This window comes from Actinoplanes sp. CA-015351 (assembly GCF_050955685.1).
GTDB lineage: Bacteria > Actinomycetota > Actinomycetes > Mycobacteriales > Micromonosporaceae > Actinoplanes.
Genome location: NZ_CP192102.1, coordinates 5,406,577 through 5,462,037 on the forward strand (window position 1 = coordinate 5,406,577; position 55,461 = coordinate 5,462,037).

Annotated in this window: 53 protein-coding genes and 1 pseudogene (2 of these 54 cut by a window edge); 24 read left to right on the forward strand and 30 right to left on the reverse strand. The window is 70.6% G+C overall.

What is annotated here, in order from left to right; translation table 11 throughout:
* The 3 genes in view from ACQP2E_RS24785 to ACQP2E_RS24795 are tightly spaced (at most 52 nt apart) and all read right to left on the reverse strand, a layout consistent with a single transcriptional unit that may run on beyond the window.
* Positions 1-244, reverse strand: partial view of a hypothetical protein gene (locus ACQP2E_RS24785; RefSeq protein ID WP_433825330.1) — the beginning only. The gene continues 599 nt to the left of window position 1, outside the view; only the first 244 of its 843 coding nucleotides appear in the window; the start codon lies at positions 242-244; the stop codon falls past the left edge of the window.
* A 15-nt stretch (positions 245-259) separates the two neighbouring features.
* The gene (locus ACQP2E_RS24790) at positions 260-907 is read right to left on the reverse strand and encodes an HAD family hydrolase (RefSeq protein ID WP_433825331.1); all 648 of its coding nucleotides are present in this window, start codon (positions 905-907) and stop codon (positions 260-262) included.
* 52 nt (positions 908-959) lie between these two features.
* A complete protein-coding gene (locus ACQP2E_RS24795; protein ID WP_433825332.1) occupies positions 960-1,649 on the reverse strand; it encodes a neutral zinc metallopeptidase in 690 nt (229 codons plus the stop codon).
* A 279-nt stretch (positions 1,650-1,928) separates the two neighbouring features.
* On the opposite strand from ACQP2E_RS24795, the gene ACQP2E_RS24800 reads away from it, so the two are divergent.
* Positions 1,929-2,696: an ABC transporter ATP-binding protein gene (locus ACQP2E_RS24800; RefSeq protein ID WP_433825333.1), complete on the forward strand. Its 768-nt coding sequence runs from the start codon at positions 1,929-1,931 to the stop codon at positions 2,694-2,696.
* Positions 2,696-5,233: an ABC transporter permease gene (locus ACQP2E_RS24805; protein WP_433825334.1), complete on the forward strand. Its 2,538-nt coding sequence runs from the start codon at positions 2,696-2,698 to the stop codon at positions 5,231-5,233. Before ACQP2E_RS24800 ends, ACQP2E_RS24805 begins: the two co-directional genes overlap by 1 nt.
* An 81-nt stretch (positions 5,234-5,314) precedes the next feature.
* Here the strand turns inward: ACQP2E_RS24805 and ACQP2E_RS24810 are convergent, their stop codons facing one another.
* From ACQP2E_RS24810 to ACQP2E_RS24820, 3 genes are read right to left on the reverse strand one after another with little or no spacing between them, the layout of a single operon-like run.
* Positions 5,315-5,758 (reverse strand): SRPBCC family protein, encoded by a 444-nt coding sequence (locus tag ACQP2E_RS24810; RefSeq protein ID WP_433825335.1) that lies wholly within the window; start codon positions 5,756-5,758, stop codon positions 5,315-5,317.
* Positions 5,755-6,081: an ArsR/SmtB family transcription factor gene (locus ACQP2E_RS24815; protein WP_433825336.1), complete on the reverse strand. Its 327-nt coding sequence runs from the start codon at positions 6,079-6,081 to the stop codon at positions 5,755-5,757. The genes ACQP2E_RS24810 and ACQP2E_RS24815 overlap by 4 nt, the downstream gene beginning before the upstream one ends.
* Positions 6,082-6,139: 58 nt before the next feature.
* Positions 6,140-6,694 carry a hypothetical protein gene (locus tag ACQP2E_RS24820; RefSeq protein ID WP_433825337.1) on the reverse strand — a complete coding sequence of 185 codons (555 nt, stop codon included), beginning with the start codon at positions 6,692-6,694 and terminating at the stop codon, positions 6,140-6,142.
* Between the two features lie 116 nt (positions 6,695-6,810).
* Here ACQP2E_RS24820 and ACQP2E_RS24825 point away from each other — a divergent pair, with 116 nt between their 5' ends.
* On the forward strand, positions 6,811-7,680 hold the full coding sequence (locus tag ACQP2E_RS24825; RefSeq protein WP_433825338.1) for a PAC2 family protein: 870 nt from the start codon (positions 6,811-6,813) through the stop codon (positions 7,678-7,680).
* Positions 7,681-7,683: 3 nt separating this feature from the next.
* Here ACQP2E_RS24825 and ACQP2E_RS24830 read toward each other — a convergent pair whose 3' ends face one another.
* From ACQP2E_RS24830 to ACQP2E_RS24840, 3 genes are read right to left on the reverse strand one after another with little or no spacing between them, the layout of a single operon-like run.
* Positions 7,684-7,866 (reverse strand): DUF397 domain-containing protein, encoded by a 183-nt coding sequence (locus ACQP2E_RS24830; RefSeq protein ID WP_433825339.1) that lies wholly within the window; start codon positions 7,864-7,866, stop codon positions 7,684-7,686.
* A gap of 49 nt (positions 7,867-7,915) precedes the next feature.
* Positions 7,916-8,815, reverse strand: coding sequence for a helix-turn-helix domain-containing protein (locus ACQP2E_RS24835; RefSeq protein WP_433825340.1), 900 nt, complete (start codon positions 8,813-8,815; stop codon positions 7,916-7,918).
* A gap of 43 nt (positions 8,816-8,858) precedes the next feature.
* Complete coding sequence (locus ACQP2E_RS24840) at positions 8,859-9,278, reverse strand: DUF6232 family protein (RefSeq protein ID WP_433825341.1); 420 nt, start codon at positions 9,276-9,278, stop codon at positions 8,859-8,861.
* A 332-nt stretch (positions 9,279-9,610) separates the two neighbouring features.
* Here ACQP2E_RS24840 and ACQP2E_RS24845 point away from each other — a divergent pair, with 332 nt between their 5' ends.
* Positions 9,611-10,402: a GntR family transcriptional regulator gene (locus ACQP2E_RS24845; RefSeq protein ID WP_433825342.1), complete on the forward strand. Its 792-nt coding sequence runs from the start codon at positions 9,611-9,613 to the stop codon at positions 10,400-10,402.
* On the opposite strand, the gene ACQP2E_RS24850 is transcribed toward ACQP2E_RS24845, so the two are convergent.
* Complete coding sequence (locus ACQP2E_RS24850; RefSeq protein ID WP_433825343.1) at positions 10,389-11,696, reverse strand: alpha/beta fold hydrolase; 1,308 nt, start codon at positions 11,694-11,696, stop codon at positions 10,389-10,391. The genes ACQP2E_RS24845 and ACQP2E_RS24850 overlap by 14 nt on opposite strands.
* Positions 11,697-11,805: 109 nt before the next feature.
* Here ACQP2E_RS24850 and ACQP2E_RS24855 point away from each other — a divergent pair, with 109 nt between their 5' ends.
* A complete protein-coding gene (locus tag ACQP2E_RS24855; RefSeq protein ID WP_433825344.1) occupies positions 11,806-12,996 on the forward strand; it encodes a sensor histidine kinase in 1,191 nt (396 codons plus the stop codon).
* On the forward strand, positions 12,978-13,667 hold the full coding sequence (locus ACQP2E_RS24860) for a response regulator transcription factor (protein WP_433825345.1): 690 nt from the start codon (positions 12,978-12,980) through the stop codon (positions 13,665-13,667). The genes ACQP2E_RS24855 and ACQP2E_RS24860 overlap by 19 nt, the downstream gene beginning before the upstream one ends.
* A gap of 69 nt (positions 13,668-13,736) precedes the next feature.
* Here ACQP2E_RS24860 and ACQP2E_RS24865 read toward each other — a convergent pair whose 3' ends face one another.
* The 7 genes and pseudogenes from ACQP2E_RS24865 to ACQP2E_RS24895 all read right to left on the reverse strand — a co-directional run bounded on the left by ACQP2E_RS24865 (position 13,737) and on the right by ACQP2E_RS24895 (position 21,103).
* Positions 13,737-14,138: a hypothetical protein gene (locus tag ACQP2E_RS24865; protein ID WP_433825346.1), complete on the reverse strand. Its 402-nt coding sequence runs from the start codon at positions 14,136-14,138 to the stop codon at positions 13,737-13,739.
* Between the two features lie 237 nt (positions 14,139-14,375).
* The gene (gene mshC / locus ACQP2E_RS24870) at positions 14,376-15,620 is read right to left on the reverse strand and encodes a cysteine--1-D-myo-inosityl 2-amino-2-deoxy-alpha-D-glucopyranoside ligase (protein ID WP_433825347.1); all 1,245 of its coding nucleotides are present in this window, start codon (positions 15,618-15,620) and stop codon (positions 14,376-14,378) included.
* 401 nt (positions 15,621-16,021) lie between these two features.
* Positions 16,022-17,255 (reverse strand): annotated as a pseudogene (locus tag ACQP2E_RS24875) (IS3 family transposase).
* A 591-nt stretch (positions 17,256-17,846) separates the two neighbouring features.
* Positions 17,847-18,662 carry an SCO1664 family protein gene (locus tag ACQP2E_RS24880; protein ID WP_433825348.1) on the reverse strand — a complete coding sequence of 272 codons (816 nt, stop codon included), beginning with the start codon at positions 18,660-18,662 and terminating at the stop codon, positions 17,847-17,849.
* Positions 18,659-19,270, reverse strand: a complete 612-nt coding sequence (locus tag ACQP2E_RS24885; RefSeq protein ID WP_433825349.1) for a DUF3090 domain-containing protein — start codon at positions 19,268-19,270, stop codon at positions 18,659-18,661. Before ACQP2E_RS24885 ends, ACQP2E_RS24880 begins: the two co-directional genes overlap by 4 nt.
* Before the next feature lie 109 nt (positions 19,271-19,379).
* Entirely contained in the window at positions 19,380-20,057 is a 678-nt protein-coding gene (locus ACQP2E_RS24890; protein ID WP_433825350.1) for a histidine phosphatase family protein, read from the reverse strand.
* Positions 20,057-21,103 carry an LLM class F420-dependent oxidoreductase gene (locus ACQP2E_RS24895; protein ID WP_433834040.1) on the reverse strand — a complete coding sequence of 349 codons (1,047 nt, stop codon included), beginning with the start codon at positions 21,101-21,103 and terminating at the stop codon, positions 20,057-20,059. The genes ACQP2E_RS24890 and ACQP2E_RS24895 overlap by 1 nt, the downstream gene beginning before the upstream one ends.
* Before the next feature lie 114 nt (positions 21,104-21,217).
* Here ACQP2E_RS24895 and ACQP2E_RS24900 point away from each other — a divergent pair, with 114 nt between their 5' ends.
* From ACQP2E_RS24900 to ACQP2E_RS24920, 5 genes are all read left to right on the forward strand, one after another.
* On the forward strand, positions 21,218-22,213 hold the full coding sequence (locus ACQP2E_RS24900) for an aldo/keto reductase (protein WP_111647852.1): 996 nt from the start codon (positions 21,218-21,220) through the stop codon (positions 22,211-22,213).
* A 3-nt stretch (positions 22,214-22,216) separates the two neighbouring features.
* Entirely contained in the window at positions 22,217-23,467 is a 1,251-nt protein-coding gene (locus tag ACQP2E_RS24905; RefSeq protein WP_433825351.1) for a sensor histidine kinase, read from the forward strand.
* Positions 23,464-24,102 carry a response regulator gene (locus ACQP2E_RS24910; protein WP_433825352.1) on the forward strand — a complete coding sequence of 213 codons (639 nt, stop codon included), beginning with the start codon at positions 23,464-23,466 and terminating at the stop codon, positions 24,100-24,102. The genes ACQP2E_RS24905 and ACQP2E_RS24910 overlap by 4 nt, the downstream gene beginning before the upstream one ends.
* 76 nt (positions 24,103-24,178) lie before the next feature.
* On the forward strand, positions 24,179-25,252 hold the full coding sequence (locus ACQP2E_RS24915) for a hypothetical protein (protein ID WP_433825353.1): 1,074 nt from the start codon (positions 24,179-24,181) through the stop codon (positions 25,250-25,252).
* A 4-nt stretch (positions 25,253-25,256) separates the two neighbouring features.
* A complete protein-coding gene (locus ACQP2E_RS24920; RefSeq protein ID WP_433825354.1) occupies positions 25,257-25,454 on the forward strand; it encodes a DUF5703 family protein in 198 nt (65 codons plus the stop codon).
* Between the two features lie 25 nt (positions 25,455-25,479).
* On the opposite strand, the gene ACQP2E_RS24925 is transcribed toward ACQP2E_RS24920, so the two are convergent.
* Both ACQP2E_RS24925 and ACQP2E_RS24930 read right to left on the reverse strand, forming a co-directional pair.
* Positions 25,480-26,148: a hypothetical protein gene (locus tag ACQP2E_RS24925; protein WP_433825355.1), complete on the reverse strand. Its 669-nt coding sequence runs from the start codon at positions 26,146-26,148 to the stop codon at positions 25,480-25,482.
* A 22-nt stretch (positions 26,149-26,170) separates the two neighbouring features.
* The gene (locus tag ACQP2E_RS24930; protein WP_433825356.1) at positions 26,171-27,478 is read right to left on the reverse strand and encodes a M20/M25/M40 family metallo-hydrolase; all 1,308 of its coding nucleotides are present in this window, start codon (positions 27,476-27,478) and stop codon (positions 26,171-26,173) included.
* A 55-nt stretch (positions 27,479-27,533) separates the two neighbouring features.
* Between ACQP2E_RS24930 and ACQP2E_RS24935 the strand changes: the two genes are divergently transcribed.
* On the forward strand, positions 27,534-28,100 hold the full coding sequence (locus tag ACQP2E_RS24935; protein WP_433825357.1) for a hemerythrin domain-containing protein: 567 nt from the start codon (positions 27,534-27,536) through the stop codon (positions 28,098-28,100).
* A 126-nt stretch (positions 28,101-28,226) separates the two neighbouring features.
* Positions 28,227-29,216 carry a LysR family transcriptional regulator gene (locus tag ACQP2E_RS24940; RefSeq protein WP_433825358.1) on the forward strand — a complete coding sequence of 330 codons (990 nt, stop codon included), beginning with the start codon at positions 28,227-28,229 and terminating at the stop codon, positions 29,214-29,216.
* 51 nt (positions 29,217-29,267) lie between these two features.
* Here ACQP2E_RS24940 and ACQP2E_RS24945 read toward each other — a convergent pair whose 3' ends face one another.
* A complete protein-coding gene (locus tag ACQP2E_RS24945) occupies positions 29,268-31,859 on the reverse strand; it encodes an ATP-dependent Clp protease ATP-binding subunit (protein WP_433825359.1) in 2,592 nt (863 codons plus the stop codon).
* Positions 31,860-32,106: 247 nt separating this feature from the next.
* On the opposite strand from ACQP2E_RS24945, the gene ACQP2E_RS24950 reads away from it, so the two are divergent.
* From ACQP2E_RS24950 to ACQP2E_RS24970, 5 genes are all read left to right on the forward strand, one after another.
* A complete protein-coding gene (locus tag ACQP2E_RS24950; RefSeq protein WP_433834042.1) occupies positions 32,107-32,499 on the forward strand; it encodes a hypothetical protein in 393 nt (130 codons plus the stop codon).
* A gap of 364 nt (positions 32,500-32,863) precedes the next feature.
* Positions 32,864-33,124: a hypothetical protein gene (locus ACQP2E_RS24955; RefSeq protein ID WP_433825360.1), complete on the forward strand. Its 261-nt coding sequence runs from the start codon at positions 32,864-32,866 to the stop codon at positions 33,122-33,124.
* Between the two features lie 4 nt (positions 33,125-33,128).
* Positions 33,129-34,019, forward strand: a complete 891-nt coding sequence (locus ACQP2E_RS24960; protein ID WP_433825361.1) for a hypothetical protein — start codon at positions 33,129-33,131, stop codon at positions 34,017-34,019.
* 20 nt (positions 34,020-34,039) lie between these two features.
* On the forward strand, positions 34,040-36,781 hold the full coding sequence (locus ACQP2E_RS24965; RefSeq protein WP_433825362.1) for an FtsK/SpoIIIE domain-containing protein: 2,742 nt from the start codon (positions 34,040-34,042) through the stop codon (positions 36,779-36,781).
* Complete coding sequence (locus ACQP2E_RS24970) at positions 36,778-37,482, forward strand: hypothetical protein (RefSeq protein ID WP_433825363.1); 705 nt, start codon at positions 36,778-36,780, stop codon at positions 37,480-37,482. Before ACQP2E_RS24965 ends, ACQP2E_RS24970 begins: the two co-directional genes overlap by 4 nt.
* Here ACQP2E_RS24970 and ACQP2E_RS24975 read toward each other — a convergent pair.
* The 8 genes from ACQP2E_RS24975 to ACQP2E_RS25010 form a co-directional block, all read right to left on the reverse strand.
* Positions 37,474-38,694: a cupin domain-containing protein gene (locus tag ACQP2E_RS24975; protein WP_433825364.1), complete on the reverse strand. Its 1,221-nt coding sequence runs from the start codon at positions 38,692-38,694 to the stop codon at positions 37,474-37,476. The genes ACQP2E_RS24970 and ACQP2E_RS24975 overlap by 9 nt on opposite strands.
* Positions 38,691-38,951, reverse strand: coding sequence for a BatC protein (locus tag ACQP2E_RS24980; RefSeq protein WP_433825365.1), 261 nt, complete (start codon positions 38,949-38,951; stop codon positions 38,691-38,693). The genes ACQP2E_RS24975 and ACQP2E_RS24980 overlap by 4 nt, the downstream gene beginning before the upstream one ends.
* Before the next feature lie 202 nt (positions 38,952-39,153).
* Positions 39,154-39,576, reverse strand: a complete 423-nt coding sequence (locus ACQP2E_RS24985) for a TraR/DksA family transcriptional regulator (RefSeq protein ID WP_433825366.1) — start codon at positions 39,574-39,576, stop codon at positions 39,154-39,156.
* Positions 39,577-39,775: 199 nt separating this feature from the next.
* Positions 39,776-40,405 (reverse strand): uridine kinase, encoded by a 630-nt coding sequence (locus ACQP2E_RS24990; protein WP_433825367.1) that lies wholly within the window; start codon positions 40,403-40,405, stop codon positions 39,776-39,778.
* A 52-nt stretch (positions 40,406-40,457) separates the two neighbouring features.
* Entirely contained in the window at positions 40,458-40,907 is a 450-nt protein-coding gene (locus tag ACQP2E_RS24995; protein WP_433825368.1) for a winged helix-turn-helix domain-containing protein, read from the reverse strand.
* Between the two features lie 350 nt (positions 40,908-41,257).
* On the reverse strand, positions 41,258-43,549 hold the full coding sequence (secA2, locus tag ACQP2E_RS25000) for an accessory Sec system translocase SecA2 (protein ID WP_433825369.1): 2,292 nt from the start codon (positions 43,547-43,549) through the stop codon (positions 41,258-41,260).
* A gap of 57 nt (positions 43,550-43,606) precedes the next feature.
* The gene (locus tag ACQP2E_RS25005) at positions 43,607-44,713 is read right to left on the reverse strand and encodes a zinc-dependent alcohol dehydrogenase (protein WP_433825370.1); all 1,107 of its coding nucleotides are present in this window, start codon (positions 44,711-44,713) and stop codon (positions 43,607-43,609) included.
* Entirely contained in the window at positions 44,706-45,698 is a 993-nt protein-coding gene (locus tag ACQP2E_RS25010) for a Gfo/Idh/MocA family protein (RefSeq protein WP_433825371.1), read from the reverse strand. The genes ACQP2E_RS25005 and ACQP2E_RS25010 overlap by 8 nt, the downstream gene beginning before the upstream one ends.
* Positions 45,699-45,882: 184 nt before the next feature.
* On the opposite strand from ACQP2E_RS25010, the gene ACQP2E_RS25015 reads away from it, so the two are divergent.
* From ACQP2E_RS25015 to ACQP2E_RS25030, 4 genes are all read left to right on the forward strand, one after another.
* Positions 45,883-46,896 (forward strand): glucosyl-3-phosphoglycerate synthase, encoded by a 1,014-nt coding sequence (locus ACQP2E_RS25015; RefSeq protein ID WP_433825372.1) that lies wholly within the window; start codon positions 45,883-45,885, stop codon positions 46,894-46,896.
* 8 nt (positions 46,897-46,904) lie between these two features.
* Complete coding sequence (locus tag ACQP2E_RS25020) at positions 46,905-48,020, forward strand: glycosyltransferase (RefSeq protein ID WP_433834044.1); 1,116 nt, start codon at positions 46,905-46,907, stop codon at positions 48,018-48,020.
* 63 nt (positions 48,021-48,083) lie between these two features.
* Entirely contained in the window at positions 48,084-48,809 is a 726-nt protein-coding gene (locus tag ACQP2E_RS25025; protein ID WP_433825373.1) for an ATP-binding protein, read from the forward strand.
* Between the two features lie 99 nt (positions 48,810-48,908).
* Positions 48,909-49,625: an ATP-binding protein gene (locus ACQP2E_RS25030; RefSeq protein ID WP_433825374.1), complete on the forward strand. Its 717-nt coding sequence runs from the start codon at positions 48,909-48,911 to the stop codon at positions 49,623-49,625.
* A gap of 36 nt (positions 49,626-49,661) precedes the next feature.
* Here the strand turns inward: ACQP2E_RS25030 and ACQP2E_RS25035 are convergent, their stop codons facing one another.
* The gene (locus ACQP2E_RS25035) at positions 49,662-50,810 is read right to left on the reverse strand and encodes a SigB/SigF/SigG family RNA polymerase sigma factor (protein ID WP_433834046.1); all 1,149 of its coding nucleotides are present in this window, start codon (positions 50,808-50,810) and stop codon (positions 49,662-49,664) included.
* 131 nt (positions 50,811-50,941) lie between these two features.
* Entirely contained in the window at positions 50,942-53,098 is a 2,157-nt protein-coding gene (locus ACQP2E_RS25040) for a hypothetical protein (protein ID WP_433825375.1), read from the reverse strand.
* A gap of 222 nt (positions 53,099-53,320) precedes the next feature.
* Between ACQP2E_RS25040 and ACQP2E_RS25045 the strand changes: the two genes are divergently transcribed.
* Together ACQP2E_RS25045 and ACQP2E_RS25050 are read left to right on the forward strand one after the other, a co-directional pair.
* Entirely contained in the window at positions 53,321-53,842 is a 522-nt protein-coding gene (locus ACQP2E_RS25045) for a hypothetical protein (RefSeq protein WP_111647828.1), read from the forward strand.
* A 169-nt stretch (positions 53,843-54,011) separates the two neighbouring features.
* Positions 54,012-55,461: the 5' portion of a glutamate--cysteine ligase gene (locus ACQP2E_RS25050; protein WP_433825376.1), read on the forward strand. Its footprint extends 26 nt past the window's final position; the window shows 1,450 of its 1,476 coding nt (coding positions 1-1,450); it begins with the start codon at positions 54,012-54,014; the stop codon falls past the right edge of the window.

The following is a 55,461-nucleotide window of genomic DNA, read 5'->3' on the forward strand; positions in this document are numbered from 1 at the left end:
CAGGCGCCCCCGGGCCAGGCGCCCCCGGACCAGGCGCCCCCGGACCAGGCGCGGCCGGGCCCAGCGCGGCCGGGCCCAGCGCGGCCGGGCGGGTGAAGGCTACCGACTGGCCCTCGGAGCGCACCTCGACCCCGGCACCGGCTATCTCCGCGGCGGCCTCGGTCAGGGCGCGGACCAGGACGTCCCGTACCGAAACGTGGAGGCGGGGCGCGGTCAGTGAGGTCACATAAGGGGCGAGGTCCACGTCACATATCGTGCCTCAGGGACGAATCAGACCGGCCAGGAAAGCGGGATCGACTCCGACAAGCGTTGTCCGCAGGTGTACTCCGTCGACCGGCGGGAGTTCCAGCTCGGCCGGGACCGCGAGGACCGCGGCGCCGGCGGCCAGGGCGCTGGCGACGCCGCTGGGTGAGTCCTCGATCGCGACGCAGCGGCTGATCGGTACGCCGAGCAGGTCGGCGGCGGTGCGGTACGGCTCCGGGTCGGGTTTCGGCATCGTCACCTCGTCGCCGCAGACCACGACGTCGAAGTTTTCCGGGCCGAGCGTCTTGAGGGCGATCTCGACGAGCCGCCGGCCGGTCGAAGTGACCAGGGCTGTGGGGATGCCGAGCGCCCGGACGGCGAGCAGCAGCTCCATCGCGCCGGGCCGCCAGACCAGGCCGTCGGCGAACAGTGCGAAGACCCGGTCGGTCAGCCACTCCACGTCCGGCGCCTCGGGCCGGTCCGGCTGGCCCAGGTCTTCGCGGAAGAGCCGCATGCTGTGGCTCATGCTGCTGCCGACCATGGCGAGCCGGGCGGTGTCGGACAGCGTCCCACCGGCACGGGTCGCCAGTTCGGCGAGTGCGATGCCCCAGACCCGCTCGCTGTCGACGAGGGTCCCGTCCATGTCGAAAAGTACGGCGTCCATCGGCGTTATTCTCCGGGCCCCGGCCGAGAACCGGGGTGGGATGTGACAACACCTACAGCCCGCACGACTCCAGCGACTTCTCGTACCCACCGGCGAACGCGTCCATCCGCTGCTCGGCGCTGCCGTGCGAACCCTCGGCGAACCACGGCTGCCCCGGCTCGTCGCCGACCGATTTCAGGCCGTCGGCGAGTTCCTGGGTGTCGTTGTCCGCCATCAGCAGCCGGCCCTCGCGGGCCTTGTCGCCGATGAAGGCGCCGGCCATGCAGTCGGCCTGCAGCTCCTGTTCGATGGTGAACTCTTTCTGGATGCCGAGCCTCGCCTGAATGCCGTGCGCGTACTCATGGCCCAGCAGGTAGAACAGGAACGCGTCGCCGATCTGCCGGAACGCGTCGAACGCCCAGTTCACGTCGTACGCGATGAAGTCCCCGGCCGAGCAGTACACCGCGTTGTTGCGGGGCAACGGCTCACCGGCGCAGTCGACGTCGCCCTCACGTTCGTACGCGATCAGCTGCTGGACCGGCGAGAAGCCGCCGCCGAGCCGCTCGGCCCAGTATTCGGCGGCGATCTCCTCAGCGGCTTGGATGTCGGCGCTGAATTCCTCGGGAGTGTCGGTGCCGTCCTCATTGGCGACAGCGCCAGGAGTGGAAGCCACCGGGGCCGGCTCGGTAGGAAATTCGTCAACCGCGCAACCGGCCACGAACATCAACAGCACCAACGGGACGAGAGCCGCATGAGCGCGCATGGATCCACCGTAGACGGACTCCACCAGATCCGCGCGGCACACAAGAGGGCCCACAAAAGGCTCACAAAAGGCCCGCAAAGGGCCCGCAAAGGGCCCACAAAAAGCCCTAGCACTCAGGGACCACCCTGAGAGTTCCCTGGGTGAGTCCCCCACAAAATCTCCGCATAGGGCTACGCCGCCGGACGGACGCCACACGCCGAATCCGCCGACAGACTGAGCTGGCCGGTCGGGGCAACGTGCCCCGGCCGGACCACTGACGGTCTAAACAGGGGGACGACTGTGGCAGCGACGAATGCCGGCGGGCCGGTAGCGGCGCGAGCGGACGAGATCTGGAAGGTCTATGGCTCGGGCGAGGCCCAGGTCGTGGCACTGCGGGGGGTCAGCGCCGAGTTCGGCCGGGGCCGGTTCACCGCGATCATGGGCCCTTCGGGCAGCGGCAAATCGACGCTGATGCACTGCCTGGCCGGACTGGACACGGTGGACAAGGGCACCGCGCACATCGGTGGGACCGAGATCAGCAAGCTGGGCGACAAGGCGCTGACCCGTCTGCGCCGTGACCGGATCGGGTTCATCTTCCAGCAGTTCAACCTGCTGCCGACGCTGAGCGCGGCGGAGAACATCAGGCTTCCGCTGGACATCGCCGGCCGCAAACCGGACCCGGCCTGGTGGGACACCGTGATCGACACGGTGGGTCTTCGCGACCGGCTCGGGCACCGGCCCAGCCAGCTCTCCGGCGGCCAGCAGCAGCGTGTCGCCTGCGCGCGGGCCCTGATCGGGCGTCCCGACGTGATCTTCGCGGACGAGCCGACCGGCAACCTGGACTCCCGTTCCGGCGCCGAGGTGCTCGGCTTCCTGCGCGACAGCGTCCGCGAGCACGACCAGACGATCGTGATGGTCACCCACGACCCGGTCGCAGCGAGTTACTCCGACCGGGTGGTCTTCCTGGCTGACGGCGCGATCGTCGACGAGCTGGCGAACCCGACCCCGGAGACCGTCCTCGACACCATGAAGCGCCTCGACAAGCACACCGACCCGGTGATGCTCTGATGGTGCGCGCGACCCTGAAAAGCCTGCTCGCCCGGAAGCTGCGGCTGGTCCTGTCGGGCCTGGCCGTGGTGCTCGGCGTGATGTTCGTGTCCGGCACCTTCGTGCTCACCGACACGCTGAACCGTACCTTTGATTCGCTTTTCTCCGATGTCTACTCGTCCACCGACGTCTCGGTGAGCGCGAAACCCAAGGTCGAGGTCTCCGAATTCGAGGGCGAACAGGTCGCCGCGCCGCTGCCTGCGGCAGCAATTGACAAGATCAAGACCCAGCCCGGGGTACGCGCGGCGGTGGGCCGTGTCGACGCCGACGGCGCCCGCGTGATCGGGTCCGACGGCAAGGTGCTCACGTCGATGGGCCCGCCCCGGATCGGGTCGAACTGGACCGGCACCGACGCGATCATGGAACTCCGCGAGGGCCGCGGCCCGGAGGCAACCGGCGAGATCGCGATGAACGCAACCACCGCCGAACTCTCCGGCTACCGCGTCGGCGACACCGTCCCCGTCCTTACCCAGCAGCCGAAACGCGAGTTCACGCTGGTCGGGATCTGGGGGTACAGCGGCGACCGGGACAGCATCGGCGGCGCTCAGGAGGTCGCGTTCACCACGCCGGTCGCGCAGGAGCTGATGCTCGGCGAGAAGGACGTGTTCACCTCGGTGACCGTGCAGGCCGCCGACGGCGTCTCGCCCGAGCAGCTGCGTGACCGGCTGGCCCCGGCGCTCGGCGCCGACTACGAGGTGAAGACCGGCGACGACCTGGCCGAGGAGAGCTCGGCAAGCATCAAGGAGGGTCTCGGCTTCTTCAACCAGATCCTGCTGGGCTTCGCCGGCATCGCGTTGTTCGTCGGCATCTTCATCATCCTCAACACGTTCTCGATCGTGGTGGCGCAGCGCACCCGTGAGCTGGCGCTGCTTCGCGCGATCGGCGCCAGCCGCCGTCAGGTGATCAACTCGGTGCTGGTGGAGGCCGTGGTGGTCGGCCTGATCGCCTCGGTGCTCGGGCTGGCCGCCGGAGTCGGCGCCGGCGCCGGACTGGCCGCGCTGTTCAGCAACCTCGGTGGCGGCGGTCTCGACCTCGCCCCGGTCGGTGTGCCGCCGGTCGCGATCATCAGCTCTTTCCTGGTCGGCCTGGTCGTCACCGTGGTCGCGGCGGTGCTGCCGGCGCTGCGCGCGTCCCGGATCGCCCCGGTCGCGGCGATGCAGGACGTCGCCACCCCGGACCGCCCGCTCACCCGGATCACGGTGGCCGGCACGATCGTCACCGCCGCCGGCGCGTCCGCGCTCGGCGTCGGTCTGTTCGCCGACGCCGGTGACGCCGACCTGTGGCTGATCTTCGGTGGCGTGCTTGTCACGTTCGTCGGAGTGGCCCTGCTCACCCCGCTGATCAGCAAGCCGGTGGTGTCGTTGCTCGGCCGGCTCTTCTCCTGGTCGGTGCCGGGCCGCCTGGGCCGGCTCAATTCGGGCCGCAACCCGCGCCGCACCGCGATCACGGCGGCCGCGCTGATGGTCGGCATCGCCCTGGTCACCGGCGTCACGGTGGTCATGGACTCGGCGAAGAGCAGCCTCAAGACCGAGGCCGCGAGCATCCTGAAGTCACAGATCATGATCAGCGGGGATCAGAACGGCCCCCGCCCGCCGACCTTCGACCCGGCCGTCATTCAGAAGACAGATCAAATCCCTGGGGTACGGGCGGCGGCCGCGATGTACAACGACCTGGTCGCGGTCGGCGGCGACCGGGAGTACGTGACCGCCACCGAGGACCTGGCGATCCTGGCCCAGGCGTACGGGACGAACGCCGCGACCCTGCGGGACGACCAGATCGCGGTGAGCCAGCCGCAGGCCACCGACAGCGGCTGGCAGACTGGCACGAAGGTGTCGATCCAGACCTCACGGGGCGACGAGCGGACGTACACGGTCTCGTCGGTCTTCGCGGAGAACACCCTGCCCGGCAGCATCATCATGCCGGGCGCCGCGATCAAGGACTTCGGCATCACCCAGCCGACGTTCGGCTTCGTCCGGCTCGACGACGGCGTGCCGGTCTCGGCGGTCCTGCCGCAGGTCAAAGCCCTGCTGGCGGACAGCCCCGAGGTCTCCGCGACCGACCAGGAGACCTGGGTCAACGCGCAGGCCGCGCAGTTCGACCAGATCATCACGATGATCCAGATCCTGCTCGGGCTGGCCATCCTGATCGCCGTGCTTGGTGTGATCAACACGCTGGCCCTGTCCGTCCTGGAACGCACCCGTGAGCTGGGCCTGCTCCGCGCGGTCGGCCTGGGCCGGGCGCAGACCATGCGGATGGTGACCGTGGAAGCCGTGGTGATCTCGGTCTTCGGGGCACTGCTCGGCGTCGCGGTCGGCGCCGGGATGGGCAGCGCGGTGGCCCGTGCCCTGGAAGACGACGGGATCAGCCAGATCGTGCTCCCGTGGGGCCGGATGGGCACCTATCTGGGACTGGCCGCCCTGGTCGGCGTGGTGGCCGCGGTGGCGCCGGCGATCCGGGCCGCCCGCCTGAACATCCTGAACGCGATCGCCCACGACTGACCCGCTCGGCACCGCCCGCCGGCGCCACAGTGCTGTGGTGCCGGCGGGCGGCTCTTCCCGCGTACGCAAGAAGGGGTTTTGTCAGGAAAGCAGTTTGTCGAGCTTGGTGAAGCTGCTGCCCCAGCCCTCGCGGGCGCCGTCCGCCATCGCCTCGGGGAATGGGCTCTGGGTGACCACCAGGCGGGTCTTGGCGCCGCCGTCCTCGTCGTGGAACTCCAGGCGCAGGCGCAGCTTGTCAGCGCCGAAGTCGGGAATGTGGGCGACCGATTCCTCGCCGACAAGCAGTTCGTTCTCGATCACCTCGATGAAGGTGCCGTTCTGCGGTGAGCTCATGCTCGGATCGTCGTCGTTGACCATGGTGAAGCGCTGGTGACCGCCGACCCGGGCGTCGATGTCGACGCTGTCGCGGGGCACCGACCAGCCGACCGGGCCGAACCAGGCAGCGAGCTGGTCGGGGTCGACAAACGCCTGGTAGACGAGGGCGCGGGGCGCGTCGAAGATGCGGGTGATGACAAGGTCTGTCACGGTTTCTCCTGGATACGCTTGAGGTGGGCGTCGAGGCGGGTGAGGTTCTCGTCCCAGAACCGGCGGTACCGATCCATCCACGCGGTCGCCTCCCGCAGCGGCTCGGCCTCCAGCCGGCTGGAGCGCCACTGCGCGGAACGGCTGCGCGAGATCAGACCCGCGTTCTCCAGGACCTTCAGGTGCCGGGAGATCGCCGGGAGGCTGATGTCGAACGGCTCGGCCAGCTCGGTCACGGTCGCCTCACCCTCGGCCAGCCGGGCCAGGATGGCGCGGCGCGTCGGGTCGGCGAGCGCCGCGAAGATCACACTGAGCCGGTCGGTCACTTAACCCCTCTGTTAATTAACGAGTGGGTTAAGAACCTAGCTCTCTTTTTGAGGGGCGTCAAACCTTGCTGGGCACCCGGCGGTGCAGCTCGGCCAGCAGGACCTCGGGCCCCGGCGACATCAGGCCCACGTCCACGACGTACGCGATCTCCGCGCCACGGCGGCGGATCCGGGGGTGACCGCCCGCTCCGGCGAGTTCGGTGGCGTAGTCCTCGGACACCGGCGTCACCACCAGCTCGGTGAACGGCCCACGGCCGTGCAGGGCCACCGAAGCAATGCCTGACCAGGGAATGTGTACGGGATGACGACCGGTAGCGGCGAAATCAAGACCGTGCACCGAGGTGTGCAGCCAGCCCAGCCGGCGCCAGACGATCAGCATCACCACGCCGGACGTGACGGCCGGCACGATCAGCGCGGCCTCGGTGTAGACGACGATGTCGGCCGGCTCCGGCCGATGCCCCGCTGCGATCTTGATGAGCAGGTAGACGGCGAGCATCGGCACCCAGGCCGCAGCGAGAACCCAGAGCGTGGTCACGAAGAACATGCCTCGCGCCTGAATGAAGCTCACGGTGTCGTCGGTGGGCCCGAGCACCTGATCCACGTGGTCGGTCATGGTGCGATTATGCGCGGATATCACCCGGTTGATCCGATAGATGGACGACTCCGGCGGCCCTGATCCACGGCGCGGCCGCCGGGTGCGTCTGCCAGGGCGCACGTAGGCTGTGTTCCATGACTGAGTTCGACGGCCTCCCGCTGCTCCGCTCCCCCGTGGCCATCGCCGCCTTCGAGGGCTGGAACGACGCTGCGGACGCTTCGACCGCGGCCGTGGAACACCTCGAACAGGTGTGGGCGGCCAAGGAGATCACCAGCATCGACCCGGAGGACTTCTACGACTTCCAGGTCAGCCGCCCCACCATCACCATGGCCGAGGGCGAAACCCGCAAGATCGAGTGGCCGACGACCCGGTTCACCGTGGCGAGCCCGGAAGGCAGCGACCGCGACGTGGTCCTGATCCGCGGCATCGAGCCGAGCATGCGCTGGCGCACGTTCTGCGAGTCCGTCCTGGAGATCTGCCACAGCCTCGAGGTGAACCGGATCGTGCTGCTCGGCGCGCTGCTGGCCGACGTCCCGTACACCCGGCCCCTGCCGATCAGCGGCAGCGCCTCGCACAGCGAGATCGCCGAGAAGTACAACGTGGTGCCGACCCGCTACGACGGGCCGACCGGCATCGTCGGGGTGCTGCAGGAGGCGGCCACGCGCGCCGACCTGGACGCGCTGTCCTTCTGGGTGCACGTGCCGCACTACGCGAACAACCCGCCGTGCCCGAAAGCAACACTGGCCCTGCTGAGCCGGATCGAGGACGTCCTGGACCTCCCGGTCCCGATGGCCGACCTCGCGGAGCAGGCAGACGAGTGGGAGAAGCGCGTCCGCGCGGCGGCGGAGCAGGACTCGGAACTCGGCGAGTACGTGCGCGAGCTGGAGGAACGCGTCGGGGACGCGGGCATCCAGCCGCTGACGGGCGACGAGATCGCCAGCGAGTTCGAGAAGTACTTGAGGCGCCGGGGCGGATCGGCAGGACCGACAGCCGGCTCCTGGTGAACCTTATTCGTCGCCGGCATCCTTGATGCCGGCGACGAAAGCCAGCCAGGTGGCGCGGGTGACGGCGAGAACATGGTCAGGGCTGGTGCTGTTGCGGACCAGGACCTCATCGTCCTGAATCGCGATCTCAAGGCATGCCGCCGTGTCGCAGAACGTGCTGCGCTGCCAGACGATCGACTCGGACATTCGCCGAAACCTCCGATAAGCAACCGATTTTTTGCCAGCTCTCCTCGCGTCACTCGGATTGCGCGTGCTCCGCGTAGAGCGCGAATGCTCGGGACCGGACCGCGTACAACGTCGCCTTCTCATCCATGGACCGGGCCCAGAACTCCTCAAAGTAATCGCGATAGACATCAACCGTCGTGCCTGTTTGCACAATCTCACCAGTCAAGAAATGTTCGAGGTAGAGAACGGAATCCGATGGGTCATTCGCATCAAGTTGCATAAGCGAAAAACTACCCATGGCGCCGGCGAAAGCACCTTCGCCCGCAGGGAGCAGTCGAATCCGGATATTGGGCCGCTCAGCCACTGCGGCTAAATCCTCCCACTGCTCCGCGGCGGTCACGCGATCGCCGATCACCCGCTGCAGCACGCACTCGTCCAGCATCAGCCTGTAATCCGGTATGCAGGGTTCTTCGGTCACCATGCGACGGCGCTGCGCCCGGCTTTCGGCCAGAACCTGCGACTCCTCAGCGGTGTGGTTCACACGCCACCGGTCAAGGATCGCCTTCACCATCTGCGGCGTTTGCAGCGCGCCTGGTACCACCTGCGGCTGGAAGGCACTGATGCTGATCGCCGCTCTCTCGAACTGCACCAACTGCCGCGCCAACGGCTTCAGCAAACGACGGTCTGCCCGCTCGGCCCAGTATCGCTCCCGACGCGCGACCCGCGCGTCCGATGTCAGCCGGCCAACCCGCTCCGCATCCTTTATCCCGTAAAGACCGAGAAGCGACACGAGGTCGGACGGCGACACCGTCACCTCACCCAACTCGATCCGCTGCAGCTTCGACAGCGACCAGCCAAGCTCTTGCGCCACCGACCCCTGACTCCGGCTGTGCGATTCGCGCGCTGCACGCAGTGCAAGCCGAACCCTCCGCCGGGCGACGGCGGGCAGTTCTTCCTCCGAGGCGGTCATTTGCCAACCTCGCAATAGGCGCGAGCGCCAGCACGCACCGCGGTCACCCCACCCTCTGGTCCAAGTCATACTCGCGGGCTCGCGCGACCGCACGACAAACCGCGTCGAAGGTACGTCGATCCGCCGACTCGTACAGCTGCACTGTTCCACCGCGGTACCACGCTCTCAGCTGCCAGGCCGGCCGGGACCGGACGCGAAGGCACGCGCCTGCCGCTATCACCTGGACGCCAACGACGATCGACATCAGCAACTGCGACGTCGCGCCGATCACCGGAATGGTCACGAGCGCACCCGCCAGCGAGGACATACCGAGCAGTCTCGGGCCCGTGACACCGGACCGGATCGGGGCGACGATGTGCAGCCCCGAGAGTTCGGAGAGCGCGAATACCCGCCGAACGGCAATCGTGACCTCGATCGATTTGTGATTGATCAACACTTGCGAGCCTCTGTAGAAGACCGGCATGTGCCACCTCCACACTCAGCGAGACGGCCCGGAAGGGCTCGCCCTGGTTGCCGACTATCCGATGGGGACCGCCGAAGCACCAGGCCGCCAGCCGCCATATAGCTGATAGCGCAAAAAGCTTGACACCTGACCAGCGCCTCCTTGGAGCAAAAGCCGGTCATATTGTGAAATTCTTCGCGCAGAAAATCGGCCGCCCGGCCGGAGAGAAATTCTTGAGGGCTACATACCTGATAAGTCTTTCCAGGCATCGGCGTGTCACTGACGCCACCGTCTCCCCGTCTGGCGCATCCTAGGAACCTAGCCGGAATCCTGCTGGTGCCTCGGGAGGGCATATGACGATCAATCCGGGTGCGGCCGAGTTTCCGCATCGGCAGATCTCCAACCAGCTCAAGGAACGTGTCCGCCGGGGTGACTGGCAGCCCGGTGAGCGGCTTCCCTCGATCCCGGCGATGGCGGAGATGTTCGGGGTCGCCAAGCAGACCGTGCAGCGCGCCGTCGATCAGCTGCGGGTCGAGGGCATTCTGATCACCAAACCCGGATCGGGTACGTATGTCCGTGGCACCCGCCGCCGCCTGAACCGCCTGTCCCGTGGCCGGTACGGCGCACACCGTGGCTACCACGCCGACCTGGCCGCCCGGTACCGCCAGCAGCTCGTCCGGGTCGGCCGGGAGCCCGCGCCGCCGGAGGTCGCGGACGCGTTCGGGGTGCGCGACGGCACCGAGATGCTGGTACGCCGGCACGTGGTACGCACCGACGACGCCACCGTCGAACTCGGCGCCTCCTGGTTCCGGGTGACCGACGTGAGCGGCACCTCGCTGGAGCGCCTCGAGGCCTTCGGCCGCCCGCTGTACCAGGAGGCCGAGGAGGTGATCGGCCGCCGGTACGCGCAGGCCACCGACACGATCAGCGCACGGCAGCCCAGCCGGGAGGAGGCGGAGATCCTCCAGATCCGGCCGGACACCCCCGTGCTCCACCTGCTGCACATCGCGTTCGACGAGACCCGCAAGCCGATCGAGGTGGCGCAGGCGACCTGGCCGGGCCCGATGACGACGCTGACCGAGGAGTACCGGATCCCCGCGCCGGCACCGGAACCCGACCCGGACCCCGGTCTCACGCTGGCGTGACCTCACCGGCGATCCGGGACATCGTCGCCACGAACCTCTCCGGATCCTCGAAGATCGCCCGGTGCCCTCCGCCGGGATAGAACTCGACCTGCTTCGACGGCGCCTGCAACGCCTCGTACCAGGGTGTGAAGAGTTCGGAGAGCCCGCGCATCTCCTTACCGCCCTGGACGAAGTACGCCGGAACCTCGATCCGCGGCACGTCCCGCCGCAGATCGACGTCCTGCATCCGCGGGTACAGCGTGTCCCAGGTGTCCATGATCGCGGTCAGGGTGTGTGCCTTCCGCAGCAGCGGGTACTCGGACGCGCCCAGCTCGAAACCGGGCTCGCCCTGGTCGTAGGCCTGGTTCTCGTAGAGCAAGAAGGGCTCGTAGCCCCAGAAATCCTGATACGGCGGAGCGCCCTGAGCCTCCAGTTGCGCCACCACGTCGTGGTGGCCGCCGGCCCGTGCCCACGCCAGGATGTCGGCGTAAAAGATTTGATCACTGGCCCGTAGATCGACAGCCTGACCCGTACCGATGTAAGCGATGAATCGGGACGGCTCCCGCGAAACGGCGAGCGCCCCCGGAATCGAACCGCCGGAGAACGCCAGCAGATAGATCTTCGGCTGCCCGAACCGGGACCGCAGATAATCGGTCACGGTCAGCACGTCGGCCACCTCGTCGCCGACCGTCACGTCCGCCGGCGGGAAAGCACGCCGGTCCATCGTCGCCACCACGAACCGCTGCTCCAGACCGGACAGATGCTTGCGCATCGCGCCCATCTCCGAGCCGCCCGGCGTACCCGGCACGAAGAGCAGCACCGGCAACGCCCGGTCGGCGCCCCGGATCATCAGGTTCAGCCCGTCCACCCGGGTCAGCTCGGCCACACCGCCCGCGATCGGCGCGGTCCGCGCCGGAACCGCGACAGCGACGGCCATCGCCACCAGCACCGGCAGTGCCACGGCGGCGAACACCCGGCCTCGCCGCGGAAGGAGCGCTCCGAGGAACATCGGGAGCAGCGCCAGCACCCCGTGGACGCCCCGTCCGGTGATCAGCGCGATCGCCCCGAACGCACCCGGATGTGGTGCGTCGATCGACGGGCCGGAGACGCGGATCCGGACCAGTTCGACAGTTAGGGCGTACACCAGGGGCGCGGTGAGAAACGCCCAGCGTGAGCGGGCAGCAAGGATGCCGGCCGCGAAGCTGGCGGCGATCGTCACGACCGCTTCGATGCTGGTCAGAGGGCCGCGCGGCGTCCACCAGGCGGAGATCACGCCCCAGACGAACGCGGGGATCAAGAGAATCAGCGACTTCATGGCGGCAACGATGCCGACGACCGGGGTATGTCCACAGCGGCCAAGGGATATACCGAAGACAATACTTTGGTAGCTGTCCGCCGCCCCCGGCGCGAAATAGGCTTCGCCCATGCTTTTCGCTCTGCTCGTCCCCGACTCCGGTGACCGGCGTGCGCGTGCCAGAGACCGGCTGGCCGACGGCATCGCGATCGTGCTGGCGCTGATTTATGGCGCGGTCATGGTGGTGCTGGGCGACGCGGGTGATCCGGGCGCGTTCCTGCCGTGGCAGGCCGACGTGGCGACCGGTGTCGCGGCGGCCGGCGCGCTCGTTGTCCGCAGGCGGCATCCGGCCGGGCTGACCCTCGCGCTGCTGCCGCTCGGCGCGATCTCGGTGATGGCGACGGGTCCGATTCTGATCGCCCTCTTCACGGCGGCGATCCGGCTGCGCCCTCTCCCCCTGCTGGCGCTCGGCGCGGTGAACGTCGCCACCGCGGGCGTCTACTTCCTGCTGCACAGCGCGCCGGCCTTTGACATCTGGGTCGACTTCGCGCTGCGCACGGTGGTCACCGTGGCGGCGCTGGGCTGGGGTCTGTTCACCCAGGCCTACCGGCGGCTCACCGCGTCGCTGCGCGAGCAGGCGGCCCGGCTGGAGGCCGAGCAGCAACTCCGCTCCGAGCAGGCGAAACTCACCGAGCGCGCCCGGATCGCCCGGGAGATGCACGACGTGATCGCGCACCGGATGTCGCTGATCAGCCTGCACGCGGGCGCCCTCGAAGTGCGCGGGACGGTCTCGCCCAGCGAGCTGTCGATCGCGGCCGGCGCGATCCGGACCGGCGCGCACGAGGCGCTCGAAGAGCTGCGGGCCGTCGTCGGCGCGACCCGCGCCAGGCTGCCCGAGCCACCGCAACCCGGCCTCGACGACCTGCCCGATCTCGTGGCGAGGGTCCAGGAAGCCGGCATGATGATCGACTTCGCCAGCGCCGTCCCACCCGAGGCGCCACCGGTGGTGCTGGGCCGCACGGCATACCGGATCGTCCAGGAAGGCCTCACCAACGCGCGCAAGCACGGATCAGGCCCGGCCGCGTCGGTGCGCCTGCTGGGTGCCGCCGGTCGCGGCCTGCGCATCACGATCACCAATCCCCTTTCCGGTACGCACGAAGCACAAGCACCAGCACCAGCACCCCAGACACCGGCTCCCGGCGGGTTGGGTCTGGTGGGCATCACGGAGCGGGTGGCGCTCGCCGGCGGGACCGTGCGATACGGCGCCCACCACGACGAGTTCCGGCTGGAGGCGGAGCTGCCATGGCCGCACCAGAGCTGACCGCGCCAGGGTTGAGCGCACCGATCCGGCTGCTGCTCGTCGACGACGATCCCCTGGTCCGGGCCGGTCTGCGAATTCTCGTCGGCGGTTCCGGCGACATCGAGGTGGTGGCCGAGGCCGGCGACGGCGCGCAGGCGGTGACGGCGGCCGCCGCGCACTGGCCCGACGTGATCCTGATGGACATCCGGATGCCCCGGGTCGACGGACTGGTCGCGACCCGCCGGATCCGCAGCCGGGCGAACGCGCCTCAGGTGATCATGCTGACCACATTCGACGTCGACGAGTACGTTCTGGAGGCGCTGCGCGGCGGGGCCAGCGGTTTCCTGCTCAAGGACACGCCGCCCCGGGAGATCCTGGAGGCGGTGCGTACCGTCGCGGCCGGCGCCGCGACCCTCTCGCCCACGGTGATCCGTCATCTGATCGATCACGTGACCGATCCGGCGGCCGGCAACCGCCGGGCGCGGGCGCGAGCCCGGCTGGCCGAGCTGACGTCACGGGAGACCGAGGTGGCACTGCTGGTCGGCCACGGCCGGTCCAACGCGGAGATCGCCGCCGAGCTGGGCATGGGCGTGCCGACGGCGAAAGGCCACGTCTCACGCCTGCTGACCAAGCTCGACCTGAACAACCGGGTGCAGATCGCCCTGCTGGTGCACGACGCGGAGCTGATCTAGAGGGCTGGAAACGCGGCAGACCCGGGACGCGGCGGCATCCCGGGCCTGACAGTAGCTGTGTTGGCTGGATCAGACAGCAGCGTTGTAGTAACCGCCGCCGCCACCGAACCCGCCGCCGATGCCGAAGCCGAAGCCCCAGCCACCGTAACCGTAGCCCGGGTAGTAGCTGCTGCCGCCACCGACGTGGAAGTCGAAGCCCAGTCCGAGCCAGTAGCTGGAGTTGTAACCACCGTAGTAACGACCCGGGTAGTACCGGTCGTTGTCGATGATGATCACGTCGGGGTGGTCCCCGTCGCGGAGCGACGCGGCGGCTGCGGCGTAACCACGGTCGCCGTTCGTGCTCAGGACGGAAGCCGCGTTGCCGCGGTCCTTCTTGCAGTTGCCGTCGTGAGCCTGAGCCGGGCCGGCCAGCGCGAGGCTCGCGCCGGTGGCCAGGAAGAGACCCCCGAGGAACAGAGCCGTACGACGCATGATTTTTCCTTTCGGAGTTGTTTTGACCGGACTCAGTCTGTCGCCTCCCGGACGATAACGCGCGGATTTTCGCTCATAAAAGAACAATGGTGCATTTTTTCCCGATTTTTCCTACACCGCTGGTCAGGCGCGTCTAGGGTCCGTTCGGGGGTCTCCATCCGTCACTCCGATAAAGGCACGACCGGGCCGGAAAAGACGAAAGGCCCCCGCGAACGGGGGCCAATGACGAAATGTCGTCTACAAACGGACGCCGAGCAATGCGTCGACAGTCCGGGCCATCAGCGCGGGCGCCTCGTCGTCGTCGCCGACACCCGAGAGGGCCGCCTCCACCCACGCGTCGACCACGGCGAGCGCGGCCGGAGCGTTGAGATCGTCGGCGAGAGCCTCCCGGACCGCGCCGAGCAGCCCGGCGCCGGACGGCCCGGCCGGAGCGGCCGCCGCTTCCCGCCAGCGGGCCAGGCGCTGCAGGCCGGCCTTGAGCACCTCATCGGTCCATTCCCGGTCGGTGCGGTAATGCCCGGTGAGCAGCCCCAGCCGTACCGCCATCGGGTCGACGCCGTCGCCGCGCAACCGGGACACGAAGACCAGGTTCCCCTTGGACTTCGACATCTTCTCGCCCTCGAGGCCGATCATGCCGGCGTGCGCGTAATGCCTGGCGAACGGCTGCGCGCCGGTCAGCACCTCGGCGTGCGCGGCCGAACATTCGTGGTGCGGATAGACCAGGTCACTGCCGCCGCCCTGCACGTCGATGGTGTCACCGAGCAGCCCGAGCGCGATCGTGGCGCATTCGATGTGCCAGCCGGGACGTCCCGGGCCGAGATCACCGCCGTCCCAGACCGGCTCGCCGTCCCGGGCGCCGCGCCACAGCAGCGGGTCGAGCGGGTCACGCTTGCCCTCCCGCTCCGGGTCGCCACCGCGCTCAGCGGAGAGGACGAGCATGTCGGCACGGGACAGATGCGATTCGTAACCCCAGTCCGGCGCGGCGCTGATGTCGAAGTAGACGTCGCCGGTCCCGTCCTCGAGCCGATATGCCGCGCCTTTGCCGACCAGCTCGACCACGTGCCCGACGATGCGCGGAATCGACTCGACAGCGCCCACGTAGTGCGCCGGCGGAATGATCCGCAGCGCCTCCATGTCCTCCCGGAACAGCGCCGTCTCCCGCATCGCGAGAACAATCCAGTCCTCACCGTCGCGCGCGGCCCGCTCCAGCAGCGGATCATCGATGTCGGTGACGTTCTGCACGTAGTTGACGTCCCGCCCGGCGTCCCGCCACATCCGGTTGACCAGGTCGAACGCGATCATCGTCGCCGCGTGCCCCAGGTGCGTGGCGTCATAGGGCGTGATACCGCAGACATACATGGTCGCGGTCCCGGCGGGCGTGCTCGGCTCCACCGAGCCACGCGCCGTGTCATAGAGCCGCAGCGGCGAAAGCCCCGGAGTCTCCGGCAGGCGGGGCACGTCATGACCGGTCCAAGCATCCATCCCCGGAGCCTAACCAGCCCATGACCACGAGTCCCCACCCACGTGACCTAAACCTCCAACACCGAGAGCCAAACTTGGGTACGCCCGACGGGCTCCCCAACCGCACCAGCCCGCCCCCGCCTCGTCCGCCCCTGACGCCCCTCCCGCCGGCGCCCCCGCCGCCGGCCCCGGACCCCCCAAACGCCCTCCGCAGCCCCGATGCGTTGCTGATTTCCGCAGCCCCGATGCGTGTTGACTTCCGCAGCCCCGATGCGTGTTGACTTCGGGCGCAATTCGAACCCGAAGTCAACACACAGACAGCGTTCCCCGCGACGCAGCCCCACCGCGTGTTGACTTCGGGCGCGCTTCGAACCCAAAGTCAACACACAGACTGTCAAGCCCCGAGTTTGATGGAGAGTTGGTTAGCTGGTTTTCAGGGCTGCGGTGACCGGGCGGGTCATCGCGTGTAGGGCCTCGTATTCGGCGGGTGGGACGTGTCCGATTTCGCCGTGCAGTCTGCGGTTGTTGTACCAGTCGATGTACTCGACGGTGGCCATCTCCAGGTCGTCGAGCCCACGCCACGGACCTTTGTTGCGGACCAGTTCGGCCTTGAACAGGGAGTTGAACGCCTCGGCCATCGCGTTGTCGTAGGAGTCGCCCTTCGACCCGACCGAGGCGACTGCGCCGGCCTCGGAGAGCCGCTGGGTGTAGCGGATCGCTCGATATTGGACGCCGCGGTCGGAGTGGTGGACGAGTTTGTGCAGTTCAGCGCCCTGGCTTTCGCGGCGCCAGGTCGCCATTGTCAACGCGTCCAGGGCGAGATCGGTGTAGAGGCTGGTCGCAACCTGCCAGCCGACGATCAGCCGGGAGTACACGTCGAGGACGAACGCGGCGTATACCCAGCCCACGCTGGTGCGCACGTAGGTCAGGTCGGCGACCCACAGCTGGTTGGGGCCGGCCGCGGTGAAGTCGCGTTTGACCAAGTCACGAGGCCGGTCGGCTTCGGCTGCGGGGCGGGTCGTGCGGGGCGATTTGTCGCGCAGCAGTCCCCGTAGCCCGGACTCGCGCATCAGCCGTTCGACCGTGCACCGGGCCACCTCGACGCCGCGACGGCGCAGCTCGTGCCAGATCTTGCGGGCCCCGTAGACGCCGTAGTTCTCCGCGTGGATCTGCTCGATCACCGCGGTCAGTTCCTCGTCACGCCGGGAACGGGCCGAGGCGGGGCGGGACTTGGCGGCGTAGTAGGTCGACGATGCGATCTGTGCCGGCGTGTCTTCGAGCGCCTGCAGGACCGGCTGGACACCTGTTCCTCGTGCTGGGAGTCGACGAAGGCGACCTTCATCGCGACGGACGGTCCAGCTCCGCCGCGAAGAAAGACGCCGCGGACTTCAAGATCTGATTCGCCCGCCGCAACTCACGATTCTCCCGTTCCAGCACCGCGAGGCGTTCCGCGTCGCTGGACGTCGTGCCCGACCGCACGCCGGCATCGGTCTCGGCCTGCCGCACCCACACCCGCAACGCCTCCGGATGAACACCGAGCTGGCCGGCGATCCGCCGAATCGCCCCGACGCTGGATGCCGGGTCTCGGCGGGCCTCGATCGCCAACCGGGTCGCACGCTCACGCAGCTCATCGGGGTACTTCTTCGGTGCCACCATAGCGAGATTCTCTCCCAGGTTTGGATGTCTCCATCAAACCCGGGGCGGGACACAACACACAGACAGCGTTCCCCGCGATGCAGCCCCACCGCGTGTTGAATTCGGGCGCGCTTCGAACCCGAAGTCAACACACAGCAGCCGTTTCCTGGCGTGCGTGTCGGCACTGGGTGCGGATCGCGCCCTAAATCAACACGCTGAGGCCTGAGTCGACATGCTGAGCCCTCAGCCGGCACGCTGGGCCCCGGCCGTGGGTCGTGGACCGTGGGGCCCTGCTACGGCTGGCGGACGTCGCACGTGACCGGCCGAGCCTGCCCGTTGCGCCGGATAAATCAGCCTTAATCCGATGCCAACGTGCCTACTTGCCAACTCCCAGCGATCACAGGTCACCTCACCGCAGGCAAACACGAAACGACGGCGAGCACGAAGCGACGGCGAGCACGAAGCGACGGCGAGCACAAAGCGACGGCAATGGCGATAGGGTTGGGGATCACGACGGCCCTGGGTAGCACGACGGCGACAGGGACCGCTATGTGAATGACGGCGCCTGGTCGGTTAAGTGCTGGGCGCCGATGCTGGGCCGGGGACCAGTAGCTAGATAGGTGGCCACGGGATCGCGGGCCACTCCTGGGGTGGCTGGGGGAATTTGCAGGCTCGCAACAGGCGCTTGATGCGCAGCGTCACGTGCTGCACCTCGGAGATCGTGAGGTGTTCGTCCAGGGCTTCGCCCAGCGGGCCGGTCAGGTCGGTCAGCAGGTGCTTGAGCACGGCCACCCCGTCGTCCGGCAGGGGTTTGCCCGTCCAGCCCCAGAGGACCGTGCGGAGTTTGTTCTCCACGTGGAAGCTGACGCCGTGGTCGACGCCGTGCACGCCGCCGGTGGCCGGGTACAGCACGTGGCCGCCCTTGCGGTCGGCGTTGTTGATGACGGCGTCGAAGATGGCCAGCCGGGCCAGCCGGGGGTCGTCGGCGTGGGCCAGGGCGTACGCGTCACCGTCGTCGTCGCGGGCCGCCGCCACCGGGAACCAGCCGTCCGGGACGTCGTACGCCGGGACGAAGCCGATCAGGCCGTCGACGTCCTCCGGCTCGTCGATCCAGAGTTGCAGGGCGCCGGGGCCGAGCGGGCCGTCGCGCAGGATCGTCGGCGGGACCAGGTCCCAGCCGGTGGCCCGGGACACCAGGTACGCCGAGACCTCACGGCCGGCCAGCGTGCCGTCCGGGAAGTCCCAGAGCGGGCGCTCACCGCGAACCGGCTTGTAGACGCAGCGGCGGGTCAGGTTGCCCAGCGAGATCTCGGCACGCAGCGTGGTGTTGGAGGCGTCCACGAGGCGCCCCTCGATCTCGATCGACCCGCGGCCGAGCAGTTCGAGGGCGTCCACCTCGGCCAGCACCGCCGTGGGCTCCGCGGTCACCGGTGGTAACCGTTGTGCCGGGGGCAGAGGTGGCCGGCCGGGTCGAGCGGCTGGCCGCACAGCGGGCACGGCGGCCGCCCGGCGGCGACCACGCGGCGGGCGCGGTCGATGAACGCCCGGGTCGCTTCCGGGGTGAGCCGCACGCGCAGCCGGTCCAGGTCGTCGTCGGGCTCGTCCTCGTCGTCCTCGACGTCGACCTCGACCTCTTCGTCATCGTCGTCGTCCTCGTCGAGCGGGTTGCCGGAGAGATCGGCATCCGGCTCACCGGCCTCGATCGCCTCGATCACGACGGTGCCGGTGTCGACATCGAAGGCCAGGCCCAGCGTCCCGACGCGGAACTCCTCGTCGACCGGGGTGTCGAGCGGCTCGTTGTCGTGCGAGGGCGGCAGGATGCCGTCCGGCAGGCTCACGCCGAAACGCTTGTTCGCCTCGAGGAGCAGCTCCTCGAGTTTCTCGGCGAGCAGCGACACCTGAACTTTCTCCAGCGCCACGCTGACCACCCGGCCGCCGCCGCGGGCCTGGAGAAAGAAAGTACGGTCCCCCGGCTCGCCCACCGTCCCGGCGACGAACCGCTCCGGCGGCTCGAAGGCATGTACTTGGTGGGTCATACCGACAACCCTAGCCATCCGTGCCGGTAACCGCGCGGGTCACCATCGCGGGTTCGCCGAGGGCGCAACGACCCCTACCCTGCGACTAACCATCGGTCACGGAGTGTTGTCAGACCCCGCCGCCACCGGATCCCCCACCCACCGCCGCGTCACTGTCCGTCTGGCGAGGGGGTACCACGGACGCCAGGTCACCGGTCTCGTTGAGGCGCACCACAAACGGGCGAGTCGGGGTGTACCGGATCGCGGTGATGGACGCCGGATCGGCCACGATCCGCTGGAACTGGTCCAGATGCAGGCCGAGCGCGTCGGCGGCGATGGCCTTGATCACATCGCCGTGGCTGCACGCCACCCAGACCGCCTCCGGGCCGTGCTCGGCGGTGATCCGGGCGTCCCAGTCCCGGATCGCCTTGATCGCCCGCGCGGACATGTCCGCCATCGCCTCGCCGTTCGGGAAGACGACGGCGCTCGGGTGCTGCTGGACGACCGGCCAGAGCGGGTCCTTGGACAGCTCCTTGAGAGGCTGCCCTTCCCAGTCGCCGTATCCGCACTCGATCAGCCCGTCCTCGATCGCCGGCTCCAAGGAAGGCAACGCGATCGACAGGGTCTGCCGGCAGCGGATCAGCGGACTGCTGACCACGGCGGCCAGCGGCAGTTTCCGCAACCGTTCGCCGACCCGGGCGGCCTGGTCACGGCCGGTGTCGTCGAGTTCGACGGGCTGCCGGCCGGCGAGCCCGCCGGACGCGTTCGCGGTGGTCCGGCCGTGCCGGAGCAGCAGGACGGTCGCCATCAGAGACCCGACTCCGCGAAGGCCTCGGCGACCACGCGCAGCGTCTCGATGCCCGACTCGCGGTCGCCGACGTAGGGGCTGATCGAGAGGGTGCCGACGCCCGCGGCCGCGTACTCCTGAAGGCGTTTTTTGATCTGGGTCTTGGTGCCGAGCATCGAGGTGCGCTCGATGAACTCCTGCGGCACGGCGGCGGCGGCCTCGGCGACCTGCTTGCTCAGGTAGAGGTCCTGGACCAGCTTCGCTTCCTTCTGGTAGCCCATCCGGACCGCGAGCTGGTTGTAGAAGTTCTGCTCCCGGCTGCCCATGCCACCGATGTAGAGGGCGGCGTACCAGCGGATCACGTCCGCGCAGGCGCTCAGATCGTCGCCGAGCACCACCGGGACAGTGGGCGCGATATCGAATCCGTCCATATCAAGACCGGCTTTAGCGCGACCCTGCGCGATATGTCCGACATAATCGGAGACCGCGTCCGGGGCGAAGAAGATCGCCAGCCAGCCGTCCGCGATCTCCCCGGCGAGCTCCAGGTTCTTCGGCCCGACCGCGGCCAGATAGATCGGGATGTCCGACCGCAGCGGGTGGAACCCCAGCTTGATCGCCTTGCCGGCGCCGTCCGGCAGCGGAAGCGTGTAGTGAGCGCCGTCGTAGGCGACCCGCTCCCGGGCGAGCGCCATCTTCACGATGTCCACATATTCCCGGGTACGCGCGAGCGGCTTCGCGAACCGGACACCGTGCCACCCCTCGGACACCTGTGGACCGGAGACGCCGAGTCCGAGCCGGAACCGCCCGCCGGAGAGGGTGTCGATGGTGGCGGCGGTCATCGCGGTCATGGCCGGCGTGCGCGCCGGGATCTGCATGACGGCAGCGCCCAGATCGATGCGCTGCGTCTGCCCGGCCATCCAGGCGAGCATGCTGACGGTGTCCGAGCCGTACGCCTCGGCCGCCCACACCACGGCGTAACCGAGCCGGTCCGCCTCCTGCGCCATCGCGAGATGATCGGCGGGCGTGCTCCACGCCGTCTGATAGCCGAGGCTGAGTCCGAGCCGCACGTGCCCTCCCGAGATCATGGTCGTCACCGCAAAGCATATTTCCGTCCGGTAACCGACGCGCCGCGCGGGTACTTGAGCATTCCGCACAAGACCAGGTCTGAATAAGGTTCACTCATGCACCAGCGACCGCTCGGCCGAAGCGGGCTAGCGGTTTCGCGGCTCGCGCTCGGCACCATGACCTGGGGACGGGACACCGACCCCGATGACGCGGCCGCCCAGTTGAAGATCTTCCTGGAAACCGGCGGCACCCTGATCGACACCGCCGACGTGTACGGCGACGGCGACGCCGAGTCGGTGATCGGCTCGCTGCTCGACCATCTCGTCCCCCGCGACGAGGTGGTGATCGCCACGAAGGCCGGTCTCACCCCGCGCGGTTACCGTCCGCGCGACGCCTCCCGGGGCAACCTGCTGCGCTCGCTCGACGCGTCGCTGCGGCGCCTCGGCACCGACTACGTCGACCTGTGGCAGATACACGGGTACGACAACCACACCCCGTTCGAGGAGACCCTGGCCGCCCTGGACCACGCCGTGACCAGTGGCAAGGTGCGGTACGTCGGCGTTTCCAACTTCGCGGCCTGGCAGACCGCGCGGGCGGCGACCTGGCAGTCGGCGTACCCGGGGCGCGCGCCGATCGTGGCCGCCCAGATGGAGTACTCACTGCTGGAGCGCGGCATCGAGCGCGAGCTGCTGCCGGCCGCGTCGGCGCTCGGCTTCGGCGTCCTGGCCTGGTCGCCGCTGGGCCGGGGTGTACTCACCGGCAAGTACCGCAACGGCCGCCCGCTCGACTCGCGGGCCGCCTCCGAGCACATGGCGCCGTTCGTGCAGACGTACCTGGAACCCCGCAGCTCCAGCATCGTGCAGGCGGTGGTGATAGCGGCCGGTGGCCTCGGCGTCTCGCCGCTGGAAGTGGCGCTCGCCTGGATCCGGGACCGGCCCGGTGTGGCGTCGGCCATCCTCGGCGCCCGGACCGCGGGGCAGCTGCAGGGCGCACTCCGCAGCGAGCAGCTGATCCTGCCGGCCGAGATCGCGATGGCGCTGGACGACGTCTCGGCCATCGACGTCGGTTACCCGGAGCGTGAGGGCACCGGCTACCCGCACGCCGACGAGTGACCGGTGGGCATCCTGCGCCGGACCGTGTTCCTGCTGCTCGGCGGGGTGTTGCTGCTGCCGTACGTGCTCGCCGCCGGCCTGCTGACCCAGATGGTCCTGGAGAGTGAGCCGACCCGGGCCGGCGCGATCGCGATCACTCTGGTCGGCGTGCTGGTCGCCGCCGTCCCGCCGTTCCTCGGCGGCACCCGGGAGCTGGAGATCACCGCGGCCCGCTCGCTGCTCGGCGTCGCCCTGCCCGACCACGACCGGAGCCGGCGGCTCGCGCTGGAGACCCGGTTGCGTACCGCCATCTGGTTCGCCCTGCACCTGCTCACCGGCGGGGTGGTCGGTGCGGTCGCGCTGATCGCCATCCCGGTGGTGCTGTTCGTCGGCACCGAGCGACTCGGGCTGACCGAGGGCGCGCTGACCGGTCTTGATCTCGGCCCGTTGCAGGCCGGCAATCTCCTGTGGGTTCTGGCCGGCATCGTGGTGCTGGCCATCGCGGCAGGCGCCGCCGCCGGCCTGGGCCGGCTCGCCGCGACGATGGCACCGGTGCTGCTCGGCCCGTCGCCGGCCGAGCGGGCCGCCGCCGAGCAGGACCGGGAACGCCGGCTGGCCGAGCGCAACCGGCTGGCCAGGGAGTTGCACGATGCGGTCGGCCACGCGCTGACCGCGATGACATTGCAGGCCGGCGCCGCGCGGGCGGTCTTCGACGCGGACCCGGCGTTCGCCCGGCAGGCGCTGGCCGCCATCGAGGAGACCGGGCGAGCCGCCGCCGAGGAGCTGGACACCGTGCTCGGCGTGCTCCGCGACGACCTCTCCGCGGACCGCCGGGCCGCACCCACCCTGACCGATCTGGATCGGCTGCTCACCCCGTCGGTGCTGGCCGAGATCGGTCCGGTGGACGTGCCGGCCGCGGTGTCCCGGGAGGCGTTCCGGATCGTGCAGGAGTCGCTCACCAACGCGGCCCGGCACGGCTCCGGACCCGCCACCCTGCACATCCGCCAGGACGAGGAGCTGACGATCACGGTGACCAACACCATCAACAACAAGATCAAGACCGGTCATGGGTACGGGATAAGCGGCATGCGCGAGCGCCTCCGGCTGCTGGGCGGGGAACTGTTCGCCGGACCGGACGGCGACCAGTGGCGGGTCGAGGCCACACTCCCGCTCGATGCCGGGCTCCCGAGCGACGCCGGGCTCCCGCTCGATCCCGGGGTTCCGAGCGATGCCGGGCTCCCGAGCGACGCCGGGCTCCCGAGCGACCCGTCATGATCGGCGTCCTGATCGCCGATGACGACGCCCTGGTCCGGGCCGGCCTGCGGGCCATCGTCGGCGCCGAACCCGACCTGGCTGTCACCGGCGAGGTCACCGACGGCACCGAGGTGCTGCCGGCCGCCGTCCGGCTGCGCCCCGACGTCGTGCTGATGGACGTCCGGATGCCCCGGATGGACGGCATCCAGGCCACCCGGCTGCTGCTGGAACGCCTCACCGACCCGCCCCGGGTCCTGGTCGTCACGACGTTCGCCAACGACGAGTACGTCTACGAGGCGCTGCGGGCCGGCGCCAGCGGCTTCCTGCTGAAACGGGCCCGTCCGGAACAGATCACCGAAGCGGTGCGCGTGGTGTCCCGGGGCGACTCGCTGCTCTTCCCGGCCGCGGTCCGCCGGCTGGCCGCCGCGTACGGCCCGCCGGACGGCCGGGTCGGCGGCGCCGAGCTGACCGCCCGGGAATCCGAGGTGCTGACGCTGATGGCCGACGGGCTGTCCAACGCCGAGATCGCCGGGCGGCTGGTGCTCGGCGTCGAGACGGTCAAGTCACACGTCGCGAACATCCTCGGCAAGCTCGGTGTGCGGGATCGGACTCAGGCGGTCGTTCTCGCGTACAAATCGGGGTTTGTCTCTCTCTAGAATCTCCCTCGCAGGAGGGGGACGCGCCCCTCGGCCTGGGGATCCGCGCAGGCCGCGCAGCGACAAGCATCGAAGCATGACCGATCTGAAGAGGAACGCGGCGGCCGTCTGGGCCGCCGGATACGGCGCTCTCGCCGTGGTGTGGACGGTGACCGGGAGCGGTTTCCCCTATGGGCCGGACGCGCCGCACAACGCCGCAAGCCTGCTGCGCACTGTCGATCCGGGGATCGGCGCACCGGCCTTCGCGGTGGTGCTGCTGACCGCCGCGGCCGCCCTGGTCGCCGTCGGTGGCGAGCGGCTGCCGGTGGTGCCGCGCCGGATCCTGCTCGGCTATCTGTGGCTGGTGGCGGCCGCGCTGCTGGTCCTGATCCCGGACGTGCGGCTGCTGACCGTCGCCGGATATCTGCCGATGCTGATCGGCGGGCTGCCGTTCGGGTGGCCGCCGGTCGACTACGCCGAGATCTTCACCTGGACGCTCGCGAACGAGGCCCTTGCCGTCGCCGGTGGCCTGCTGATCGTCCGGGCCGTGCTGCGCCGGCAGCGGCGCGCGGCCGGCGCCTGCGAGGACTGCGGGCGGACGGCGGACCGAACCGGCTGGACCACGCCGGAATCAGCGACCCGCTGGGGCCGGATCGCGGTGTGGATCGCGGTGATCATCCCGTGCCTGTACGCGGTGGTCCGGCTGGCCTGGGCGGCCGGCATCCCGCTCGGCATCGAGCCGGAGTTCCTGGCCGAGATGCAGGAGACCGGTCTGGTCTGGGCCGGTGCCGGCCTGGGCACGTTCGCGCTGGTCGGTGCGGCGCTGACGCTGGGGCTCACGCAACGCTGGGGTGAGCGGTTCCCGCGCTGGATGATCGGCCTGGCCGGTCGCGAGGTGCCGATCCGGCTGGCAACGGTCCCGGCCACGCTCGTAGCGCTCCTGATCTTCTCCGGGTCGATCTCGCTGTACACCGCGGCGGGCGCGGATGTGCTGCTGCACGGCGGGCTGAACGCCGCGACCGCACCCGGGCTGCTGTGGCCGCTGTGGGGTGCGGCACTCGGCGCGGCGGCGTACGCCTATCACCTGCGCCGCCGCCCGCCGTGCCCGCGTTGTGGCCGCCCGGAGGGTGTGTCGGGGCTGGTGGAAGACTCGGCGGCTGACGCATATTAGTTCGATGGACTATGAATACGCGCCGCTACGGCTGCCTTCGAACGTCGATCGTCTGACCGCCGCGGCGCAACTCGCCATCCAGGCGGAGTTCTCCGGGTGGGAGCTGGCCAAGGTCCAGCTCTTCGCCGACGGCACCCGCAAGGTAATGCTCCGCCGCCGGCTGGCGCCGACACCCACCCCGCAGCCCGGCCTCAGTTACTGAGGCCGGGTTTTCCGGTCTTTACCACTTAATGGTTATGGCCCGCGTGGTCGTCCTCGTCGTCCGGGAGGAACGGGTGCTCGTCCAGACGGCCGACCAGCTGGTCGCCGTCAACCGGGGCGAACGGGCCCGAGCCATCAGCGTCGTCGAACGCCTCAAGATCCAGCGGCGCGGCCACCTCGGTGACGGTGAGCAGGCCGTCCAGCGGTTCCAGCTCCGGAACGTCCAGCGACGCGAGTGAACCGTCGCCGGCCTGGAGCAGCTCCAGCACGGCCTCGCCGACCGACTCGATCGGACCGGCGTCCTCGTCCTCCGGCACCGAGCCGCGGCGGGCGGTCTCGGCCACCTTCAGCAGCGCGTCCACGCTCGGCACCCGGTAGTCACGACGCTGCCGCACCGAGATCACCTGGTCGTACGGGTCCTCGCCGGAGCCGTCAGCTCCCGCACCGACCAGCCCGAACCGGTGGTCCGCCTCGTCCGGGTCGATCGACTCGACATCCCACGGCGTCACTTCGCCGAACGCGTCGAGAAGTTTCTCGTCGTACGCGTACGACGCGTTGTTCAGGTGAACGTACGCCTGCCACACGTCGTCGTCGTCAATGCGGCCGGCCGCTGCCTTCACGGCAGTGAGGTGCGCCCGGGCCGCCTCGATCACGGACTCGAGGGCGGCGTCGAGCTCCGCATTCTGGTCAGACATGGAAATTGGTTCCTTCCGGATTTCAGCTGTTTCGAAGCAGTCGGTCGAGAACGCGCACGCCGAACTTTAGCCCCTCGGTCGGAACCCGCTCGTCGATGCCGTGGAACAACGCACTGAAGTTGAGATCCGGCGGCAGGCGCAGCGGCGCGAAGCCGAAACAGCGGATCCCGAGGGTGGCGAATGCCTTCGCGTCGGTGCCACCGGACATCAGGTACGGGACCGTACGCGCACCCGGGTCCTCGGCCCGCAGAGCCGCGCCCATCGCATCGACCAGGTCGCCGTCGAAGCTGGTCTCGACAGCGGACTGCTGGTGGACGTGCTCGATCTCGACGTCCGGCCCGATGATGCCGCGCAGCTCGGCCAGGAACGAGTCGGCGTGTCCCGGCAGGGTCCGGCAGTCGATCGTGGCGGACGCCTTGCCGGGGATCACGTTGTCCTTGTAACCCGCTTCCAGGCGGGTCGGGTTCGCGGTGTTGCGGATGGTCGCGCCGATCAGGTTGGCGATCGGGCCGAGTTTCGAGATCGCCAGCTCCGGCTGGTCCGGGTCCAGGTCGATCTGCAGCGCGTCGCTGACCTGCTCCAGGAACTGCCGGACGGTCGGGGTGACCACGGTCGGGAACCGGTGCCGCCCGACCCGGGCGACCGCCTCGGCGAGCGCGGTGACCGCGTTGTCGTCGTGGATGAACGAGCCGTGCCCGGGACGGCCGTGCGCGTGCAGGCGCAGCCAGTCGAGGCCCTTCTCGGCGGTCTGCACGAGATAGAGGCGCAGATCGTCGTTGACCGTGTACGAGTACCCGCCGACCTCACCGATCGCCTCGGTCACGCCGTCGAACAGCCCCGCGTGGTTGCGCACCAGCCACTGCGACCCGTACTCCATGCCGGCCTCTTCGTCGGCCGTGTACGCCAGGACGATGTCCCTCGGCGGGGTGTAGCCGACCCGCTTCCACTCCCGGACCACGGCCAGGACCATGGCGTCGAAGTCCTTCATGTCGACCGCGCCGCGGCCCCACAGGTACCCGTCCTTCTCCTCGCCGGAGAAGGGGTGCACCGACCACTCGCTCGGGTCGGCCGGCACCACGTCGAGGTGGCCGTGCACCAGCAGCGCGCCGCGTGCCGGGTCCGCACCCGGGATCCGGGCCACCAGGTTGGTCCGGGTCGGCGCGGACTCCAGCAGCGTGGTCTCGACGCCCACCTCCTCCAGGCGGGAAGCGACGTACTCGGCGGCGACCCGCTCGCCCACGGTGGTCCGCGGGTCCCCGGTGTTGGTGGTGTCGATGCGCAGCAGGTCACGGCAGAGGCTGACGACCTCGTCCACGGCGGTGGTGTCCATCCGCCCTTCTTACCAGCAAGGTGTAACAACGATCCCGATGGGGAACTTGGCGGCCGTGTCTGAAGTGAATCTCCCCCCGCTCCCGCCGACCGGTGGCAAGACTCCCGGGCGGAGCATCGTCGATGTCGTCAACAAGCAACACCAGGAACTGCTCGGCCTCATCGCGAAGATGGAGTCCGAGCCCGACAACCCCAAGGTGAAGAGTGTCCTGGTCGCGGTCGCGTCCCGGCACCTCTGCGCCGAGGAGCAGTACCTCTACCCGGCGATCCGCACCGCGGTGCCCGGCGGCGACGAGCTGGCCGACCGCGAGCTCGCCGAGGACCAGACCCTGCTGCACCTGCTGAGCGGCGACGACATGGATGCCACGGTGGCGGCGATCCGCCGGCACGTGGCGGCCGACGCCGAGGAGCTGCTGCCGATGCTGTCGCAGATGGTCCCGTCCGAGGATCTGGTCCGGCTCGGCAACCGCCTGGAGACGGCCGAGGAGGCCGCGCCGACCCGCCCGCACCCGGCGACACCGTCGACACCGCCGTGGAACAAGGTTGTCGACCCGCTCATCGGAGTGGTCGACAAGGCCCTCGACGCGGTCACTGGCCGTAAAACATATGTACGTGATCTGTAACTAAACCTCAGCGGCGGGTGATTCGCCCACCTTGTCCTGTTCGTTAATATGTTTGTCACGGGTTGCCGATCTTTCCAGCGCCCACAGGGCTAGCCGTGGATCCCATTGTGGTCCTAACGTCACGCTATGAACCTCGAGCTGCGGCACCTGAAGGTGGTCTGCGCCATCGCGGAGACCGGCAGCGTCACCAAGGCCGCGTCGCAGCTGGGCCTCGCCCAGCCGGCGCTCACCGCCCAACTGCAGCGCATCGAGCGGACACTGGGTGGCCCGCTGTTCGACCGGGACCGTCGCGGCGCACGCCCGACCGCACTGGGCGAGCTGGTGCTCTCCCGGGCTCGGGTGCTGCTGCCGGCCATGAAAGGCCTGCAGGATGAGGCCGCACGACTGGCCGCGGGTGGCCACGAGACGATGAGCCGCTATCGCATCGGCGCGATCGGCGGACCTGTCGTGGCACACCTGCTGCACCGTCTCTCGGCGAACCAGCCGGAGGCTCAGATCTCCACCCACGCGTCGTACTACGTCGACGAGCTGGCCACCATGGTCCTCGCCGGCAAGCTCGACTTCGCCCAGGTCGGTGTCTGCGGCGATGCCCTGCCCTCCGCCGAGTACGGCCTGGTCTGGCAGACCATCGCGGTCGACGCCGTCTGCGCGCTGCTGCCGGAAGACCACCCGCAGGCCAAGGGATCCGAGGTCGATCTCGCCGAGCTCGCCGAGGAGCAATGGGTGGCCGGCGCCGGTGACGGCTGCTTCGCCGACTGTTTCGCCGCGGCGTGCGCACGCGCCGGTTTCGCCCCGCGCAAGGTTCTGGAGACCGACCCCCGCGCCTGTGTCGACATGGTCGAGCTGGGCCTCGCGGTCGGCCTCTGCCAGCCGACCTTCCGGCCACCCGTCGGCCTGACGTCCCGCCCGTTCAAAGGCGCGCCCCTGCGCTGGCGCACGGCCGTCGGCTGGCACCCCGACTCCCCCGCCGCCCGCAGCGCCCCCAACCTGATGTACCTGGCCTATGAGGCGTACCAGGACGTCATCGCCCGCAACGAGGACTACGTCAGCTGGATGGCCGCCCACCCCGATCTCAGCGGCATCGGCGCGGTGCCCGCCCAGCTCGCCGCCGCCTGACGACAGAAAAAAGGGGGGCCGTGGGCCCCCCTTTTTCATTAGCGAGTTTCATCAGCGAGCCGAGACCGCCGACTCCACCTCGAAGGTCAGCTTGTCGTCGGCCACGTCGACACGAACCTTGCGGCCCGGGGCCAGATCTGCGGCGAGCAGCATCTTCGACAAACGGTTGTCCAGCTCACGCTGGATCGTGCGGCGCAGCGGGCGCGCGCCGAACTCCGGCTGGAACCCACGCTCGGCCAGCCAGTCGACGGCCGCGTCGCTGATCTCCATCTGCACGTCCTGCGCGTGCAGCCGGCGGCGGGTCTCGCCAAGCATCATCTCGGTGATCTTGTGAAGCTGCTGGTCCTCCAGCTGCCGGAAGATGATGATCTCGTCGATCCGGTTGATGAACTCAGGCCGCAGCGAGTCCTTGAGCCGGCGGTCCAGGCGGTCGCGCAGTTCCTCGTCGGCGGACCGGCCGTTCTCGGCCGCGCCGAACCCGACGCTGCGGGTCGACCCGGTGATCAGATCCGAACCGAGGTTCGACGTCATGATCAGAACAGTGTTCTTGAAGCTGACCGTCCGGCCCTGGCTGTCGGTGAGCCGGCCGTCGTCGAGCACCTGCAACAGGATGTTGAAGACGTCCGGGTGGGCCTTCTCGATCTCGTCGAGCAGCACCACGCTGTACGGGCGCCGCCGCACCGCCTCGGTCAGCTGCCCCGCCTCGCCGTAACCGACGTAGCCGGGAGGAGCACCGACCAGCCGCGACACGGTGTGCCGCTCCTGGAACTCGCTCATGTCGAGGCGGACCATCTTGTCCGGCTCGCCGAACAACGCCTCCGCGAGGGAACGCGCCAGCTCGGTCTTGCCGACCCCGGTCGGTCCGAGGAACAGGAAGGTGCCGACCGGCCGGTCCTCGTCGCCGAGCCCGGCCCGCGAGCGGCGTACCGCCTCGGCGACCGCCTCGACCGCGTCCTCCTGGCCGATGACGTGCTCGTGCAGGTGCTGCTCCAGCCGGAGCAGGCGGTCCCGCTCGGCCTCGGTGAGCTGCGCGACCGGCACGCCGGTGGAGCGCGACACCACCTCGGCGACGTCGTCCTGGGTCACCTGCGGGATGCCGTCCGGACCGACACCGGCGGTGGCGATCTGCTCCTTCAGCGAGTTGATCTCGTCGCGGAGCTCGGAGGCCTTCTCGTACTTCTCGGCGGCGACCGCCTGGTCACGGTCGCGGGACAGCTCCTCGAGGCGGCGCTCCCGCTCGCGCAGACCGGCGTCCGGGGTCTTCACCCGCAGCCGTACCCGCGCGCCGGCCTGGTCGATCAGGTCGATCGCCTTGTCCGGCAGGAAGCGGTCGGTGATGTACCGGTCGGAGAGCACCGCGGCGGCGTCCAGCGCCTCGTCGGTGATCCGGACCTGGTGGTGCGCCTCGTAGTTGTCGCGCAGCCCGCGCAGGATCGCCACGGTGTCCTCGACCGTCGGCTCGCCGACCAGAACCGGCTGGAACCGCCGGGCCAGGGCCGCGTCCTTCTCGATGTGCTTGCGGTACTCGTCGAGGGTGGTCGCGCCGATCACCCGGAGCTTGCCGCGGGCCAGCGCCGGCTTGAGCATGTTGCTGGCGTCCATGCCGCCGCCCTCGCCGCCACCGCCACCGGCGCCGACCAGGGTGTGAATTTCGTCGAGGAAGACGATCAGCCCGTCGCCGGACGACTGGATCTCCTCGATCACCTTGCGCAGGCGCTCCTCGAAGTCGCCCCGGTAACGGGTGCCCGCGACCAGGCCGGCGAGGTCGAGCTGGATCACCCGCTTGTCCTGCAGGGTGAGCGGGACGTCGCCGTCCACGATGCGCTGGGCGAGGCCTTCGACGATCGCGGTCTTGCCGACGCCGGCCTCACCGATCAGCACCGGGTTGTTCTTGGTACGCCGGGACAGGATCTCCACGGCCTGCTCGATCTCGTCGGCACGCCCGACCACGGGGTCGATCTCGCCGCGCCGGGCCGACTCGGTCAGGTCGACGCCGAACTGCTCCAGCGTCGGTGTGTTCGGGTTGCTGTGGTGCTGCTGGTGACCGCCGCCGCCGGCGCCCGGGGACGTCTCCGGGTGCGGCATGTTGCGCGGGTCGAGCCGGCCGGCGAGCAGTCGTCCCGCGGCGGAATCGGTGTTCAGGCCGAGCGCCATCAGAATGTGCTCCGGCCCGATGTACGAGGCGCCGACGGCCCGGGAGATCTGCAGGCTGTCCAGCAGCGCGCGCTTGGCGGCCGGGGTCAGTGCGACCTGCTCGGGCGTCTCGCGGGTGGAGGCGCTCATGTCGGCGCGGCGGTTCGCGGCGGCGGTACGGGCGACCTCGCTGTCGAGCTGGGCGTCGAGCTCGGCCAGCAGCGCGACCGGGTCGGTGCCGGCGCGGCGCACGGTCTGCTTCATCGGCTCCTGCTGGAGAACGGCCCAGAGCAGGTGGTCGGTGTCGAGGTCGGCCAGCGCACGCTCGCCGCCGCACAGCTCGGCGGCCCGGCGCGCGGCGTCGGCGAGGACCTGCCGGGCGTCGTTGCTCATGTAACGCGCGATGTCGAAGCGCTGCGCGGGCCGGTGCGGCTCGGCCGCTCCGAAGAAGCGCGCGAACAGGTCGTCCCAGTTGCCGGACCCAGCTGGTCCGAACGGTCCGATGCTCATCAGGGTCTCTTTCCTTCTGGTACCTCACTCAGGCGGATGTAGGCCTACCCGGCCCATCCAGGCAACTAACTGCCGTTGCCAGGGATCACAGCGCTCTCACGAACCTCCTGATTCCCGTTCCGGCCGAAAAGTTGACTGACGTAGGCTCAACTCTATGAAGGCATCGGAGCCCGCCCCCAACGATCGCGGGTCTCTGACCCCAGCGTTCCAGGAGCCGGCCGCTCCGACACCGATATCCGGCGTTCCGCTGGTCAACGTCCCGCTCTCCGACGTCCCGCTGGTCGTCGTCGACGGGGCGAATGTCGTCGGCTCGGTGCCGGACGGCTGGTGGCGCGATCGGGCAGGCGCCGCGGTCCGGCTCCGCGACAACCTCGCGGCGGTGCCCGCCGCCGGCCTGGACGGCATTCCGGCCCCGGTCGAGGTGATCCTGGTCGTCGAGGGCCAGGCCCGGGACATCCCGCAGGCTCCCGGCGGCGTGCGCGTCGAGCGCGCCGCACGCTCCGGCGACGACAAGATCATTGACTTGGTACGCGCGGAGCAGCACCGCCGCGTCATCGTGATCACCGCCGACCGCGGCCTGCGGGAGCGGGCCGTGGCCCTGGGCGCCGAGACCCGGGGCCCGTCCGCGGTCCCCCGCTGACACGCGGGCCGGGTGGCCGGTGTGCGCGACCGGGAGCCGCCCGGCGCAGTTGTTTGGTGGCGTGCCACTCTCGCGGTAAAAGCCGGGAAAGCATGGTGCCGGCGCACCAGGGTGTGCAGCGCGCGATCCCACCGAGGAGTGGATCTAGCCGGAACCGGGTAGGACCCGGGTGTGCCCCGGTGACAGCCATGATCCACAATGGACACGGCGATCACCAGGGCGGATCGCTGCTTTCGCGCTGCGTCCACACCGAACCCCGGTAACCCCGGCCACTGCCAAATCAGGGCATCCGAGGACGGCCGGGCGGGAAACGGGCGGTAGGCTGCGACTGGAAGCAGAGTTTCGTAACAGGAGGCTGCAAAGGGTGGCCAGTGTCGCCGAAGTCAGAGCTGCCGTGGACGCCGCGCTTCAGCAGGTTTCCGAGGGGCAGGCGGCGATAGAGGCGGCTCGGCAACGGCTCGGCGAGGCGCAGCAGAGCCTCGCGGCGGCCCTCGACGGCAGCGCGAACGACCTGGTCGGCGCGGCTCACGCCTCCCTGTCGCAGGCCGACCAGCAGCTGGAGGAGTGCCTGGGCGCGACCCTGGTGGCGGTCGAGCAGGCGCAGACCTACACGGCGCAGCTCTGACGCGATGTCGTTGTTGCAGGAACTCGGCGCCCAGCTCCGCGCCACCTCCGACGAGCTACCCAGCGGACTGATCACCGCTGCGATGGAGCGGCTGCGCACCGCCACCGAGATCCTCAACTGGGTGCGCGAGCAGTCGGTCGACGATTTGGGCGTACCCGTGCTGGGAAATGCCACCGAGCATGCGGAACGCGCGGCAGCGGCCGTGCGTGTCGCGCAGGACGCGATCGAGTCCTACCTGGCGGCGGTCGGCCTGGCCGGGACGCCCGGCGCCGCGCCCGGCCAGGAGTGGCGGGCCGCGCTGAAACACGACGAGAGCCGCCAGGAACCGAAGTCTGCGGGCGCGGAGAAACCCGAGTCGCTCGGACCGTGGTGGCAGGCGCGGGTGGCCGAACTGACCGGCGAACCGGTCCCGGACAAGCAGGAACCGGCGAACACCGGTTCGTCCGAACTGCTCAGGCGGGTCGCGGCCGGCGTGCGAGCCGGTGACCGGGCACGTCTCGGGCGGGAGCTGCACGCGGTGTCCGCGTCGACGGGTCTCGGACTGGCCGCGCTGACGCCGCCGGTGCTGCACCGCCTCGCCGGCGATCTGCTCGGTCACGATCCGCGGCCGGAGGACGTTCCGCGGTTGCGCAGCGCCGCCGAGGCCCGGGTGCGGGCGCTGCTGCCGGGCACCTCCCCGGCGGTCCTGGAGACGCTGATCAGCCGGATCTGCCGGGCGCCGATGAAGGAGCAGCAGCAGTCACAACAGCCCGATCATCCCGCCGACAACGCGGTGACGGCGAGCGTTCTGACCGGTGTCCTGCTGGCCAGGCTCGGCCGTGACGCCGGGTCGCTGAACCCGGACGCACCCGAGCCGGTACGCCAGAGGGCCGACTCCCAGGAGGACCGCTCATGAAAACGACCAAACGGTAGGAAATGTCGGAATCCACCAAGCAGCGAGTCATGGAGATCCGGGCCGGGCTCTCGCACGCGCTCGGCGCCGCACAGACCGCGCTGGAGCACGCACAGCAGGCGGCGGCCGCCGCGGACGAGCGCCGGCGCCGGGTGACCGACGCGGTGACCGGCCGCCGGCGCAAGCTGTCCGCGGCGCGCGACGAGCGGATCGCCGACATCGTCACCTGGCACGACACCGAGCTGGCGGCCCTCGCCGGCGCAGCGGCGGCAGCGGCCGACCGGGCCGCGCCCGGCGCGGCCGGCGAGCCGTGGCACAGCTGGGAGGTCACCCCGCTGGCGAAAGCGGCGGAACTGCGCATCGGCCGGCTGCTGCTGCCGGAGGCACCGCACCCGCACCCCGAGCGCGCCCAGCGGGCCGAGCCGAGCCCGTGGGCGACCGCGCCCGGCACACCCCGGGAACCCGCCGAGCCGCTGCCGGACGACAGCCCGCCGGAGGTTCCGGCGCTGGTGCCGCTGCTCGACCACGGGCACGTCGTGGTCGGCGGCGACGACCGGCTCGCCGACGAGCTGGTCGCCGGCCTGCTGCTGCGCGCGCTGGGCACCAGTGCGCCCGGCATGGTGCAGATCGTCGGGTACGACCCCGAGCACCTCGGTGGCGGGCTGGCCGGTTTCGCACCCCTGGCCACCGCGGGCGTGCTCACGTTCGCCGGACCGAGCGAGCTCCCCGCCCTGCTCGAGGACATGGTCGGCCACGTACGCCGGATCAACGAGAAGGTCCTGGCCGGCGAGTACGCCTCGCTGCGCGAACTGCACGCGGTCACCAAACGCCGCCCGGAGCCGTGGCGGGTGGCGGTGCTGCTGGGCGCACCGGAACTGTCCCGGCACGAGCGCAGTCAGCTGGACCGGCTGTTGCGTACCGGCGCGGCCTGCGGGGTGCACCTGGTGATCCACGGGCTGGTGGTGGAGCCCGGACCCGGCATCGAGTTCGTGCACGCGGCGCCCGGCGACGACGCCCGGGTGGCCGGCGCCGGCGACCTTCCGGTCCGCCTGGACCCCGGGCCGCCGCCGGTGGTGCTGACCGCGACCTGCCGGCAGATCGCCGAGGCGGTGGCGGCCGGTCCGGCGCCGGTCGCGCTGGAAAGCCTGCTCCCGGAGGCCGGCCAGGAGTGGCAGGAGAGCGCGGCGGCCGCGCTGACCGCGCCGCTCGGCGACAGCCCGCAGGGCTCCACCGTGCGGGTGACGCTCAGCGACTACCCGCCGCACGCGCTGATCGCCGGCCCGTCCGGCACCGGCAAGACCAACTTCATCTACGCCTGGCTGGGCGCGCTCGCGGCCCGGTACTCCCCCGCCGAGCTGGCCTTCTATCTGCTCGACTTCAAGGAGGGCGTGTCGTTCGCCCGGTTCGCGCCGGGGCGGCGGGACCCGAGCTGGATGCCGCACGTCCGGCTGGTCGGGGTCAACGTCAACACCGACCGCGAGTTCGGCCTGGCGCTGCTGCGGTTCCTCGGCGGTGAGCTGCGCCGCCGGGCCGACGCGGCCAAACAGCACGAGGTCACCAACCTGGCCGAGCTGCGCGCCGAGGACCCGGAAGGCTCCTGGCCGCGGATCGTCGCGGTGGTCGACGAGTTCCAGGTGCTGCTCGCCGGTCGCGACGCGGTGGCCGCCGAGGCCGTCGACCTGCTCGAGGACCTCGCCCGCCGGGGCCGGTCGCAGGGCATTCACCTGGTGCTCGCCAGCCAGGACGTCTCCGGCATCGAGGCGCTGTGGGGCCGGCCCGCCCTGGTCGCGCAGTTCTCGCTGCGGATCGCGCTGCCCAAGGCCCGCCGGGTGCTCGCCGAGCAGAACAACGCCGCCGACACGCTGCCGCGCTATCACGCCGTGGTCAACGCGGACTCCGGCGCGGCCTCGGCGAACCAGGTGGTCCGGGTGCCGGCCGCCGGTGACCGGGACCAGTGGAGCGCGCTGCAGCACCGGCTGTGGCGCCGGCGGCCGGCCGAGCTGGGCCCGCCCCGGCTCTTCGACGGCGACGTGGTGCCGCGTCTCGCGGAGAGCCCGGACTTCCGGGCGCTGCGGGCGTCCGAGGCGCCGGCCGCGCCGATCGCCCTGCTCGGCGAGACCATCGACGTCACGGCACGCTCCGCGCGTACCGTGCTGCGCCGTGCGCCCGGCCGCAACCTGGCCGTGCTCGGCACCCGGGTCGACGAGGCATGCGCGGTGCTCGCCACCGCCGCCCGTTCACTGGCCGCGCAGTTCGAGCCGGACGGCGCCCGGTTCTCGGTGGTCTGCCTCGACCAGGACGCCCAGGCCGCCGCCGAGGCGCTGCACGCCCGGATCCCGGAGTGCGGCTGGTACGACAGCGAGAACGTCGACTGGCTGCTGGAGGACGCCGCCGCCGAGGCGACCGCGGCCTGGCCGGCCGACCGGCCGCATTTCATCCTGATCTACGCGGCCGACGCTCTGCCCGGTGGCAAGGCCGCCGCCGACCAGCTGCGGACCGTGCTGCGCCAGGGCCCGGAGCGGCGCCTGCACGTGCTCGGCTGGTGGCGCGGCGCCGGACTGCTGCGTGACTCGCTCGGCGGCCAGGCGTCCCGGACCGACCCGATCGGCGCCTGGGTCGCCCTCGATGTGCACGGCAGCGAGCTGGCGCCGTTCTATCCGGGCGCCGGCGCTCCGAACTGGTACCCGCGACCCTGGCGGGCCCTGCACTTCGACCGCTCGGTGCATCGAGGCGCCGAGGTCATCATCCCTTACGGAACCTCATGAGCGAATTGCAGCCGTCCGACTTCGAGCGGGCCGACTACCGTACCGTCCTGCGCCGTCTCACCACGCTGGACCAGCGCGCCGCCGCACTGCGCGAGGAGGCCGAGCGGTGGCACGCCGAGCGCGCCACCGCGGCCTCCGAGTCGGTTCAGGAAGCGGAGGCCGAGGTACGCGCAGCGCGGCACGCCGTCCGCGAGGCGCAACGTGACCTGGAGACCGTCGACGCGCGCGCGGCCGGGCTCTGGTCGGAGTTCGTGCACCGGGTCGGCCCGGCCGCGGAACGGTTCGGGCGGACTCTTCCGCCGGCCAGCATCCCGCGGCAGCGCACCGAACGCGACGCCCAGGATTACCTGGACGAGGTGGAGACCCGGGTGAAGTACACCCCGCCGGCCCGGCCGCTCACCTTCGGGACCACGGTGCTCTTCGGCATCCTCGGGTTCGCCGGCGGGGTGCTCGGCGTCATCGGGAACACCGCGCTGCGGCAGACCGGTGAGGCCGCCGGCGGTGACTGGCACCAGGCCGCGCCGGTGGTGGCGCTGCTGGTGCTGCTCGCCTGCCCGGTGCTGGCCGTGGTCACCGCGAAACTGGTGGCCGATCGCCGCGGCGTCGGCCTCGACACGGCCGCGGTGGCGACGGTGCTGACCACCGGGCTGGTGACCGCCGGCCTGTTGTTCACGGCGGTCCAGTTCGCCCAGTCAGCCTGATCCCGCCGGGACCAGCAGCGCCTCTTTCAGCAGGCGGCGGGCCAGGACCAGGCGGTCCTCCTGATCCGGCAGGGGCAGGGCGGCCACCGGGTGCGCGTGGCCGTCCAATGCGACCCGGAGCGCCGGCGCGCAGAACGACGGGAACGTCAGTTCGCGGCCGGGTGCCCGCAATGTCACCCGCTCGTCGGGCGCGGCGGTCAGCTGCCATCGCAGGCCGGGCCGGACGATGATCTCGTCGGTCCCGGAGAGGGCGTCGGCGAAGTCCAGCTGCGCCAGTGGGCTGATCGGTGCCGGGCGGGCCGCCGGCCATACCCGGTCGCGGAGCCGCTCGGCCAGCGCGGCCGGGTCCGCCGAGCTCAGCCAGTCGCGCAGGGCGGCCACGGTCGCGGCCAGTTCCGGGGCGATCGCGTCCGGGTCGGCCACGTCCAGGCCGAACGGCAGGGTGGTGCGCAGCGCGGGATCGGCGGCGGCCAGGGCCATCAGCTCCTCGACCAGCGCGTACCGGGTCAGGCCGCGGATCCCGACGGTGAGATGCAGTGTCCGGCCGCCCAGGGCACGCGCCGAGTGCAGCCAGCCGCGCGGCAGGTAGAGCGCGTCGCCGGGTTCCAGGACCACGTCGAGGGCCGGCTCGCCCGCGGCGGTGGCGGCCACCTCGTCGGCGTGGCCGCCCCACGGCTGCTTCTCCAGCGGGCCGGCCAGCACCGGCGGGTGCACGCACCAGCGTTTGACGCCGTCCACCTGCAGCACGAAGACGTCGTGGGTGTCGTAGTGGGTGGTGAATCCCTGGCTGTCCGGCGGCGTCAGGTACGCGTTGACCTGCAACGGGCGGTTCAGCTCGGCGCCGAGCTCACCGGCGAATCCGATCAGCGGCGGCCAGAGCCGGTGCAGACCCTGGAGCACCAGCGTGGCGCCGTCCGCGTAGAGGCGCATGACGTCCTCGTCGCGTACCTGGTCGGTGATCTCCGCGCCGGCGCCACCCCCTCCGGTGAACCGGCTGGCCGGCAGGACCTCGCCCTTGCGGGCCACCCGCAGGAACGGGGTGCGCAGTCCGCGCCGGCTGAGCAGTTCGTCGACGTCCGCCGGGCTGAGCAGGCCGGTGAAGCCTCCCGGGCCGCCGAGGTCGGCGGCCCGGGACAGCAGGGGCTCACGGCCCCAGACGGCGTCGGCGAACGTGTCGCCGTCCAGGGCGACGACCCGGGAGAGTGCGGTCATCGAGAGGCACTGCCGTCGGCGCCGCCGTCCCTCCCGCTGGGGTTCGCTCCCCCGTCGGCCGGGCCCTCGCCCGAGGCGCTGCCGTCCGCGCCACCGTCCTGCCCGGCCGGGTCGGCGCCGCCGTCAGCGGGTCCCTCGCCCGCGCCGCCGTCCGCGCCGCCGTCGCGGCCGGTCGGGTTGGCGCCGCCGTCGGCCGGTCCCTCGCCGGCCAGGCCGTCCGGGTCCGAGCTGATGATCTCTTGATCGCTGAGTGCCATGGTTCGCTCCTTATGCCAGATATGACCGGTAAGCGGCATACCCGCGATGATCAGGTCTAACCCAGCCAGGAGGGCACTCTTGAAAATGAAACGACGGCCGTCGAAGTAATACTTCGACGACCGCCGGGGTGACGACGATCTCATTGACGAGCGCCCATTTCGGCGCGGCAATGACGATTTTCTCAATAGGTTGTCGCTGTTTTCAGCTCGCCCGGCGCTCGCGCACCGCCTTGCAATTCACACACGTGGTCGCGGACGGGAAGACCTCGAGCCGCTCCACCGGGATCGGGTGGGAACAGCCCTCACAGTTGCCGTAACTGCCGGCGTCCAGCCGCTGCAGGGCGTGCTCGGCCTGCGTGCGCCGCTCCAGCAGGGTGCGCAGCAGCGAACTGGCCGCGTCGCGCTCGGCGGTCTTGGATCCACTGTCGGCCTGGTCGTCGCCGGCCGCGTCACCGATCTCCACAAGGCGGAGCCGATGGTTCTGCGCCGCGGCTTCCTCGTACTCGGCATTGAGTTCGTCGAACCGGCTGCGCAGGATCACCCGGATCTGCTCGATCTCCTCGGACGAACGCGTCTTCACCGAGCCCGCGCCCTTACCCGCAACAATCGCTCCGTTGACGAGCATGCAGTCCCCCTGCCCTTCCTTCAGCCCCAGCCGGTGGTTCTCGACCCCGGATCGTCCTCGTCCCGGGACCGGCTCGGTGGAGCCGGACGATACCCACCGCCGGGGATCCCAAACGGGAGCCCCGCGAAAAAGTAACCGGAGCATAACTGTCAGTGGTTGAATCCGCCACGGACTCGGCACACGGGTCTTGTGCCGAGACTCACCTCTCGATCACGAGGGCGGGACGACGGGGGTCGTCGAGGCGTACGACGACGTCGGCGAACATCTCCGGTGCGACCTCGGCGGTGTACCGGTGCAGGGCCGGCAGGGTCCAGCGCTGCCCCTCGGCGGTGCGGCGCTCCAGGGCGGCCGGCGACAGCTCAAGATGGACGGAGAAGTCGAACGGCAGGCCGGATCCGAGCAGCAGAGGGCCGCTGACCAGCACGATCGCCGTGCCGGCCAGTTCCTGGTACGGCTCCCGCGCGGCCCGGTCGGCGCTCGCGTCCCAGAGCCGGGTCACGATCCGGCCCGAGCCGTCCTTACCGGCCGGGACCAGGACTTCCCTCATCAGGCCGGCCTCGTCGAACCAGCCGGCATAGAACGAGTCCGGATTGGTCCGTCCGAACTCCAGGCGCAGCGACGCGGGACGCAGGAAGTCGCCGGTGTCCACCCGGACGGCCGGGCGGCCGCGGAGCCGCAGCGGGCCGGTCAGGGCGTCGGCGAGACGCGCGGGATCGGCGGCGCCGGGGCCGTCGACGGCCACCCGCACCCGGCTGTCGGATTCCCGACTCGTGATCTGGTCAGCGAGGTTCTCGACCAAGTTCTCGAAACTGACAGGAACGACGCGCATCGCTCCATGATCCCCGCTCGCGGCGAGGTTGGCGAAAGTGCGTGATCACACGTCAGTCGTGCGGCATGATCTCGATGCGGGCGTCGTCGGCCAGGCGGTAACCCACCCCGTACACCGTCGTGATCGCCGGTACGCTCGCGCCGAGCTTGAGCCGCAGCCGGCGTACGTGGACGTCCACGGTGCGCTCTCCGGCCCTCTCGTACCCCCAGACGGCGGCGAGCAGCTGCGCCCGGGAGAAGACCCGGCGCGGCCGCTCGGCGAGGTACAGCATCAGGTCGAACTCGAGCCGGGTGAGTGGCAGCGCCGCACCGTCCAGCAGCGCCTGCCGGGACCCGGTGAGCAGGCGTACCTCCGGCCCCTCGGCGATCGGCTGCTCGGCGGGCGCCGCCGGTTCCACGGTGACCGTGCCGCGGCTCAGCTCCACCAGCTCACGGACGGCGGTGAGCAGTTTGTGAGCCTGCGGCGAAACGGCGTCCCCGGTGAGCGGAATGGCCAAGGTCACGGTGAGCGCGGGTTCGGCGGCTCGGCGGGCGGATCCACGGCCCGGTCCGGCAGAACGGCGATCGGCACGCGGCGACAATGCGCTGCCCGGCATTGATATAGCCCCCAGAATTTGTTGCGGCAAGCGAATACAAGCGATCACTGTGCGTAAAGCGGGGACGATATTTCCTGCCCGCGGGTTCACGGGTCAAGTCGCCAACCACAGTGTGGGAAAGACGTTCCACATTGTTCATCGTCTCCGAAACGTATTCCGGGAACGGTTTCTGTCAGCCTCATTAAAGATTGCCGAACGGAACAAACGCAGAAGGGCTTTCTCCCAGTCGGGAGAAAGCCCTTCGGGAGAGCGAAAGATCAGCCGCCGGAGGTGAGGCGGCGGCCGACGGCCGCGATCAGCCGGTCCAGCTCGGAGCCGAACGGGTTGTCGTGCACCAGGTACGTCCACGTGGCGCTGGGCCGGACGATCTCGGCGCGCTCGGGCTCCCAGCCGTCGGTCAGGTCGACCTCGTCGAACGTCTCGATGGTCCGCGACTCGACCTTGGTGAGCAGCTCCTGGAAGGCCGGCACGGCGGCCCGGTGGAACTCGTCGAGCGGGTCCAGCTTGCCGAGCGCGCGCAGGTGCACACCCTCGCGGACCTCGGAAAGGAACGCCAGGTGGTCCACCCAGAGCCGGTCCAGGTGGAAGAGCGCGATCGCCCGGGCCGCGTCGGAGAGGACGTCCTCGTCGACCTCCTTGGCCTTGTCCGGCGTCTTCTCCAGCAGCATGATCGCGGCGACCTCGGAGGTGAGCAGCCGCTCACGACGCTCGGCCAGCAGCAGACGCTGCTGCTCGATCACGACGCTGTACCGCCAGGTGTTGCGGTGGATCTCGTAGTTCACACCCTCGGCGACCCGCTGGGCGTGCTCGACCGCGTAGTCCACCTGCGGGTCGTGCACGACGCCGTCCATGTCCATCCGCGGCGAGGCGGGCAGGATGTCGCCGGCGTGCCGGAAGACCAGCTCGTCCTCGAGGCTCACGAAGAAGACCGAGGCGCCCGGGTCGCCCTGCCGGCCGGCCCGGCCGCGGAGCTGGTCGTCGACCCGGCGGCTGTCGTGCCGGCCGGAGCCGATCACGTAGAGGCCACCGAGCTCGACCACCCGCTCCCGGTCCGCCTCGTCGCTGCCGCCGAGGCGGATGTCGACACCACGACCGGCCATCTGGGTGGAGACGGTGACCGCGCCGAGCGCGCCGGCCTCCGCGATGATCGCGGCTTCCTCGGCGTCGTTCTTCGCGTTCAGCACGCTGCTCGGCACGCCGGCGTCGGCCAGCTGCTGGGCGAGCCGCTCGGAGGCCTTCACGTCGAGGGTGCCGATGAGCACCGGACGGCCCTTCTCGTGGGCCAGCTTGATCTCCTCGACCAGGGCCTCGTCGCGCATGTCGTGCGCCGAGTAGATCCGGTCCGGGTCGTCCTCGCGGATGTTCGGGGTGTTCGGCGGGATCACCGCTACCTCGAGCTTGAAGTACTCGCGGAGCTGCTCGCCGACGTGCACGGCGGTCGCGGTCATGCCGCAGACCGTCTGGTAGAGCGCGATGAAGGCCTGCACCGTGATGGTGTCCAGGACCTCGCCCTCGGCGGTCGCGGAGAGGCCCTCTTTCGCCTCGACGGCCGCCTGGAGGCCGTCCGGCCAGCGACGGCGCTGAGCGACCCGGCCGCGCATCTCGTCGATCAGCTCGACGCTGCCGTTGCGGACGATGTAGTCGACGTCGCGGCGCAGCAGGGCGTGCGCGTGCAGCGCCACGTTGAGCGCGGAGAGGTGGGCGTTCTGCTCGTCGGCGTACAGGTCGACGCCGCCGAGCTCCTCCTCGAGGTGCTTGAGCCCGTCGTCGGTGAACGCGACGCTGCGGCCGTCCTCGGCCACCTCGTAGTGCTTGTCCTTGCGCAGCTCGCGGACCAGCGTGGCGGCCTCGTGCACCGGGTCGCTCTCGGTCGCGACGCTGCCGGCCAGCACCATCGGCACCCGGGCCTCGTCGATCAGGATCGAGTCGGCCTCGTCGACGATGCCGGTCGCCAGCTCGCGCTGCACCCGGTCGGCCACGTCGGTGACCAGCTGGTCGCGCAGGTAGTCGAAGCCGGCCTCGCTGACCGAGACGTAGGTGACGTCGGCGAGGTACGCCTCGCGGCGCTCCTCCGGCGTCATCGCCTCGGTCACCCAGGCGACGCTGAGCCCGAGGAGCTGGTAGATCGGCTCCATCCAGGTGGCGTCCCGCTTGGCGAGGTAGTCGTTGACGGTCAGCACGTGCACCGGGCCGTGCCCGAGACGGGTGTGGCCGTACGCGGCGAGGGTCGCGGTGAGCGTCTTGCCCTCACCGGTGGCCATCTCGACGACCCGGCCGTCGAGCAGCGCCATGGCGCCGAGGAGCTGAACGTCGTACGGCCTCTGGCCGATGGCGCGGCGGGACGCCTCCCGGCCGATCGCGCAGAGCTCGACGTAATCGGTCGCCTCCCGCGCTGCCTCGGTCAGCGCCGCGTCGTCCAGCTCTTTCAACGCTTCCTCACGCGCCTCGATCGCACCGAGCCGCTTCGACAACGGCCCCAGGTCCACCGTCGTACCCGGACGCTGCAGAAACTTTCGGAAACGGTTCTTGAACCGCTGCGACACACCCATGGCGGGCAACGGTACTTTATTTTCCCCGGTCTCAGGCCACGGACCTCCGCCCGTTGCTCAGAACGAGAGCACCACCTGCGTCTCCTGACGCCTGCGTTCGGCCAGCTCGGTGAGCACTTCCGGGCCTTCGGCGAACGGCACCACGGCGGTGACCAGGTGTTTCCTGATCGCGTCGCCGTCGGAACGGAGAAGGTCGAGGGTGGCGGCGGAGAGCCGTTCCCGATCCCAGGAGTGCGCCAATCCGCGCGGAACCCTGCCGATCTGCGCACAGCGGACACCCAGCGCGTTGTGGTGAAATTCCTCGCCGAGCCGGACCTCGTCCGCGCCACCCGGATAGAACGCCAGGTCGATCACCGTCGCCTGCGGCCGGAGCAGCCGCAGCGCGAGGTGCAGCGCCGCCGCCTGTCCACGGCATTGGAAGACCACGTCGGCGCCGCGGTCGCCGTCGGCGTGCCGCCAGCGGGTCTTCAGGATCACCGCCGGGTCGTCCGCGTCCGCCGAGCTGTCCAGCGTCTCCAGCCCGAGGGACTCGGCGACCGCGCGGCGCGCCGGGGTCGGATCCAGGACCACCACCGAGGCGGCGCCGTGCGCGCGCGCGAGCAGCGCGGTGAGCACGCCGACGACACCGGCGCCGACGACCGCGACCCGGGCGCCGAGAACCCCGTCGCCGAGCGAGCGCACCGAGGGGCCGAATCGGTCGGCGGCCGCGTGCAGCAGGCCGTTCGCGCAGATCGGGCCCATGTGCGCGGCATAGATGCCGAGCAGCGGGTCCAGTCCGTCCGGCAGCACCACGACCCGGTCGCGCAGCGGATGCCCGGTGTACCCGGTGCGGTGCCCGTAGGTCATCGCCACCACGGTCCCGTCGCGGTAGGCCGGCGTGCGGCTGTCCTCGATCCGGGCCACCTCCATGTAGCCCAGCCGGTTCACCGGATAGGCCTGCTCGGGCGGCGCGCCGAAGAGACCGAGCGCGGTGTCGAAACCGGCGTGCAGCGCCGGGTTGGTGCCTTTCAGGAATGTCAGTTCGGTGCCGGCCGAGACGCCGCTGAACAGCGTCCGGGCCCGGAAGCCACCCTCCGGGACCGGCTCGCGCTCCACCTCGGCGATCTCGACGGTGCCCGGCGCCGCGACGATCAGATTCTGGTCGGAGACAGTTTGCTCAGGCACGCGCGGCCTCCGTGCGGCTCACGCTGATCGGGCGGCCCGCCGCCACCGACGCGCTCACTGCCAGAGCCACATCATGGGTACGCGCAGCCTCCGCGTACGGCACCCGGATGTCGTCCTGCTCGCCCCGGACGGCGGCCACGAAAGCCCGGTCCACGGCGTGATGAGCGATCACCGGGTCACCGGCGATCACCTCGGTGCCCGAGCCGTCCCGGATCACCAGTTCGGTCTCGGTGAGCGCCAGGGCCAGGCCGTCGGCGTAGATCTCCAGGCCGGCCCGCTGCTTCCAGCCGAGCACACAGGTCGCGGCGAGCGTGCCGACCGCACCGGAGGCGAACCGCAGCACCGCCGTGGTGGCTCCGTCGACATCGGCCCCGGGCGTGGCGGGCGCTTCCGGCGGCGTCCCGTTCCCGTACGCGAAAACCTCGTCCACCTCCCCGCCGAAGTGCCGGGCCAGGTCGATGACGTGCGCCGCCTGCTCGACGACGGGCCCGCCGGACCGGTCGGCCCGTGCCCACCACGAGACCGGCGGCACCTTGTCGAGCCAGGCGCCGGAGATCAGCCGGATCGGGCGTCCGCCGAGCAGTTCACGGGCCCGTTCGACGACCGGCAGATAACGCCAATGGTGACCAACCGCTGTTGTCAAATCACGCTCGGCAATGAGCGCGGCTAGTTCGTGAGCAATTTCACTATTGATCGAAATGGGCTTTTCCACGAACATCGGCAGCCCGGCCGCGATCACCGCACGCTCCGCGTCGCCGTGCGCGAACGGTGGCACACAGACGTAAACGGCGTCCGGACCGGAATCGATCAGTGCCTCGACGGTCGGGTACGCCCGGGCTCCGTGGTCGCCCGCCAGCCGCTCCGCCGCCTCCGGCAGGACGTCGGTCACGCCGCTGACCTGGGCGTCTGCCAGCTCGGAGAGAACACGCGCATGACGTGCCGCCACCCCACCCGCCCCGATGATGCCGATCCTGGTCTTCGCCACGCGCTCTCCACCCTCCGTGTGCCACCGATTCGCGACGATGGATAACCGGGACTGAAAATCCCAAACCATCCACAAGGGAGGCCACCTCCCCGCATTCGATCTGTAACCAGCCAGAAAGATTGACAAAGCCGCATCGCGGGAATGCCCTGCGGCGCCAGAAGATCGCGAGCTTGGGGGAAAGCTGATGTGGCAGGCGAAAGACACAGCCTCACCGATCGTCGAGGCGTGGACGACCTACCGGACCGGACGGGCCACCCAGTGGACGCCGGAGCAACTGGTCGCGGCGAAGGGCAGCACCGGGGTGAGTGTGGTCATCCCGGCCCGTAACGAACAGGCCACCATCGGCGCGATCGTGTCCACGATCCGCCGGGAACTCATCGAGCGTGTGCCGCTTGTCGACGAGATCGTCGTTGTCGACTCCCGGTCCACCGATGCCACCGCGATGGTCGCCCGGCGGGCCGGCGCCCGGGTGGTCAGCCAGGACTGGCTCACCCGGGGACTGCCCCGGATGGAGGGCAAGGGCGATGCTCTCTGGGCCGGGCTCGCGGCCAGCAGCGGCGACGTCGTCGCGTTCGTCGACGGCGACCTGCGCGAGTTCTCGGCGCACTTCGTCACCGGCCTCCTCGGCCCGCTGCTGACCGACAACTCCGTCGACTTCGTCAAGGGCTTCTACCACCGGCCGCTGATCGGCACGGCCGGTGTCGAGACCGACGGCGGCGGCCGGGTCACCGAGCTGGCCGCCCGGCCACTGCTCAACCTCTTCTTCCCGGAGCTGTCCGGATTCGTCCAGCCGCTCGCCGGTGAGTACGCCGGCCGCCGCCGCACCCTGGAACGCATCCCGTTCGTCTCCGGGTACGGCGTCGAGGTCGGCATGCTGATCGACCTCGTCGACCTGGTCGGGCTGGACGCCCTGGCCCAGGTGGACCTCGGCGAGCGCAAGCACCGTCACCAGGGCACCGAGGCGCTCGGCCGGATGGCCGCGCAGATCATGGTGACCGCCTGGTCCCGGATGCACCGCCGCGGCCTCGCGACCTCGCCGGTGCCGCCGTCCACCCTGCTGACCCAGTTCCGCCGGGGTGGCGACGACGCGCTGCCCAACCTGGACCGGCAGATCGCGATCACCGAGACCGGCGTGACTGAGCGGCCGCCGCTCATCTCGCTCGACCTGCCCGCGCTCAACCGGGCGGTCGCCGCGTGAAGGTCCTGATGAACGCCGGCCCGTGGCTGCCGGTGCCACCGGCCGGGTACGGCGGCATCGAGAACATCGTCGCCGCGCTCGTGCCGGAGCTGCGGCTGCTCGGCGTCGAGGTGGTCCTCGCCAGCGTCGGCGAGAGCACCATCGAGACCGACGAGCGGGTGTCGATCTTCGAGAAGGGCCAGTTCGCGGCGATCCAGCGGCCGTACAACCAGGCCGTCGGCGTGGTGCAGGCCCACCAGCACGCCGTGGTGCGGGCGCTGCGCGGCCGCGACGACATCGACCTGATCCACGACCACGTCGAGGCGGCCGGCCTGGTCACCCTCGCCGCGCTCAGCGACGACGCGCCGCCCGGCCTGCAGACCCTGCACTGGGACCTGCACAAGCACCCCGAGCTCTACTCCAGCTTCGACGGCGGCGACCGGGTACGCGTCAACGGCGTCTCCGCCGCCCAGCTGGCCCGCGCCCCCAAGGCGCTGCGGGACCACGCGATCGGGCACGTCCACCTCGCCACGCCGCTGGCCGCCGAACCGCCGATCGAGGTGTCCAAGGAGGGGTACGCACTGGTCCTCGGCCGGATCAACCCGGGCAAGGGACAGGATCTGGCGGCCCGTCTCGCGCACCAGCACGGGTTCGACCTGGTGCTGGCGGGGCCGGTCGGCCCGTACCAGAGCATGGAAGAGCTCGCCGCCGCGGAGAGTGACCCGGCCGCTGCGCTCAACCCCGACGTGCGTTTCTGGCGCGACAAGGTCGCGCCGCACGTCGACGGGGTACGCGTGCGGTGGATCGGAACGGCGACCGGCCGCGAGCGTGACCTGCTGGTGGCCCGCGCCCGGGTGGCGCTCTTCCCGCTGCGCTGGGAGGAACCGGGCGGCACCGCCGTGGTCGAGTCGCTGGCGCTGGGCACCCCGGTTGTCGGGATCGCCCGCGGCTGCCTGCCCGAGCTGATCGAAGACGGCCGGACCGGTCTGCTCACCAGCTCCGAGGAGGAACTCGGCGAGCTGGTCGGCAAGGCCGCCACGATCGACCCGCGTGCCTGCCGGGCCGAGGCGGAGCTCCGATTCACCCCTGCGGTGATGGCCGAGGCCTACCTGGGCCTCTACGAACAGATCCGGAACCCGGCCTGACGTTTGCCGGGCCAGATGCGAGGGCACCCCCTGCACGACGTATGTAAAGGGAGGCGGGACCCGATGCCCAGCCAGCTCGTCTGCCGGCCGGAACGGGACCTGCCGGTGGGTGTCCTCACGATCAGCGGCACCCTCGACCGGAACACCGGCGACGCCCTCGGCGCCGCGGTGCGCCGGAGTCTGTCGGTGCTGCCGACCCAGCTCCTGCTCGATGTCGAGCGGCTTCATGTCGCCGACCCGCTCGCGCTCACCACGCTCGGCACCGTCGTCTGCCAGACCGCGGAGTTCCCGGCGGTGCCGATCGTGGTGTGCGGCGCCGGCCAGGCGACCCGGGACGCTCTGGCGTCCGCGCCCGACTGTCTCGGGCTGCGGATGGCCGACGACTGTGCCACCGCGGTCGCCGAGGCGGAGGCCCAGCCCGCGCAGAACGCCATCCGGGTCCGGCTGCGGCCCGTGCCGGAGGCCTGCCGCCAGGTCCGCAACCTGGTCGACCAGGCCTGCGCCGGATGGCAGCGGCCGGACGCCGCGGCGACCGCGGCCCTGGTCGCCACCGAACTCGTCGCGAACGTGGTCCGGCACGCGCACACCACCATGCGGTTCACCCTCGGCCTGCGCGACGGCCGGATAATCATGGCGGTACGCGACGGCAGCCTCCTGATGCCCCGGACCCTCGACCCGGCGGTCACCGACGCGGGCGGTCGTGGCCTGCGCCTGGTCCGCGACCTGACCGACGCCTGGGGTGTCCTCCCGGTGAGCGACGGCAAGGTGGTGTGGACACAGCTCGTCTGACCGCCGCTATCGTCATGACGGGGACTGCCTGACGTTTTCGCCGCCCCGCGTTTTGGTCCGCGTCGCCGGGGTACCCGGGCACCCTCGGAAGGCGGAGGCATGACGGTCGAGTGCGAGGTACGAGCCGATGGCACACGTCTGGTCGTGTCCACCAGCGGACGGCTCCAGCTCGCCGACGTCGTGCCGCTGCGGGATCAGCTGCTCAAGTGCCTGGCCGAGCAGCCCGACGCGCTTCTCATCGATCTCGCCGGGCTCGAGGCCGGCCAGCCCTCGGCCCTCACCGTCTTCACGGTGGTGTGGCGCCAGGCCGCCTGCTGGCCGGGCACGCCGGTGCTGCTCTGCTCCCCCACCGAGGACACCCGGCGCCACCTGCTCCAGCTGCCGCTCTTCGACGGCCTTGCCGCGGCATACGCCCATCTCGGCGACGGCCGCCGCGCCATGCCGCTGATCAGCGAGGACCTGCTGCCGGTGAGCGGTTCCACCCGGCACGCCCGGGACATCGCCACCGAGGCCTGCCTGCTCTGGGACCTGCCGGACCTGATCGCCCCGGCCAGCCTGATCGTCACCGAGCTGGTCGCGAACGTGATCGACCACGCGCACACCATGATGTCGCTGCGGATATCGCTGCGGGCCCGGCATCTGCACCTGGCGGTTCGCGACGGCACCCCGCGGCCACCGGAGCCGGGCGGTCCGGACGAACCCGCGTCGACCGCCGGCCGTGGGCTGCTGCTCGTCAGCTCGGTCGCCGACGCCTGGGGATGGCTGCCGTCCGAGGGCGGCAAGGTCGTCTGGGCCTCCCTGCGCCGCCGGCCGTGATCGCTGTCGCTTACTTCGTCGCCGGCTCCGCCGGGCTCAGACCCGGTCGCTCGCTCGCCGCAGGACGTTCTCCAGCCCGGAGACCGCGAGGGTACGCGCGACGTACTGCTGCGCGCCGCTGACGCAGATGTCCACGGTCGCCGCCCCGGCCGCCTGCACCGCCTCGACCAGCACCGAGACACCGGCCGCGTCGATCAGCGGGACACCCGCGAAGTCGACAACGACCGCGCTCGTGCCCGAACCGGTCGCGTGGCGCAGCGCCGTCCGCAGCCGCTCGGCGTTGTCCCGGTCCACCTCGCCACGGACCCGCACCACCAGCGTGGCGCCGTCCCTGTCGACAGTCACCTGCATGCCGTGCGGCGCCGCCCGGCCCTCGCCGCCGTCCCAGCGCGGCGGCGTGTCGCTGAGCATTGCCTCCCGCAGCCAGGACAGTGCCCGGCTCAGCAGCCGGGAGACGTGCATCTGCGAGATGCCCAGCTCGGAGGCGATCTCGGCCTGGGTCCGGTTGCCGTAGAAGCGCATCGCCAGCATCCGGCGTTCCCGGGCCGGCACGCGGAGAAGCAGCTCCATCACGGTCAGCTTGTCGGTGACCGACTCCAGATCGCCGTCCAGATCACCGATCAGGTCGCCGAACTCGGCCACACCATCACCGGAGACCGGCGCGTTCAGCGACGCCGGCGAGTACCCGGCCGCCGACTCCACCGCGTCCCGCACGGCGGCCTCGCTCACCCCGAGACGCTCGGCCAGCTCTGCGGTCGTGGGCGTACGCGCCAGCGCGCTGGTCAGCACCATCGAGGCGTGCCCCACCTCGAGGCTGAGGTCCTGCACCCGGCGTGGCACGTGCACACCCCAGGTGCGGTCCCGGAAGTGCCGCTTCAACTCCCCGGAAATGGTGATCACCGCGTACGCCGTGAAGGAGCCCCGCTCCGGGTCGTATCTGTCGATCGCCTTCACGAGGCCGAGCCGGGCCACCTGCTCCAGGTCCTCGAGACACTCGCCCCGGCCCCGATAGCGGCGGGCGAGCCGGCCGGCGAACGGCAGGCAGCGCCGGATCAGGTCCTCACGCAGGGAATCCATTTGCGCGGGGGTGGCGGCCGACCGGCGTTCCGCGTACTCGGCCGCGGCCACGTCGAGATCCTCGAACATGGCGCCGGCAGACTCGCCGGCGGGGCGGCGCGCGGACATATCAGGCCTTTCCACAACCGGAACCAGGCAGGACGGCATGACACTGCTCTTGCGTGGCACGCTAGTGCCCGTTGCGCCCCGGACTCAAACAATCACCACCGGTAACTACTTTCGGTATCGTCCTGACGCCCTCATCCCTGCCGATTCCGGCGGCCCGGCAGCCCGGACGGCGCACTCGCCGGGTCCTCGAGAACGTCAGGACCGGTCTTTCCGGCCCGCGGCGGCGGCCCGTCGGTTCCCGCGGCCGGGCGGCCGGCCGGAGCGGTGTTCTGCTGAACGGCGGCGGCCGGCGCGATGTTCTGCTGAACGGCGGCCGGCGCGGGCTGTCCGAGGTCAGGCGCCTGAAGCGCCGGGTGACCGGCCGGGTTGTGCTGCCCCATGTCCGGTGCCTGAAGCGCCGGACGCTTCCGAGCGGGCGCGGCGCCCGGACCCGCGTCGGGTCCGGCGCCCGGACCCGCGTGGCCGAGATTGGTGCCGGTTCCCGGACCGGCAGGCCCCAGACTGGTGCCGGTGCCAGGGCCGGCGACGCTGGGAACGGCGTTCGGCCCGGGCTGGCTCTGACCCATGTCGGGAGCCTGAAGCGGCGGGCGCTTGAGCGCGGCCCCCGCCGACGCCGGCCCACCGGGCAGGCCGGAACCACCGGGCGCGGCCGGAGCACCGGGCAGGCCGGAGCTGGCGGGTGAGGTCGGGGCGTTCACCAGGGCAGGAGCGGTCGCCATGCCAGGAGCTGGGGGCACGCCGGGAGCCGGTGGCATTCCGGGAGCCGGTGGCATTCCGGGAGCCGGTGGCATTCCGGGAGCGGGCGGCATTCCCGGAGCTGGCGGCATGCCCGGCTGCGCGACCGCGTCGCCGGTCATCATCGCGACGGAGGGCAGGTAGTCGGCCGGTGCGTCGCTGGAGACGATGCCCCGGGGCTCGGCCGGGAGTCCCAGCCCCGCCGGGGTGCCCTGCGGGCCGGCCGCCGAGCGGGCCGAGCGGGGGAAACGCGGGGCGTCGAGCGGACTGTTCTGCTGGCTGTAGGCCGCCGGCTGCCGCATCAGGTCGTCAAGATCATTAGGCGAGGCGTTCGAGAAGGGCACGCCGGCCGGCTGCCCGGGCGACGCCCCGGAGAACGGCTGACCCAGCGCCGGGACCGCGCCGAAGGCCGGCTCTGCCAGGTTTTCCTCGGGGTCCGGCAGAGGCGGAGGCGAGGCGAAGGAGGGCTGGCCCGTCGGCGCGCCAAAGGGTGGCTGGGCCGCCGGCGCGCCGAAGGATGGCTGGTCCGGCACTGTCTCGGAGGCGGGCGGCGGCAGCGGCGGGCGGCGGGCCGGCTGGCCGATGGAGTCGCCTGAGGTGGGCTGAGCCCACGGAGGATCCGCCCTCGGCAGCCCGGGGAACGCACCCGCCGACGGCCCCTCCGGAACAGGAGCGGGGAACGGCCTGTCCAGGGAGGGGGCCTGACCCGGCGTCGCGGCCGAGAAGCCGGCAGCAGGCATCGGCGACGCGGCGGACGGCATGGTCTGCGGAAGCGACAGGCCCGACGCGAACGGTCCGGATGCGAACGGTCCGGCCGGCCCGCTCGGGGCTGCCGGGGCGGGGGCATCGACGGCGGGGGCGGGGATGTCGACGGCGGGGGCGGCGGCGTCGACGGCGGCCGGGGCGAGCGGGAACGGCGCCGGTGTTCCCGGTGCGCGAGCGGGGTCCAGCACGGTGCCGGAGGGCTCGTCGGCGAGGGCTTGCGGGCCTCGGCTCGGCCCGTCGATCAGGGGCCATGGCAGGCGGGGACTGGAGCTTTCACCCGTACCCACGGGGACCGAAGAAGGCGCTGCGGGCAGCGCGATGTCGCTCGCCGGAGCCTGCGCCCACGGTGAGGTCGCGTCCGGTCCTGGGTTCCATGGCGGCGTCGCCGGATCCGGGACGGGCGGAACGATCCCGGCGGGCTCGGGCGACGGCGACCAGGAGAGGCCCGCGGGGGTGGGAGATGTGGGGGTTTCCGCGGCTGACGTCGCCGGCGGCGTCCAGTACGGCGGGTCCTGCGGGGTGGCGACCGCCCACGGAGGCGCCGATGGTTCGGGATCGGGCTCGGCGGAGGACCAGGCGGGGCGGCTCGCCGCCAGGAGGCCGGACGCCTCGGCCAGACCGGCCGCTTCCAGGACCTCGGCCGCGGAGAGGGCGGTGCGGCACGGATGCCGCTCGCCGCAGACCGGACACAGGACCGTCCCGGGACCGCCGGTGTGCGCCTCGACCATCTCGCGCGCGGTGCGTGCCAGCACGCTCTCCGGTTTCACGTACGCATTCGTCGACGCCACTGGACTCCGCCCCCCCGTCACGGGACGCGCCGGGTGCACGCGTCCCCGGACCAGTTCACCCCGGCGGGGGTACCGCGAGGGCGGGTTTCCGCAGATCGGTGGGGAATTCCCGGCGAAGCGGCCGCGCCCGGCGAGGAGTGGAGGTAAGCAGAGTTAATTCACTCACGGTGCTGAAGCGAGTTCTCTCCGTAACATGAAGAAATATCCAGGAGGTGACCCCCCATGGACGACACCGACCTGCACCGTGAGCGAATCCTCCGGCATGTCAGTCCGATCATCACCGGCCGTTTCGTCGGCTTCCAGGCTTCGTACACCCGCGAGGTACGCGTTGGCCGCGCCCTCGCCATGGCTGTGTTCTTCACGGCCGGGATCGCGCAGATGATCGGCTCGCTGCTGCGGATGAGGCCGGCCCGGCGCACCCTGAAAGAACTCCGGAAAGGCCCGGAGTTCCTGGTCACGCCGGTGCGCCTGCGTGACGACCTCGGGCAGACGTACGAGATCGAGATGCACGGTCAGCTGCCGCAGTCGGCGCTGCACCGTGGTGACCTGGTCCAGGTGCGTACCCAGCCGCAGGCCGACCCGACGCTGCCGGTGAAGCTGATGCAAGTGGTGAACCTGACCACCATGCAGCCGCTCACGCCGCGCATCCCGACGCGCTGGTCGCATCTCGGCCCGGCCATGCTGCTCCAGGCCGCCGCCGGCTTGACGATCTTCGGAGTGGTCCTCGCCGCACTGCTCAGGTGAGAATTTCGCACCGAGCGGGTAACGCTGCGCCCATGTCCTCTTCGTCAATGTCAGTCAGCACCTTGGCCATCTGGCGACAATGCCCGGCTCTCATGATGAGAACGTCGATAGACAACCGTCATCATGAGGCCGAGGCCGACGCCGTCATCGGCTGAAGGGGTGGTGCGCTGTGGGTGAGAAAGTCGAGCAGACCGAATTCTCCCGTGAGGACCGGACCCGCTACCGGCAGAAGATCCGCCGGAGTCTCGACGTGTTCGCGACGATGCTGCGCGAGGCGCGATTCGAGTTCGAACGGCCACTGACCGGAATGGAGATCGAGCTCAACCTCATCGACGATGACGCTGACCCGGCGATGCGCAACGCCGAGGTGCTCGGCGCGATCGCCGATCCGGATTTCCAGACCGAGCTGGGCCAGTTCAACATCGAGATCAACCTGCCGCCGCGGCGGCTTGCCGGCGACGACTTCGCCGAGCTCGAACGCAGCCTGCGGGCCAGCCTCAACCAGGCCGAACGGCGTGCCCGCGCGGCCGGCGCGCACATGGTGACGATCGGGATCCTGCCCACCCTGCGACGCGAGCACCTCACCGGCGAGGCGCTCACCGTGAACCCGAGGTACCAGCTGCTCAACGAGCAGATCTTCGCGGCTCGTGGCGAGGACCTGGACATCCGCATCGACGGTGTGGACCGGCTCGCGGTCACCACCGACACCATCGCGCCCGAGGCCGCGTGCACCAGCACCCAGCTGCATCTCCAGGTCAGCCCGGCACAGTTCGCGGCGTACTGGAACGCCTCGCAGGCGATCGCCGGCATCCAGCTGGCGCTCGGCGCGAACTCACCCCTGCTGCTGGGCCGCGAGCTGTGGCGCGAGACGCGCATCCCTCTTTTCGAACAGGCCACCGACACCCGCTCGGAAGAAATTCAAGCCCAGGGGGTACGCCCACGGGTGTGGTTCGGGGAACGCTGGATCACCAGTGTCTTCGACCTGTTCGAGGAGAACGTCAGGTACTTCCCGGCGCTGCTGCCGATCTGCGACGTGGACGATCCGGCCGACATCCTGGAGCGCGGTGAGATCCCGACACTCAGCGAGCTCCGCCTGCACAACGGCACCGTGTACCGCTGGAACCGGCCGATCTACGCGGTCGTCGACGGGCGGCCGCACCTGCGGGTGGAGAACCGGGTCCTGCCGGCCGGCCCGACCGTCGCCGACACGATGGCCAACGCGGCGTTCTACTACGGCCTGACCCGCTCGCTCGCCGAGGCGGACCGGCCGCTCTGGACGCAGATGAGCTTCCGCGCCGCCGAGGAGAACTTCCACAACTGCGCCCGGCACGGCATCGACGCCAGCGTTTTCTGGCCGGGCCACGGAACCCTCCCGGTGACCGAGCTGGTGCTGCGCCGGCTCCTGCCCCAGGCGGCCGAGGGCCTGGACTCGTGGGGCGTTTCACCGGCGCAGCGCGACCGGTTGCTCGGCATCATCGAGCAGCGCTGCCTGCTGCATCGCAATGGCGCGTCGTGGCAGGTGGACACGTTGCACAGCCTCGAGGCGCAGGGCCAGGACCGGCAGCGATCCCTGCACGAGATGCTCCGCAGATACCTTCCGCTGATGCACGACAACATTC

What these genes read in the sequence shown, in the direction of transcription:
- ACQP2E_RS24825 (WP_433825338.1), top strand. Translation starts at nt 6,811, where the DNA reads ATGACTGAGTTCGACGGCCTCCCGCTGCTCCGCTCCCCCGTGGCCATC.
- ACQP2E_RS25020 (WP_433834044.1), top strand. Translation starts at nt 46,905, where the DNA reads ATGAACGCCGGCCCGTGGCTGCCGGTGCCACCGGCCGGGTACGGCGGC.
- ACQP2E_RS25025 (WP_433825373.1), top strand. Translation starts at nt 48,084, where the DNA reads ATGCCCAGCCAGCTCGTCTGCCGGCCGGAACGGGACCTGCCGGTGGGT.
- ACQP2E_RS24980 (WP_433825365.1), bottom strand. Translation starts at nt 38,951, where the DNA reads ATGGCACTCAGCGATCAAGAGATCATCAGCTCGGACCCGGACGGCCTG.
- ACQP2E_RS24990 (WP_433825367.1), bottom strand. Translation starts at nt 40,405, where the DNA reads ATGCGCGTCGTTCCTGTCAGTTTCGAGAACTTGGTCGAGAACCTCGCT.
- secA2 (WP_433825369.1), bottom strand. Translation starts at nt 43,549, where the DNA reads ATGGGTGTGTCGCAGCGGTTCAAGAACCGTTTCCGAAAGTTTCTGCAG.
- ACQP2E_RS24960 (WP_433825361.1), top strand. Translation starts at nt 33,129, where the DNA reads ATGTCGTTGTTGCAGGAACTCGGCGCCCAGCTCCGCGCCACCTCCGAC.
- ACQP2E_RS24855 (WP_433825344.1), top strand. Translation starts at nt 11,806, where the DNA reads ATGCTTTTCGCTCTGCTCGTCCCCGACTCCGGTGACCGGCGTGCGCGT.
- ACQP2E_RS24865 (WP_433825346.1), bottom strand. Translation starts at nt 14,138, where the DNA reads ATGCGTCGTACGGCTCTGTTCCTCGGGGGTCTCTTCCTGGCCACCGGC.
- ACQP2E_RS24820 (WP_433825337.1), bottom strand. Translation starts at nt 6,694, where the DNA reads ATGACCGACCACGTGGATCAGGTGCTCGGGCCCACCGACGACACCGTG.
- ACQP2E_RS24795 (WP_433825332.1), bottom strand. Translation starts at nt 1,649, where the DNA reads ATGCGCGCTCATGCGGCTCTCGTCCCGTTGGTGCTGTTGATGTTCGTG.
- ACQP2E_RS24975 (WP_433825364.1), bottom strand. Translation starts at nt 38,694, where the DNA reads ATGACCGCACTCTCCCGGGTCGTCGCCCTGGACGGCGACACGTTCGCC.
- ACQP2E_RS24850 (WP_433825343.1), bottom strand. Translation starts at nt 11,696, where the DNA reads ATGAAGTCGCTGATTCTCTTGATCCCCGCGTTCGTCTGGGGCGTGATC.
- ACQP2E_RS24885 (WP_433825349.1), bottom strand. Translation starts at nt 19,270, where the DNA reads ATGACCCACCAAGTACATGCCTTCGAGCCGCCGGAGCGGTTCGTCGCC.
- ACQP2E_RS25030 (WP_433825374.1), top strand. Translation starts at nt 48,909, where the DNA reads ATGACGGTCGAGTGCGAGGTACGAGCCGATGGCACACGTCTGGTCGTG.
- ACQP2E_RS24910 (WP_433825352.1), top strand. Translation starts at nt 23,464, where the DNA reads ATGATCGGCGTCCTGATCGCCGATGACGACGCCCTGGTCCGGGCCGGC.
- ACQP2E_RS24840 (WP_433825341.1), bottom strand. Translation starts at nt 9,278, where the DNA reads ATGCCGGTCTTCTACAGAGGCTCGCAAGTGTTGATCAATCACAAATCG.
- ACQP2E_RS24970 (WP_433825363.1), top strand. Translation starts at nt 36,778, where the DNA reads ATGAGCGAATTGCAGCCGTCCGACTTCGAGCGGGCCGACTACCGTACC.
- ACQP2E_RS24860 (WP_433825345.1), top strand. Translation starts at nt 12,978, where the DNA reads ATGGCCGCACCAGAGCTGACCGCGCCAGGGTTGAGCGCACCGATCCGG.
- ACQP2E_RS24790 (WP_433825331.1), bottom strand. Translation starts at nt 907, where the DNA reads ATGGACGCCGTACTTTTCGACATGGACGGGACCCTCGTCGACAGCGAG.
- ACQP2E_RS24835 (WP_433825340.1), bottom strand. Translation starts at nt 8,815, where the DNA reads ATGACCGCCTCGGAGGAAGAACTGCCCGCCGTCGCCCGGCGGAGGGTT.
- ACQP2E_RS24965 (WP_433825362.1), top strand. Translation starts at nt 34,040, where the DNA reads ATGTCGGAATCCACCAAGCAGCGAGTCATGGAGATCCGGGCCGGGCTC.
- ACQP2E_RS24925 (WP_433825355.1), bottom strand. Translation starts at nt 26,148, where the DNA reads ATGTCTGACCAGAATGCGGAGCTCGACGCCGCCCTCGAGTCCGTGATC.
- ACQP2E_RS25045 (WP_111647828.1), top strand. Translation starts at nt 53,321, where the DNA reads ATGGACGACACCGACCTGCACCGTGAGCGAATCCTCCGGCATGTCAGT.
- mshC (WP_433825347.1), bottom strand. Translation starts at nt 15,620, where the DNA reads ATGGATGCTTGGACCGGTCATGACGTGCCCCGCCTGCCGGAGACTCCG.
- ACQP2E_RS25015 (WP_433825372.1), top strand. Translation starts at nt 45,883, where the DNA reads ATGTGGCAGGCGAAAGACACAGCCTCACCGATCGTCGAGGCGTGGACG.
- ACQP2E_RS24930 (WP_433825356.1), bottom strand. Translation starts at nt 27,478, where the DNA reads ATGGACACCACCGCCGTGGACGAGGTCGTCAGCCTCTGCCGTGACCTG.
- ACQP2E_RS24890 (WP_433825350.1), bottom strand. Translation starts at nt 20,057, where the DNA reads ATGGCGACCGTCCTGCTGCTCCGGCACGGCCGGACCACCGCGAACGCG.
- ACQP2E_RS25035 (WP_433834046.1), bottom strand. Translation starts at nt 50,810, where the DNA reads ATGTCCGCGCGCCGCCCCGCCGGCGAGTCTGCCGGCGCCATGTTCGAG.
- ACQP2E_RS24845 (WP_433825342.1), top strand. Translation starts at nt 9,611, where the DNA reads ATGACGATCAATCCGGGTGCGGCCGAGTTTCCGCATCGGCAGATCTCC.
- ACQP2E_RS24940 (WP_433825358.1), top strand. Translation starts at nt 28,227, where the DNA reads ATGAACCTCGAGCTGCGGCACCTGAAGGTGGTCTGCGCCATCGCGGAG.
- ACQP2E_RS24920 (WP_433825354.1), top strand. Translation starts at nt 25,257, where the DNA reads ATGGACTATGAATACGCGCCGCTACGGCTGCCTTCGAACGTCGATCGT.
- ACQP2E_RS24915 (WP_433825353.1), top strand. Translation starts at nt 24,179, where the DNA reads ATGACCGATCTGAAGAGGAACGCGGCGGCCGTCTGGGCCGCCGGATAC.
- ACQP2E_RS24830 (WP_433825339.1), bottom strand. Translation starts at nt 7,866, where the DNA reads ATGTCCGAGTCGATCGTCTGGCAGCGCAGCACGTTCTGCGACACGGCG.
- ACQP2E_RS24900 (WP_111647852.1), top strand. Translation starts at nt 21,218, where the DNA reads ATGCACCAGCGACCGCTCGGCCGAAGCGGGCTAGCGGTTTCGCGGCTC.
- ACQP2E_RS24805 (WP_433825334.1), top strand. Translation starts at nt 2,696, where the DNA reads ATGGTGCGCGCGACCCTGAAAAGCCTGCTCGCCCGGAAGCTGCGGCTG.
- ACQP2E_RS24985 (WP_433825366.1), bottom strand. Translation starts at nt 39,576, where the DNA reads ATGCTCGTCAACGGAGCGATTGTTGCGGGTAAGGGCGCGGGCTCGGTG.
- ACQP2E_RS24945 (WP_433825359.1), bottom strand. Translation starts at nt 31,859, where the DNA reads ATGAGCATCGGACCGTTCGGACCAGCTGGGTCCGGCAACTGGGACGAC.